This window comes from Rhodoferax sp. ZS1R8 (genome assembly GCF_056521325.1).
Map to the genome: position 1 here is coordinate 339,233 of NZ_JBWMBA010000002.1, position 57,671 is coordinate 396,903.

Below are 57,671 nucleotides of genomic sequence, written 5' to 3' on the forward strand. Positions count from 1 at the left end.
AGCAATGTCTCGGTGACGGCCATCGACAATTTGTCCGTATCAACTCCCATCAGCTATGCCGGTGGCAATACTTTGTCGCTAACCGCACAGAGCGGCAGCTTGTCGGTCAACTCCCCTATTTCGGTGAACACGGCTCTGGCGCTGGAGTCCACCGGTGGCTCCATCTTTCTGGGCGCCAATGTCAGCTCCAGTACGGCTGGTATGAAGTTGAAGGCCGGTGGCACCATTTCCCAATCCAGCGGGAGCATCACCGCTGGCACGTTGGAAATCAATTCGGGTGGCGCGGTTTCGCTGAACAATGCAAACAATGTCGGCACCTTGGCCGCCTCTGTGAGCAGCGGTGGCATCAGCTTCAAGGGGAGCTCGGCGGTAACGATCGGAACGGTCGGTTCTACCACCGGTGTTACCACCGGCAGTGGAAACATCGTTCTGGATAGCGCCAGTGGCGTGCAGATCAATAATGTCGTTAATGCTGGCTCGGGCTCAGTGACATTGCTCAGCAGCGGCGGTTCCGTCTCGCAAAACTCGGCATCCACGGCTGCTATCACAGCTGGCACGTTGACAGTTAATGCATCTTCCGCTTCCCTAGCCAACAATTCCAACAGTGTTTCAACGGTCAACATTACCACCAGTGGGACCAATCCGGTGTCCTATTGGAACAGTGGATCTTTTGCTCTAGGCCCTATCACCTTGTCGGGCGCAACGTTAACGCTCAATTCCAATAACGGCTCTATATCCCAATCCGGAGCCTTGTCGACAGGGGGAGGGGGTGTCGACATCATCGCTGGCACTGGCAATGTGACACTGAACAACGGTGGCAACAACTTGAACTACCTGACGGTGTCCAGTGGCGCTGCGGTAGCGGTGAATAACTCCACCGCTATTAGCTTGGGTCCGGTAGCGTCCAACTCGTTCCAGCTGAAGGCAGGTGGCGGCATTACGCAGAGCGGCGCCATCACTACCAGTGCTGGCGGAACCATCCTGGAGTCGACTGCAGGATCCATTTCTTCGACCTCCGGCATCACAGCTACGGGCGGTGCGGTCAGGTTGGCGGCCACATCGGGTATCACGCTGAGTGGACCTGGCATCAGCTCGGACGCCGCCGGTGATGCCGTGTTGCTGATCACGACCGGCGGGTTATTGTCTGCGTCGGTACCCATCACCACCAGCGGTGCGGGCGGTCGCTGGTTGGCCTATGTTCCCAGTTTTACCAGCAATGTCTTCCCTACGGGCTGGGCATTCAAGCAGGTCAATGCTACCTACGGTTCGACGGTGTTAGGTACGGGCAATGGCGTGCTGGTCGCCACTGCCCCTGTTCTAACACTGAGCTCGGCATCGATAACGGGCTCCGTATCCAAAGTGTATGACGGGGGGACGGGCGTCAGCTTGTCTGGCGCTACGTTGCCAACTGTCACAGGAGGTGCGATTGACTTGGATGTAATTGCCAGCGCTGTGATATCTGCTGGCTCGGGCATATTGGATAACAAAAATGTTGGTAGCGGAAAGCTCGTGACCGCTAGCGGCATGGGTGTGACGGGTGTCACCACCAGCGTGGCATTGGGCAGTAAACCGGTATACGGTTATCAGGTGCCCAGCGCAAGTGGCAACATTGGAACCGTTACACAACGACCAAGTTCAGTATGGACCGGTGGTGGCTCTGGCAACTCTTGGAGCTCTGCCTCGAATTGGGACGCGTTGCCGGACGGTGACAATGTGGCGGCCGTAATTATTCCGGCGGGGGTTGGCCCCATTGTTTTTGACGGAAGTGTCGGAACAACGAGTTTGCAGTCCTTGACCAGCGCCAGCCCCATCCTGGTAAGTGGTGGGGCCTTGCAGATCAGCAACACACTCAGCACCGCCGGCTTTGAACAAAGTGGCGGAAGCGTCAGCGGCTTGGGCACATTGAGAGTCAATGGTGCGTTCAATCAGACCGGTGGCACTATCGATATGGCATCTATTGACGTTAAAACACCAGCCGGCGGAATTGTTTTTAGCAACCTCAAAGCTGGCACGGTGGTTCTGGCGGCATTGAATGGTTCCATTACACAACTGGGCGGTGTGGAAACCGCTTCGCTGACTACAAATTCAACGGCCGGGACAGTGCTTAACGGCCCTGGTAACCGTATTAACTCTTTCACAGCTAGCAATATTGGCTCTGGAAATGTTGAGTTGACAAACGTCGGGCCTGTAAACATTCAGGGGATCAGCAACACGGGTGGAAGTGTCGTGGTGTCCAACACAGGGGGGATCAATACGATCGGACCGGTATCGGCTCCCAACGGAAAGGTCACACTAACCGCCCATAGTCCGTTGACCATTGGTTCTGGTGGCGTATCGGCAGGCAGTGACATCAATCTGACCGCCACCAACATGACTAGTTCAGGCGACATGCTATTGAACGGAAATGTCACCTCGACGGGAGGCGCGGTGAAGCTGACAGCAGCAGGTAACCTCACCCAAAACGGCGCAGTGTTTGGCGCGCTTGGGGTGACTGCTGCCGTTGGAGGCACCTTCGCGATGGGTACGTCGGCAACTTCGGGGGCTACCCCCGTCAGCTACTCCGTTGGAGGTAAGCCAGTTGCTGCACCGCCTACGAGTGTTGGCGCGCCTCCGGCAAACCCTATTAATCCGGCCATACCAGTAATACCGACCACACCGGCAACGCCTACGACGCCGATACCACCGGTCACACCGGTTGACCCTCCCACCCGCCCGGGAACTTTCGACCCCGTCAAAGACGCCGTTGTCCAAACCAACTTGGTAACCACCTTCCTCGACAAGTTTGAAATTGCGCTGCAAACGACCCACGACGACAAGGGTGTGCTCGGCAGGCCAAAGAACGAATTGGTAGTGGAGGGCGAAATATGCCGGCCGTGAATCATCACAAACGCATGCCGCGCTTGCAGCTGGCTATTTCGGCATGCGCAGTTGTCACTGGTCTTCTCGGTGGCTTAGGCCAAGCGCATGCGCAGAGCATTGGCGAGGTTGAATTTGCGCGGGGCGTCGGCTTCGCCCAAACCGAGGGGCAGGGCCCGCGTACGCTCGGCAAAGGTCTGTCTTTGAGGGAGGGGGACCGTGTAACCACGGCTGAAGGTGCGTCTGCGATCGTCCGGTTGCAAGACGGTACGCGGATGACGGTGCGCCCCAATTCGGAGATGGTGGTGCAGCAGTACAAGTTCCGCGAGAACGCGCCCGACAACAGCATGGTGATGCAATTGCTCAGGGGCGGTTTTCGCGCTATCACGGGCCTGATTTCCAAGAATTCACCCGACGCGGCCCGTGTCGTAACCCGCACCGCGACACTGGGAATTCGTGGCACCGATTTCGACGCCAGAATTTGCACCAGCGAATGCAAGGCTGAGTCGGCCAGGGTTCCCGAAAGACCCCATGACAATGCCGTTCAGGCCAGTGCCAAGCTTGTCTCCGCCCTTGGCGAAATCAACGCGGTGGACGCTGCCGGCGTTCGTCGCCGTGTAGTGCCTGGTGGCAGTGTGTACGCCGGTGACACCGTGGAAACGGGCTCTAGCGCCAATGCGGTGCTGGCGTTCCGCGACGAGAGCCGGTTGACCCTGGGGCCTGTGACTCGGTTCAGGGTGGACAGCTTTGTATTCGACGAGAAGAATCCCAAAGACGGTAGATTCCTCGTCTCACTACTGCGCGGGTCTTTGCGTGCGCTCACCGGTTTGGTGGGCAAGGCCAACACCCGCAACGTCGGCTTTACGACGCCAACTGCCACCGTAGGTATACGGGGAACCGGCCTGGATCTGGACTGTGCAACCGACGCGGGCTGCAGCCTGTTTACCTGGCTGGGAACGATAGAGGTCACACCCAACGGACAAACGGCGCTCCGGGTCCTGCAAGCAGGCGAGGGCCTGTTTGTAGGTCCCAAAGAAGTGCGGCCGTTGAACGGACCCACGCTGCAGAATCTTCCCCGCCCCGATGACGTACAGGTGGATACCAAGCAACTCTTTGTCGGTGGAGCGGTGGAGGACGACCAGGAAGGACTCTTCGTTTTTGTCCGCGACGGTCACATCGAGGTGGCAACCGGTCGGCAGACGCTGCACCTGGGTCGCGGAGAAACCGGTTTTGCGGGCGTCGACGGCAACACGGTACGTCCGCTGTTGACGCCGCTGTTCCTGGAGTTCGACCGCACTCCCATGCCCAATAGCAGACACCCCATGCTGAGCACGGTGCTAGGCGAGAATCGCATCCGACCGACCAACCAGTGCCGATAACTATGCGCCATACACCGTTGCTTCCCTTGGACCCCACGCCATGCCGCTCCCGTGTCTTACTCTTTGGTGTGCTGTCCTGCGCTGCAATGTGGTCCAGCGGCACTATGGCGCAGCAGCAGACGCCTCCCCCTGCTGCGAAATCGGCTGCTTCCCCCACCTTTGTCATCCGCGGCTTTGACATCACCGGTGACAACCCGCTGGGTGATGGCGAGGTGTCCAGCATATTGGCACCCTACCTGCGCACAGATGCGACGATTGAAACCCTGCAAAAAGCGACTTCCGCGCTGGAGGCCGCGTTGAAGGACAAGGGCTACTCGCTGTACCGGGTAGCATTGCCTCCGCAGGAAGTAGGCAAAACCGTCACACTCAATATCGTGAAATTTGTCATCGGCAAGGTCAGCATCGAAGGCCGCGAGCGCTACAGCGAGGCCAATATCCGCGCCAGCCTGCCGGAACTCAAAGAGGGCACCGCACCTAATTTTCGGACGCTAGCGGTTCAGACGGCTATCGCGAACGAATCGCAGGGTAAGCAACTGCAGGTCGCGGTCAAGGAGTCGGAGGATGCTGACAAGATTGACGTGCGCATCATCGTCAAGGAGTCCAAGCCCTGGAGCTTTTCGATCAGCGAAAGCAATACTGGGTCAAGCGCGACGGGCAATGATCGCCTGACGCTGTCCGGCACGCATTCAAACGTGTTTGACCGCGATCACCAGGTGACGGCGGCGTACACGACCTCGCTAGAGCGCCCAAGAGACGTGCGCCAGTTCGGCTTGAATTACCGCGTGCCGCTGTATCGCTTGGGAGGCGTCGTTGGCCTGAGTTATACGCGCTCCGACGTTGTCGGCAATTTTGGAACCTTCAACAGCACCGGTGCCGGCCAAACCTTCGGCCTGAACTACAACCACTACCTGCCGCCAGATGGCGGCTACCGCAGCTATGTCACCCTGGGCATGGACCAGAAGCAGTTTGATGTGACGCAAATCAATGGGGCAGCGTTTCCAGGTCAGCTCGTTCGGCGCAGCCAGCCTCTCAGCCTGGGCTACAACGCGAGAGTGGAGGCTGATACCCAGGTGTGGGGCTACAACCTCGAGGTGGCCAGCAATCTGCCGGGTGGATCCGGCAACGATGTTGCCTCCTACCAGTCGGAAGACGCGCGCATTGTCACGGCGAGTTGGAAGGTCCTGCGGGGCGGTGGCAACTACCTGACGGGCCTGTTCAACGGCTGGTTGCTCGGCGTGCGCGGGCAGTTTCAGTTCAGCACAGATGCGCTGATCTCTGGGGAGCAATTTGGTCTGGGTGGCGCGTCATCCGTGCGTGGCGTCGGTGAGCGGCCGCTTTCGGGCGACAGCGGCGTGCTGCTCTCAACCGAAATCACTACACGTGAGTTGGCTCCCGGCTTGCGCATGCTGGGGTTTGTGGACGCAGGTTGGCTCAGCAACAAGAATCCCAATGGGAACCCCAAGCCCACATCGGACTCCTTGTCCAGCGCCGGAGTAGGCTTGCGTTACACGCTGCCGTCCATGACCGTATCTGCAGACTTTGGTCGGGTGCTGGGAGGTAGCTCGCTGCCGTATGTGCCCGGTTCCGGCCTGCCGCAAGCCGGCGACCAGAAGTTGCACGTCAACGTGTCTGCCCGGTTTTAATGGCCTTCCATCTCATTTCTTATTTCAGGTAATCCAACAACATGGCTGGTTTGAAAGCAGGCGCTCCGACGCCACAGGCGTTGACGGTACATGGCCAGTCACGGGTGCTGGAAGTGCATTTCTCCGACGGCGCACAGTTTCGCATTCCGTTTGAATTGATGCGGGTGTATTCGCCGTCGGCCGAGGTGCAGGGTCATGGCCCGGGCCAGGAGACTCTGCAGACTGGCAAGCGCGACGTGGAGCTGGAGGCACTGGAGCCGGTAGGAAACTATGCGGTACAGCCCCGTTTTTCGGATGGGCACGACACTGGCATTTTTTCTTGGGACTACCTGTATTTCTTGGGCTCCGAACAGGATCGACTGTGGAACGACTACGCAGAACGCCTCAAAGCCGCTGGCGTCGACCGTGATGCGCCCATGGTGGCAAAATCAGGGCATGCCTGCGCCAGCCATTGAATCCAGATTGCTATAAAAATAGTAGCTGGTTACGCTCTCCCCACGGGGGCTGCAGGCTGTTTTTACCCTGAGTAATAGTATGACAACAACACATTTTGGCTTCAAATCGGTAGACGAGGCGGAGAAAGCCAGCCACGTGCGCGGCGTTTTCGACTCGGTTGCGCCCAAATACGATGTGATGAACGACCTCATGTCCATGGGCTTGCACCGCGCCTGGAAGGCCTACACGGTGATGGTGGCCAATTTGCAGGAAGGCGACAGGGCTCTGGACATAGCAGGCGGCACCGGTGACCTCGCACTGGCCTTCTCCAAGAAGGTGGGAAGCTCCGGCCAGGTTGTGCACACTGACATCAACGAAGCCATGCTCAGCACCGGCCGCAACCGCCTGCTCGACGCCGGCGTGGCGCTGCCCACGCTGGTGTGCGATGCCGAAAAGCTGCCGTTTGCCGACAATTATTTCAACCTCGTCAGCGTGGCCTTTGGCCTGCGCAACATGACGCACAAGGACGTGGCACTGGCCGAGATGCAGCGGGTGCTCAAACCTGGTGGCAAGTTGCTGGTGCTCGAATTCTCCAAGGTCGCCGCACCGCTGGAGAAGGTCTACGACTGGTATTCCTTCAAGGTGCTGCCTAAGCTGGGCAAACTGGTAGCGGGTGACGACGCCAGTTACCAGTACCTGGCCGAGTCCATCCGCATGCACCCCGGGCAAGCCGAACTCAAAGCCATGATGCACAAAGGGGGCTTCGGCCATGTGGATTACCACAACCTCACCGGCGGTGTAGTAGCCTTGCATGTTGGAATCAAGTGTTGATGTTTGCGGGTTTCGCAACTATCCACACGTAACGAGGTCTTTTGGAGTCACTATGAAAATCTGGACTGTCTTACTGGTTGCCGTGCTGACCATGGCCAGCATCAATGCAGAAGCCGCACGGCGCCTGGGTGGCGGCGGGTCGGTTGGCAAACAATCGTCTAATGTCACGCAACGCGATGCAGCGCCAGCCGCGCCCAGCCAGGGCTTTAACAATGCTGCACCCAAACCGAACACGCCTCCAGCCGCCGCTGCGGCCCCGGCCAAGCGCCCCTGGGGCGCCATGCTGGGCGGTTTGGCCGCGGGACTGGGCCTGGCCTGGCTTGCGCATTCGCTGGGCCTGGGCGCCGGCATGGGCGGATTCCTGATGTTTGCACTGCTCGCCGTTGCGCTGTTCGTGGGCATAGGCTGGTTCATGCGCCGCCGCGCCGCATCAGCAGCCCCTCAGGCCGGGCCGTTTGCGTTCCAGGGGGCTGGAACTACCGGCTCGCTGCCGGTGGGCGACGCCAAGCCCTATCGCCCCGAGAACGTTGGCAACGACGCTTCGGCACGGCCCTGGGAACGCAGCAGTATGGCCTTTGAAGCCACTAACCCCACCGGGGGTTCCATGATCGGCTCCGCGCTGAAAGGCTCGCAGAGTTGGGGCATTCCGGCTGGCTTCGACACAGATGGTTTTTTGGCTGCCGCCAAAACCAATTTCGTGACACTGCAGGTGGCCTGGGACAAGTCGGATATACCGGCCCTGCGCGCCATGATGACGGACACGATGCTGCGCGAGATCCAGGCCCAATTGGCGGAGCGTGAAGTGCAGCATGGCTCCAATACCAATCGAACCGATGTGGTGATGCTTGAAGCCCGGCTACTGGGCATAGAGGAGACGAGCGAGGAGTATCTGGCCAGTGTGGAGTTTTCCGGCATGATCCGCGAAGAACCCTCGGCCGGCCCAAGTCCATTCCGCGAGGTCTGGAACATGAGCAAGCCGCTGGACGGCAGCCGTGGCTGGTTGGTGGCGGGCGTACAGGCGCTGCAGTAGTACGTTAGTGGCCGTGGTGTTCGCGGCCACACACCTGATTCAGGGAATAATGGGGACTATGGCAACACAGTCCCCTTTTTCTATGCTGGAGGGTCTCCTCCAGAACTTCAGTCTCCCGTTCGCGCCGCCCGCCTGGGCCATCGACGAGGTGCACCGCCGCATCGTCCTGCTGCTCAACCATGTGCTGATGCAGGAACCTGCGGCCATGGAACGGTTGACGCGGCAAAAAGGCAGTGTTGTGCGCATGCAGTGGCGCGACATGACCTTTGTCGTCACCGTGACGCCGGCCGGTCTGCTGGATGTGGCAGTGCCTGACGCGCAAACGGATCTATCACTGGTCATCACCGAAGCATCCCCGTTCGCCATTGCCCAAAGCCTGATGGCTGGCGACAAGCCTGGCGTTCGCATTGAAGGTGACGTGCAACTGGCTGCTGACGTCAGTTGGCTGATAGACCATGTACGCTGGGATCTGGAAGAAGACCTGGCCCGCATGGTGGGCGACGCGCCGGCACACGGCATGATGCAGGCCGCCAGAGCCATGGCCCAAGCCGTGCAGCAGTTTGCGGGCCAGGGCCGCAAGCGCGATACCGCGGACGGATCCTCTGCATGAGCCGTTTGTACCGCGGCTTCTTCATCGTCTGGGTCGTCTTTCACTACGGGCTTGACGAACTGGTACTGAGTGGTTTTGACAAGCCCTGGGTGCGTCGGCTGTCCCGACTGCTGACGATTGGCCGCAACCTGAACGCACCGCGGGGCCAGCGTCTGCGTCTGGCGCTGGAGCGCCTGGGCCCGATCTTTGTCAAATTCGGCCAGTTGCTGTCGACCCGCCGTGACATCCTGCCGCTGGACATCGCTGATGAATTGGCCCTGCTGCAGGACCGCGTTCCACCTTTCCCGTCCGAGGTGGCGGTGGCCACCGTTGAGCGGGCATTACGCAAACCGCTGAGCGAGCTATTCGTGTCGTTCGAGCACGAACCAGTTGCCAGCGCGTCCATTGCGCAGGTTCACTTCGCTGTGCTGCGGGACCGCCAGGGGATGACGCGGGACGTGGCCGTCAAGGTGCTGCGCCCCGGCATGCTGGTCGCGATCGAGAAAGACCTGCAGTTGATGCGCATGATGGCGGGGTGGGTAGACAGCCTGTCATCGGAAGGCAAGCGCTTGCGACCGCGTGAGGTCGTGGCCGAGTTTGACAAGCACCTGCACGACGAGCTGGACCTGGTGCGCGAAGCGGCCAGTGCAGCCCAATTGCGGCGCAACATGGACAGCTTGCAATTGGTCCTGATCCCCGAAATTTATTGGGATCTGTGCACCACCGAAGTCATGGTCATGGAGCGCATGGTGGGCGTACCCATCAGCCAGGTCGACAAGTTGCGCGAAGCCGGCGTGGACATGTCCAAGCTGGCGCGCGATGGGGTGACGATTTTCTTCACCCAGGTTTTTCGGGACGGGTTTTTCCATGCAGACATGCATCCGGGCAATATCCAGGTCAGTCTGGAACCCAAGACCTTCGGCCGCTACATCTCCTTGGATTTCGGCATCGTTGGCACGCTCACTGAATCCGACAAAAACTACCTCGCGCAAAACTTTACGGCCTTCTTCCGACGCGATTACAAGCGCGTGGCCGAACTGCACATCGAATCAGGCTGGGTGCCCCGCAATACACGCGTCGACGAATTGGAGTCCGGCATCCGCTCTGTATGTGAACCCTACTTTGACCGGCCGCTGAAGGAGATTTCACTGGGCCTCTTGCTGATGCGCCTGTTCCAGATTTCCCGGCGCTTCCAGGTTGAAATCCAGCCGCAACTGGTGCTGCTGCAAAAAACCCTGCTTAATATCGAAGGTTTGGGCCGTGAACTCGACCCCGAGCTGGACCTGTGGGCAACCGCCAAGCCGTTCCTGGAGCAGTGGATGCTGGGCCAAGTCGGCCCGCAAAAGCTGATAGACCAGTTAAAGGCCCAGGCGCCACACTACGCCAAGCTGCTGCCCGAGCTGCCGATGCTGTTGCACAACTACCTGCGTGGCAACCAGTCCGATTCCAACCATGCGCTGGCGGAATTGCTGGTGGAACAACGGCGCACTAACCGGCTTTTGCAGGGGCTGGTGTATGCCGTCATCGGCTTCGCGCTGGGTATGGTGCTGATGCAGTTGGTGATAAGGGTTCGACTGTTTTAGCCAGCAGCCTATAATTGAGGGCTTTGCAACTCGAAGTCCGAGACACCCATCCATGCCAATATACGCCTATAAATGCGAGTCCTGCGGGTTTGCCAAGGACGTATTGCAGAAAATGTCCGATCCGCCGCTGGAGGTCTGCCCCGCGTGCGCCCAAGCTGCATTCAAGAAACAGGTTACCGCAGCCGGCTTCCAATTGAAGGGCTCCGGCTGGTACGCCACCGATTTCAAAGGTGGCGGCACAGCACCTGCTAGCGTGCCCGCGCCAGCGGATGGCGCTGCCGCGGCACCCGCCGCTGAGGCCGCCGCGCCCAAGCCGGACGCAACCCCCACCGCCGGGGCTGCACCGGCCGCTTCCGGTTCCTGATCGTGTCTTCCACCGAGCCGGGGTCTTCTGTGCCATTCAAGAAATACATGCTGACCGGGTTGATGGTCTGGTTGCCGCTGGCCATCACCATCTGGGTGCTGTCTTGGCTGGTCAAATCCCTGGACGGTGTGCTGGGCGGCGTGTTGTTCGGCTTTGCTGCCGTGGCGCCGTCAAGCATGGCTCCTGCGATTGGACGTCTGGGCAATATACCGGGCCTGGGTGTACTGATCGTCGCGGCCTTCATGCTGATAACCGGCGCGCTGGTGTCCAATGTGGCCGGCCGCTGGCTGCTCAAACAGTGGGATGGCCTGTTCACCCGCATACCCATCGTCAAGTCCATTTACAACAGTGTCAAGAAGGTGTCTGACACGCTGTTTTCCAGCAACGGCAACGCATTCCGTACAGCCTTGCTGATCCAGTATCCTCGCGCGGGCAGCTGGACCATTGCGTTCCAGACGGGCACGCCGACCGGTGAAGTCGCCAAGCACCTCGGCGCCGATTTTGTCAGTGTGTATGTACCGACCACGCCCAATCCCACCAGCGGCTTTTTTCTGATACTGCCGCGTGCCGACGTGATCGAGCTGGACATGAGTGTGGATCAGGCACTCACCTATGTGATCTCCATGGGCTCCGTTCCCCCGACTGCGCACGAGCCTGCCAAGGCCATCGTGCCCAAATCCTCTTAGTTTGCGAAACCCGCCGCCTGTTTGGGCGGCGCATTGAAAGATAGTTTTTATGGCCATGCGTTCTCACTATTGCGGTCTGGTGACCGAAGCCCAACTGGGCGAAACCGTTTCCCTGTGCGGCTGGGTCAACCGCCGGCGCGACCACGGTGGCGTGATCTTTGTCGATTTGCGTGACCGTGAAGGCTATGTGCAGGTGGTGTGCGATCCGGACCGCGCTGACATGTTCGCCGTGGCAGAAGGCCTGCGCAACGAGTTTTGCGTGCAGATCAAGGGCCTGGTACGCGCGCGACCCGAAGGCACTATCAATGAAGGTCTCAAGAGCGGCAAGATCGAGGTGCTGTGCCATGAACTCGTGGTGCTCAACCCCTCGGTCACGCCGCCGTTCCAGCTGGACGACGACAATCTGAGTGAAACCACACGTTTGACCCACCGCGTGCTGGACCTGCGCCGCCCTTACATGCAAAACAACCTGATGCTGCGCTACCGCGTGTCGATGGAAGTGCGCAAGTTCCTCGATGCCAATGGTTTTGTGGATATCGAAACACCGATGCTGACCAAGTCCACGCCCGAAGGCGCGCGCGACTACCTGGTGCCCAGCCGCGTGCATGACGGCTACTTCTTCGCGTTGCCCCAATCGCCCCAGCTCTTCAAGCAATTGCTGATGGTGGCTGGCTACGACCGCTACTACCAGATTACCAAATGCTTCCGCGACGAAGATTTGCGCGCCGACCGCCAGCCGGAATTCACGCAGATCGATATCGAAACCTCTTTCCTGAGTGAAGAGGAAATCCGCGACATGTTCCAGGGCATGATCACGACGGTATTCAAGAACACCATCAACGTCGACCTGGGCGAATTCCCAGTCATGACTTACCAGGAAGCCATGCACGTCTACGGCTCCGACAAGCCCGACTTGCGCGTTAAGCTGAAGTTCACCGAAGTCACCGACGTGATGGCCGATGTGGACTTCAAGGTCTTCTCTGGCGCCGCGACGATGAAAAATGGCCGTGTGGTGGCCCTGCGCGTGCCCGGTGGCTCGGTCGAAGGCGGTGGCATCAGCCGTGGCGAGATCGACGCCTACACCGAGTTCGTCAAGATCTACGGCGCCAAGGGCTTGGCATACATCCGTGTCAACGACCTGTCCAAAGGCCGTGAAGGTTTGCAGTCGCCCATCGTCAAAAACATCCACGACACAGCCTTGAACGCCGTGCTGGAGCGCACCGGTGCACAAAACGGCGACCTGATTTTCTTCGGCGCCGACAAGGCCAAGATCGTCAACGACGCGATTGGCGCCTTGCGCATCAAGATCGGCCACAGTGATTTCGGCAAGAAGAACGGTCTGTTCGAAAAGGGCTGGCGCCCGATGTGGGTGGTCGACTTCCCGATGTTCGAATACGACGAGGACGCTGAGCGTTACACCGCCACGCACCACCCGTTCACCGCACCCAAGGATGGCCACGAGGACTGGATGGTCACCGCGCCCGAGAAATGCATCTCCAAGGGTTATGACATGGTGCTCAACGGCTGGGAGATGGGTGGCGGCTCGGTCCGTATCCACCGTGCGGATGTGCAACAGAAGGTGTTTGATGCGCTGAAGATTACACCCGAAGAAGCCCAGCTCAAGTTCGGCTTCCTGCTGGACGCGTTGCAATACGGCGCGCCCCCGCACGGTGGCCTGGCCTTCGGCCTGGACCGTATCGTCACGCTGATGACGGGTGCAGAGTCCATCCGCGACGTGATCGCCTTCCCCAAGACCCAGCGCGCCCAGTGCCTGTTGACCCAGGCTCCAAGCCCTGTTGACGAAAAGCAGTTGCGCGAGTTGCACATCCGCTTGCGCAACCCCGATGCCGTCAAGGCCGATTGATTTTCAGCTTGGTGCACAATGAAAGGGCGCTCTGGTAGCGCCCTTTTTCATGTCCAAAAAATCCTTCAAAATTCCCCAGTCCGTTCTAGTGGTTATCTACACGGCGGCGCTTGACGTCTTGGTGCTGCGTCGCACCGACGGTGATGGGCTGGGTGCGGAATATTGGCAGTCGGTGACCGGCAGCAAGGACCACTTGGACGAAGAATGGCGCCACACCGCCGAGCGCGAAGTCTTTGAGGAAACCGGCATTGTCTGCACACCCCAAGCGCAAACGCAAGCGACCCTTGTCGATTGGCAACTGGAGAATATCTACGATATCTACCCTCGATGGCTGCACCGCTATGCGCCGGGCGTGTCGCGCAACACCGAGCACCTGTTTGGCTTACGGGTGCCTGAGCGCTGCGCCGTGCAGCTGAGCCCGCGCGAGCACACGGCCTACCAGTGGTTGCCCTACCGGCAGGCCGCGGAGTTGTGTTTCTCGCCGTCGAATGCGGAGGCCATACTGCAGCTTCCACGGTTTGCCGCGCAAGCGGTCATGAATGAAGAGGGTGCCCAATGACAATGGTGCGTGTCGCAACTTACAACATCCACAAGGGTGTGCAGGGCATAGGCCCGGCGCGCCGCCTGGAGATCCACAACCTGGGCCATGCCGTCGAACAGCTGGATGCAGACATTGTGTGCCTGCAAGAGGTGCGCAAGCTGCACCGGCGCGAGGCCGAATACTTCACGCATTGGCCCGAGCTGCCGCAGGCCGACTATCTGGCGCCGGAGGGCTATACCGCGGTGTACCGCACCAACGCCCACACCCGCCACGGTGAGCACGGCAATGCGATGCTGGCCCGCTGGCCCGTGGTGTCGCATCAGCATGAAGACATGTCGGACCACCGCTTCGAGCAGCGGGGCTTGTTGCATTCAGAAGTGATGGTCCACGGTGTGGCGGTGCATGTCATCGTCGTGCACCTGGGGTTGATCAAGGCCAGCCGCGTGCGCCAGCTGGCGCAGCTGCAGCAGTACATAGCCCGAGAGATTCCGGCAAACGCCGCCGTTGTGGTGGCGGGTGATTTCAACGACTGGGGCAGCACTGTGCAGCGCCCTATGGGTGCCGCGGGTCTGGTGGCCTTCCACCAGCAAAAAGTCGCAACCTTCCCGTCGCGGCTGCCGGTGGTGCAGTTGGATCATGTATATGCCCGCGGCCTCACACCGATCGGCCTGCATGTGCCGCGCGGCCGGATCTGGGGGCGCATGTCGGACCATTTGCCGCTGATTGCCGAATTCGACCTGCCGGTACCCGACTCCCCGTGAAGCCGTTGCAATTCAAAGAGGGCCACCGCGTTGAGCTGTTGCAAGGCGGCATTGAATTCTTCCCCCGGCTGATCGGCACCATCGACTCGGCCGCGCAAGAGGTGCGGCTGGAAACGTATATCTTCAATTTCGACACGGCTGGCGAGCAGGTGGCCGCAGCCCTGGAGCGCGCCGCCCTACGCGGCGTGCGCGTGTACCTGATGGTGGACGGTGTCGGTACAGCTGTTATCCCGGACGTTTGGGCCAAGCGCTGGACAGAGGCGGGAGTACTGTGGCACCAGTTTTCGCCATTGGGCCGATTGGGTCTGCTGGTGCCCAGCGTGTGGCGCCGCCTGCACCGCAAGCTGTGCGTGGTGGATGCGCTTACCGCTTTTTGCGGTGGCATCAATGTTCTGGACGACTACTTTGACCCGGGCCATGGCGCACAGGAATCGCCGCGTTTCGACTTTGCGGTCATGGTGCGGGGGCCGCTGGTCGCCGACGTCTACCGGGCCATGGGTCAGCTATGGAACCGGCTGCAGATGACCCGCCAACTCCAGCATATGGAATTCAAACATGCACGCAACACGTGGAAACATTCCCGGCGGTCTGAACACTCCGTGGATGTTTCCTCGCATAGCGCGGCACACAGCGCACACGCGGGCGTCAAGGCCGTGCTGGTGCTGCGCGACAACTTGCGCAACCGCAATCGCATCGAGCGTGCCTACCTCAAGGCCATTGCGAGCGCTCGCACCGAGATCGTGATCTCCAATGCCTATTTTCTGCCAGGCGGCAAGCTGCGACGGGCGCTGATACACGCCGCCCAGCGGGGCGTGCGCGTGCGCCTGCTGCTGCAAGGCCGGTATGAATACTTCATGCAGTACCACGGTGCCCGAACGGTGCTGGGTGTGCTGCTGGCAGCAGGCGTCGAGATCCACGAGTATTCGGTTGCTTTTCTGCATGCCAAGGTGGCGGTAGTGGATGGCCATTGGGCGACCGTGGGTTCGTCCAACCTGGACCCATTGAGCATGCTGCTGGCACGCGAGGCCAACATCGTTGTGGACGATGTGGCATTTGCCGAGTCGCTGCGTGCCGCCCTGGTCGCGGCCATGGACGCCGGGGGCGAGCAACTGGATGCCCCGACCTTTGCCCGCCGCCCCTGGCGCCAGCGCCTGTTGGACCGCTTGGCTTTTGGCGTTATGCGGAGTTTGCTCTTCCTGTCGGGTCGACGCTACTAAATTGATAGCTGCTTACGCTTGTTCCACGAGGGCTGCAGGCTAAAAACCCTTTCGGTGAAAGGCTGGTAGTATTCTGGGGATGCTAATGAAATCCCCGACAACCATGAATCCATCCGACACCGACGAGGGAACGCCAGTTTCCGCCAAGATCCGAGAGCGCCTCGTGGCCGCTCGCAAACGCTTCCACGCAAACGACAATATTGCGGAGTTTGTCACCCCCGGAGAACTTGAAAAATTGTTGGATGAGGTGGAAGTCAAGATGCAAGGCGTGCTGGACAGCCTGGTCATTGACACCGTCAACGACCACAACACCGACAACACCGCACGCCGCGTCGCCAAGATGTACCTGAACGAGGTATTTCGCGGCCGCTATGTTGCCTGTCCCAGCATCACTGAATTTCCCAACGTCGGCCATCTCAATGAGCTGATGATCGTCGGCCCTATCACAGTGCGCAGTGCTTGCAGCCACCATTTTTGCCCCGTCATCGGCAAGATCTGGATCGGCATCATGCCCAACGAGCACACCAATGTCATCGGCTTGTCCAAATACGCACGGTTGGCTGAGTGGATCATGGGCCGCCCGCAGATCCAGGAAGAAGCCGTGGTCCAACTGGCCGATCTAATCCAGGAAAAGACCCAACCAGATGGCTTGGCCATCGTCATGGAGGCCAGCCACTACTGCATGGCCTGGCGTGGGGTCAAGGACATGGACAGCAAGATGATCAACTCGGTCATGCGCGGCGTGTTCCTCAAGGATCCCAACTTGCGGCGCGAGTTTTTGTCCTTGATTCCACGGAAAGGATAAGATGAAGCCCCCACGTTCTTCACTTTGTGTAATCACTGCCCCCCATGGGGGACCGGCCACCCTTGGGGCGGCCCTGCGGGAGGTCTGATATGTTGGTACGTTTGTTGTATGCCAGCCGCGCGGTGGACCCAAGTACGGACGCGATTGACAAGATCCTGACCCAGTCCCGCCACTACAACCCCACCTGCGGCATTACCGGCATCTTGTGCTACGGCGGTGGCATTTTTCTGCAGGCCATTGAGGGTGGCCGCATGGCGGTCAGTGAGCTGTATGGCCACATCCAGCGCGACGCGCGCCACAAGGATGTCGTGCTGCTGCACTACGAAGAGATATCGGAACGGCGCTTTGGTGGTTGGACCATGGGCCAGGTCAATATGTCCAAGATCAACACTAACATCCTTCTCAAATATGCCGAGAAGCCTGAGCTGGATCCGTATTCGGTGTCGGGCAAGGTGTCACTCGCCTTGTTGGAAGAGCTGATGGCCACAGCCTCCATCATCGGTCGCGCGTAGTTAAAGCCCCGCCGCTGCGCGGCGCGCTGCCCCCCAGGGGGCTAATTTTTCCTGGGGCGGCCCGGCGAAAAATTGCCCCTACCTTTAACCGCTCGTTGACCGTTTAATGCCCCTCTCTGCTCTGGCGCTGGTCATACTGGCCGGCCTGATCCATGCTTGCTGGAATATTGCTGCCAAGAAGGCCGGCGGCGATGTCCGTTTCTCCTGCTTCGCGTCCCTGGTCATGATGGTGTTCTGGGCCCCCGTGGGCCTGTGGCTGGGCTGGCAACAGGTGCCATCCTGGGGCGTGTTGGAGTGGAGTCTGGTTTGGGGTAGCGGCATTTTGCATACCGTCTATTTCATCATCTTGCTGCGCGGCTACCGCAAGGCCGATTTGACCGTGGTCTATCCGCTAGCGCGCGGCTCCGGGCCGCTGCTGTCGTCAATGGTGGCTATTCTATTTTTGGGCGAGCACATCTCGGTATTGGGACTGGGCGGCATTGTGGCCGTGGTTGTGGGCGTGTTTTTGATTGCCGGTGGGCCGGGTCTGTTTCGCAACACGCACAGCCCAGACCACCGCACGCGCGTGCGCAAGGGCATGCTGTATGGCTTGCTGACCGGTGTCTTCATTGCCAGCTACACCGTGGTCGATGGCTATGCCGTCAAGATGGTGTTCATGTCGCCCATCCTCGTTGACTATTTTGGCAATTTTGTGCGGCTGGCATTCTTGGTACCGGCACTGCTGCGCAAGCCGGATGAGGCACGCCTGCTGTGGCGCGCGCAGTGGAAATACGCCACGGTGGTCGGTGTCATCAGCCCGGTTTCGTATGTGCTGGTTCTATACGCGATGCAGGTGGCACCGCTGAGCCATGTGGCACCGGCCCGAGAGGTCTCCATGCTGTTCGCTGCGTTGATTGGTGGACAGTTGCTGGGTGAGGGCGACCGCATCGCACGCTTTTTCGGTGCTGCCTGCATCGGCGTTGGTGTTATGGCACTGGCGCTGGGCTAAGCCAGGAGACTGCATGCTGCTTGGTTGTGATTTTTCCAGTGCGCCCACGCGTAGCAAGCCCATTGTGCTGGCTTGGGGCAGCCTGCGCGGATCGGTGGTGGTGCTGAGCCGGTTGGAGTATTTGCCGTCGCTCACCGCTTTTGAACAGTGGTTGCAGCAGCCCGGTGGCGCCTGGACCGGAGGCTTTGATTTGCCGTTCGGCTTGCCGCGTGAATTGGTGGTGGCCTTGGGCTGGCCCTTGGAATGGCAGGCCTGCATGCAGCACTATGCAGGCCTGAGCCGCGCCGAGATTCGCGACGCGTTTGCCGCGTTTTGCGATGCGCGGCCGGTGGGTGGCAAATTCGCGCACCGGGCCTGCGACCGACCTGCCGGCTCCAGCCCGTCGATGAAGTGGGTGAACCCGCCCGTAGCCTTCATGTTGCATGCGGGGGTGCCGCGTTTATTGGCGGCGGGTGTTGCGATGCCGGGCTTGCACGTGCCAGCTGCCACCGGTGAGGAACCGGGCGCACGCGTCGCGTTGGAAGCCTATCCCGGCCTGCTGGCGCGCGAGATTTTGGGTAACCGCAGCTACAAGAGTGATGACCGGTCCAAGCAGACCCCGGACCGCTTGATCGCCCGCAAGGACCTGCTGAGCGGGCTGGAGGCGGGCCAGACCCGTCTGGGTATGCGCCTGAAGCTGACGCATGCGCAGCGTGACGCGCTGGTAGACGATGCCAAAGGTGATGCGCTGGATGCTGTGCTCTGCATGGTGCAAGCAGCCTGGGGCGAGCAACGGTTTGCAGAGGGTGACCCGCTATACGGTCTGCCCGCAAATATGGATCCGTTGGAAGGTTGGATTGCCACAGCCTGAACCGACCAGCCCCCCACTTGTCGCTTCGCGTACTGCGCTGACCTACTAGGTGCGCTGCCTCGCTCTGGATGGCCCGATACGGCAGCTCCAGCCCCTATTGCGTTAGCTCTATTTGTTGCGCGAGATCACGCTCTCTTCAAGCTTGAGCGCAAGTTGTGAAATGGCCATTGCGGCCGGGCAGCTGGGCGTGGACTGCATCAGCAACTGCCGGCGCATGATGGCTTGGCGCACGGCAGGGTCCGCCGGGATATCGCCCATGTGCACCAGCTTGATTGGCCGGCCGGGTTCAGTCGGCACAAAACGGTCCAGCACCTGTTGCAACTGCACGGTAATGGCACGGCCATCGCCCAGGCGGGCGGTCTGGTTGATGACCATACGGATGGTCTGGCGTTTTTGCTGGCCTACCAGCACCTTGACGGTGGCGTAGGCATCGGTCAGCGAAGTGGGCTCTGGCGTGGCGACGACGATGACTTCGGACGCCAGCGACACCGCAAACAGCACCACATCGGAAATACCGGCACCAGTGTCCAGCAAAACCACGTCGTAGTGGGGTATCAGCCCACCCATGACGCGCAGAAAGTCGTCACGCACTTCTGGGGTCAGGCGGGAGTATTCGACCATACCCGACCCGGCCAGCAGCACCGAGAAACCGCCTGGCGCCCGAACGATGGCTTCTTCGAGTTTGGCCTTGCCAGTGAACACATCGTGCAATGTGATCTTGGGGTAGAGGTTGAGCACCACGTCCAGGTTGGCCAAGCCCAGGTCGGCGTCCAGCACCAGCACGCGCAGGCCGAGTTTGGCAAGTGCAGAGGCAAGGTTGGCAGAGACAAAGGTTTTGCCGACGCCTCCCTTGCCACTGGTCACGGCAATCACTTTGCCAAGCGGTTTGAAGGGCAGTGGCGACGGGGCTTCGCCCGGAACCGGGGGTGTTAATACGTCAGCCATCAATTCGCCCTTTGCATGGCACCGGCTGCAGTGCTGCCCGGTGCTTCGCTGGAAACACTTTCAATCCATGCCGGGTCACCCAGCGCGAGATGGCCAAACAGCAAATTTTTTTCTTCTGCGCTGACATAAATTTCTTGTTGCTGGTCCAGGCAGACGCGGTTGCGGCCTTCCTTCTTGGCGCGGTAGAGCTGCACATCGGCCCGCTCTGTCCAAAGTGCTGCCGTGGAGCGTACCCACTCCGGCGCGTAGGCACCACCCACGCTGACTGTTACCTGAAGCGTCAGTGTCCGAGAGATGGTGATAACTAGCGCTTCGATCGTGGCCCGTATACGTTCCGCCACGGTCGCCCCAAACGAGGTATGGCAATTGGGCAGCACGACGGCAAATTCTTCACCCCCATAGCGTGCCACGGTGTCCATGGGACGCACGCAACTGGCTACGCATTTGGCGATGGCTTGCAAGACCTGGTCGCCGGCCTGGTGGCCATGGGTGTCGTTGACTTGTTTAAAGTGGTCTATATCCAGCATCAACAACAGCGCCGGGTCACCCGAGCGGGCTACGCCGTCAATCGTGCGTTCTTGCACTGCGCGGAAGTGCCGGCGGTTGCCGAGCCCTGTCAGCGGATCCTTCAGGGACAACTCGCACAGTCCGTCAATAACGCCCTGCAGATAGGCCTGTGGCGAGTCTTCGACGGAAGGGAGTGAGACCAGCATGCCGTGGTCCAGCAAGGCACGTGCGTCGTCCAATCGCAACTGGTGCAATTCAATGGTGGATGGAGACGTTTGGGTAGCCACTGTTGGGGTTAGAGCTATGCCGGAAAGCATAACAGGAACTATCCGTATGGTGGCACTCAATGCGCTCATCCATAAGCGCATAAGCAGTGGCTTTACTGGGCAATTGCGCTGCTATTGCGTCAACCGCAGGAGCGGTATCAGTGGGCCTTCGCGCACACTGGGCAATCCGGATTGCGGGGCAGCCGGATATCGTTCCAGGCCATGTCGCGGCCATCGAGCATCAGCAGTCGACCAACAACAGGCTCGCCCGCGCCGCTGAGCAATTTAAGCGCCTCCGCTGCCTGCATGCTGCCTATGATGCCCACCAGCGGCGCAAAGACGCCCATCGTGGCGCAGCGGGTTTCTTCGAAATCTGCGTCCGGCGGGAAGACACAGGCGTAGCACGGTGACGCATTCTGCCGCGAGTCGTAGACAGCCAATTGACCGTCGAATCGGATGGCTGCGCCTGACACCAGTGGCACGCGGTGGCGGACGCAAGCGGCATTAAGTGCCTGACGGGTGGCGAAATTGTCACTGCAGTCCAGCACCACATCGACGCCGGCAACTAGCGCGTCCATGCGCACGGCATCTGCACGTTCGGCCAATGCCGTGACCTGAAGTTCCGGGTTAATGGCCAGCAAAGCCTGCCGTGCCGACTCCACTTTGGATTGGCCCAGCCGGGCTTCGGTGTGCGCAATCTGGCGCTGCAAATTGGTAAGGTCTACGATGTCGTTGTCGACCAGCGTCAGGTGCCCGATGCCGGCGGTTGCCAAATACAGGGCGACCGGTGAACCCAGTCCACCCACCCCGATGACAAGCGCCCGCGCCTGCATGATGCGGTCTTGCCCTTCGACACCGATTTCGTCGAGCAAGATGTGGCGCGAGTAACGTAGTAGCTGCGAGTCATCCATGCGAAACGGTTGGCTTAGACCCCACGGCCCCTAGTTTTCCTTGGACTCTTCTTCCTTGCGTTCCACCTGGGTCTTGCTGACCAAGACCGGGCGTCCCTTGAGCTGGTTCAGTGCTTGAGCCAGTTGGAAATCCTTCTCCGAGCCAAACTCGGGTGGACGTCGCTCGGACGCTGGCTTGCGGGATTCTTCCTCCAGACGCTTAAACGCTTCGTCACGGGCCTTCTCGCGAGTGGCGTCTTTGACCTCTTCGCCCTGGCCGCTACCCAGGTGCTTACCAAGGTCGGCTTCTCGGGTGCGCAGTGCCGCATACGGGCTGCCTTCCTCGGTGTCGTCCACCATCACATCGGGAACTATGCCCTTGGCCTGGATAGATTTACCACTCGGTGTGTAGTAACGCGACGTGGTGATTTTCAGACCGGTATCGGGACCCAGTGGCCGAAACGTCTGGACCGAGCCCTTTCCGAAAGTCTGACTGCCCATCAGCGTGGCGCGTTTATGGTCTTGCAAGGCACCGGCCACGATTTCGCTGGCCGATGCAGAACCTTCGTTGACCAGCACGACCAACGGTACTTTCTTCAGGGCCGGGGGAAGTTTTTTGAGCGGGTCAGAACCATCGCGACCGATGTAGTCGCGCACCGTGGCTTTCAGGGTCTGCTTGCTATCCGCCGTCTGTCCATTGGTTGAGACCACGGTGACGTTCTCAGGCAGGAATGCAGCCGAAACCGCCACCGCGGCGTTGAGCAGGCCACCCGGATCGTTGCGCAGATCCAAAACCAAGCCCTTCAGACGAGGCTCCTGCTTGTACATCTCGTCCAGTTTCTTGGCGAAATCGTCTACCGTTTGCTCTTGGAACTGGTTGACGCGGATCCAGCCATAACCCGGCTCCACAATCTTGCCGCGCACGGACTGCTGCTTGATTTCTTCACGGATGATGTCGACCGGAAAGGTACGGTTTTCGTCCTTGCGGAAGATCGTCAAGACGACCTTGGTATTTGGCTCACCACGCATACGCTTGACGGCTTCGTTCAGTGACAGACCCTTGACGGCCATGTCATCCACACGGGTGATCAAGTCATTGGGTTTGAGGCCCGCACGAAAGGCAGGGGAACCTTCTATGGGAGATACCACCTTGACCAAGCCATCTTCTTGCGTGATCTCGATGCCCACGCCCACGAAACGGCCTGAAGTGCCCTCCCGAAATTCCTTGAAGGACTTTTTGTCAAAGTACTGAGAGTGGGGGTCCAGGCTGGCGACCATGCCGGCGATGGCCTCAGTAATCAGTTTCTTCTCGTCCACAGGCTCGACATAGTCGCTTTTGAGCATGCCGAAAACAGCTGCGAGCTGTTGCAATTCTTCAAGCGGAAGTGGCGCCAGCGTGCTGCGGGCCACCGTCTGCAGCGAGACCGTGGTCAAAGCGCCCGCCATGACACCCAAACCAATCCAGCCCGCGATTTTCAGTTTTTGACCCATAAATATTCCAGTGCCACTTCAATATACACCTTGGAGGTGGTCGCTAGCGGCGAGCCGCTACAGTTGCCGTGCAAATAGCACGGGAAATACGGAAAAACTCCCGCGTTTCCCAAGTTTTTCTCAGGCCTTGCCTTGTGAAGCCACGGCGGCCGCGGCTTTGGCGGCCGCTTCAGCATCGCCCAGGTAATAGTGGCGTATTGGCTTGAGATTGGCGTCTAGTTCGTACACCAATGGGATGCCGTTGGGAATGTTGACGCCCACAATGTCATCGTCACCGATGTTATCCAGGTACTTGACCAGTGCGCGAATGGAGTTGCCGTGCGCGGCTACCAGGATGCGTTTACCGCTTTGAATCGCGGGTGCCATGGCTTCGTTCCAAAAAGGCATGACGCGCGCGACCGTGTCCTTCAGGCATTCGGTCAGCGGTACTTGTTCGGGCTGCAGTTTGGCGTAGCGCAGATCGCCACGCTCGCTACGCGAATCCGTTGGCTCCAGTGCGGGCGGCGGTGTGTCGTAACTGCGGCGCCATTGCAGCACTTGGGCATCGCCATACTGCTTCGCCATATCTGTCTTGTTCAGGCCTTGCAGCGCGCCGTAGTGGCGCTCGTTCAGACGCCAGGAATGCACGACCGGGAGCCAAGTGCGGTCCATCTCGTCCAAACAGTGCCACAGCGTGCGGGTGGCGCGTTTCAGCACGCTGGTGTAGGCCACATCAAATTCGTAACCCTCGGCCTTCAGCAGGCGCCCCGCGTTCTTGGCCTGTTCCGTGCCGGTGGGGGTGAGGTCCACGTCGGTCCATCCAGTGAAACGGTTTTCGAGATTCCAGGTGGATTCGCCGTGGCGAACGAGAACGAGTTTGTACATGGTGAAGGGGTAAAAGCGGGGATAGAAGGGGCTGCCGGACGGCAACACAGCCAGCATTCTAAAATGGCGGGCTGAACGCTCGCTAACTTACAAGGAATAAAGTGAAATTCATTCTCGATAACTGGATGTTGATTGCCGTCGCCATGGCATCAGGCTCGATGCTGCTGTGGCCCGTGATCCAGGGCGCTACGGCGACTGGGCTGGACCCGGCCGGTGCGGTGCAACTGATCAACCGCGAAAAGGCCGTGGTGATCGACGTCTGCGAGCCCGGCGAATTCGCCGCCGGCCATGTCGGTGGCGCCAAGAACATTCCGTTGGCAGATCTGGAAAGCAAGCTGGCCAGCGCCGTGAAGAACAAGAATCTGCCGCTGATTCTGGTGTGCCAGTCGGGCACCCGCTCAAGCCGCGCGGTGGCCGTTGCCAAGAAGCTGGGCTACGAGCAAGCCCAATCCTTGGGCGGCGGCATGGCTGGCTGGAAGGCTGCCAATCTGCCTATTGAAAAGGCCTGATGCCGTGCAATCCGTGAAGATGTACACCACCGCGTTTTGTCCGTACTGCGTGCAGGCCAAGCGCATCCTGGTTTCCAAAGGGGTCGAGAGCATCGACGAAATCCGGGTAGACAACCTGCCGCAGGAGCGGGTCAAAATGATGGAGATTACTGGGCGGCGCACCGTACCGCAAATCTTCATCGGTGACACCCATGTAGGGGGCTGCGATGATCTGATGGCGTTGGACAGCCGGGGCGGCTTGGTTCCCCTGCTTAACGCGGCCTGATATAAAGCCGCGCTTGCCGCTTCGCGTATTGCGCTGCCCCCCGGGGGGGGCTAAATCCGCTTGGGGTGGCCCGGCGCGGATTTTGGCTCCCACGCAGGTGAAGGCTGTGCCCTTGAAGAACGGGCTTTGTGGCCTGAGATAATCCGCGCTTAACGATATTTCTGTTAATTCCCGTTAATTGCCGTTACTGGCCTGCCCAGAGTGTTTTTGGGCGGGCATTGTTTTACTTTGAAAGACTGTTTTTATGTCCGACCAGACTCCTGCGACTCCCGTTTTCCAGATCCAACGCGTCTACCTGAAAGAGGCGTCGCTGGAGCAGCCCAATTCGCCCGCTATCTTGCTGGAGCAAGAGCAACCTACCGTGGACATCCAGCTGGGTGTAGAGGCTGCTCCCGTGGCCGAAGGCGTGTTTGAAGTGGCTGTGACCGCCACCGTGCACACCAAGATCAAGGACAAGACCGTGTTCCTGGTTGAAGCCAAGCAAGCCGGTATTTTCGAAATCCGCAACGTGCCAGAAGATCAAATGGGCCCGCTGATGGGTATTGCTTGCCCACAGATCGTCTACCCCTACCTGCGCGGTAACGTGGCCGACCTGATCCAGCGCGGTGGCTTCCCACCCGTGCACCTGACGGAAATCAACTTCCAGGCCATGTACGAGCAGCAACAACTGCAACAGGCCCAGGCTGCCAGCGCACCAACGGACGCACTGCCACAGTAAGCCTTTGGGCGAAATCGCCCTCTAGCCCCCGTATCTATTGCAGATAGTGCTATGAAAATTATAGTTATCGGGGGCGGCGCCTGGGGTACTGCGCTGGCCGTCAACGCCAGCCGCCATGCCCCGGCACGGCATGCCGTGACACTTTGGGTGCGTGATGATGGCCAGGCTATGTCCATGCGGCATGGTCTCGAAAACCAACGCTATTTGCCGGGTGTAGCCCTGCCACCGGCCTTGGAGATCAGCACTCAGGCTTTGCCTGCACTGATGGCTGCGTTGCAGCCCCAAGACCTCGTGATCCTGGCGCAGCCCATGGCTGGGCTGCGCGGACTGCTCACGCAACTACAGGGATGCTCCGCTCCGGTAGCATGGCTGTGCAAGGGATTTGAGACCGGCATCGGCTCGGCACCCGGTTTGATGGGACACGAGATCCAGGCCCAAATTGCCGCCGGCCTGCGCGCTGGTGTTCTCAGCGGCCCCAGCTTTGCGCAAGAAGTCGCCTTGGGTAAGCCAACGGCATTGGTCGCGGCCAGCACCGACCCTGCTGTGCGTGATGCGCTGGTCGCCGCATTTCACAGTTCCACACTGCGTGTATACGCCAATGACGATGTTGTGGGTGTGGAAGTGGGCGGCGCCGTGAAGAACGTATTGGCCATTGCCACCGGTCTGTGTGACGGGTTGCAACTGGGTTTGAATGCCCGGGCAGCCCTTGTCACGCGGGGGCTAGCGGAGATGACCCGACTGGGCCTGGCACTTGGCGCCAAGGCTGAAACCTTCATGGGTTTGAGTGGTCTGGGCGATCTGGTGTTGACCGCAACGGGTGATTTATCTCGCAACCGGCGTGTCGGCCAGGCCTTGGCCCACGGCCAGACGTTACAGCAGGCAATTGCGTCACTGGGCCATGTGGCCGAAGGGGTCTATACCGCCCGCACCGTCGTGCAGCGTGCGACGACTTTGGGCGTTGATATGCCGATCGCGCAGTGCGTCGTAGACCTGCTGGATGGCCGCCTGCAACCTGCGCAGGCGGTCGCCACCTTGATGGGGCGTGGCCCCACCGCTGAGGGCGTTTAGGGTTTCACCGCTGGGCTGGGTCAGCCTGTGTGCACCTTGGCTGCAATGTGGGCTAATGCTTCCTCTACCTGGTCCACCAGGATCAAGCACAGGTCTCCCGCGGTCAACTTGTCCATGGCAGTGTCGATCGCTAAAAACTCACCCTTGATTTCCAGCGTATGGGTGGTGCGGCGTGCATGCGCCAGCCCCTGGCGCAGCAGCGCAATCACTTCGCCATCGCGCCGGCCACGTTGGCACTGGTCTTCGTACAGTACAACTTCGTCAAAGGCGTCACCCAGAATCTCGGTCTGCTGGCGAATGTCCTGGTCGCGCCGGTCGCCTGCACCGCTGATGACGACCGAGCGGCGCTTGGCCGGCATTGCCTGTACCGCTTGGACCAGTGCAATCATCGCGTCGGGGTTGTGGCCGTAGTCGGCAATCACCGTGGCGCCGCGGTATTTGAAGAAATTGAAGCGGCCCTGCGCGTTGTGCGTGTCGTTGGAGAAGCTGGACAGGCCACGGCGTATCGTGTCCCAGTCCAGGCCCAGCGCCCAGGCGGCTGCTACCGACGCCATGACATTCTCGACCTGGAAAGGGATCATTCCTCCCATCGTGACCGGGATAGAGGCAAGGGCGATGGTTTGCTGAAAATCGCCTTTGCATGCGACCAGATGCCCGTTCTCGACGTAGACCACGGCCTGTCCTTGGGCCTTGTGCGTGGCCATCACGGGGTGGAATTTGTCGACGGCAAAGAAGGTGACCGAGCCGCGGCATTTGCTAGCCATGGCAGCCACGATAGGGTCGCTGGCGTTGAGCACGGCCACACCGGTGGGCGACACGTTTTGCACGATGACGCGTTTGAGCACCGCAAGGTCCTGCACCGTGGTGATGTAGTTCAGGCCAAGGTGGTCACCACTACCTACATTGGTGACCACAGCAACGTCGCAGCGGTCAAAGGCCAGGCCCTCACGCAGCACACCACCGCGTGCGGTTTCCAGCACGGCCGCATCCACGTCAGGGTGCAGCAGCACACTGCGCGCGCTCTTGGGGCCGCTGCAATCTCCGGTATCAATGACGTTACCACCCACGTAGACGCCATCGGTATTGGTCATGCCTACGCACAAGCCATTTTCTGCAAGCAGGTGCGAGATCAGGCGTACGGTCGTTGTTTTGCCGTTGGTGCCGGTCACCGCAACAATCGGTATACGGCCGTTCTGGCCGTTCTTGAACATGCTGGAGATGATGGCCTCGCCGACGGCGCGCCCCTTGCCAAACGACGGGCTCAGGTGCATGCGCAGGCCGGGGGCGGCATTGACTTCCACAATGCCACCGCCCAGTTCTTCAATCGGGCGCAGGATGCTGTCGCACACCAGATCCACTCCGCAAATATCCAGCCCCACCATGTGGGCCGCAGCCACTGCACGGGCCGCCACTTCGGGGTGCACATCGTCGGTCACATCGGTGGCTGACCCGCCGGTCGACAGGTTGGCGTTGTTGCGTAAATTGACCCGTTGGCCCTTGGCTGGAATCGCATCGGCAGTGAAGCCCTGGCTGGCCAGGCAGGCGTGGGCAATATCGTCAATGCGGATCTTGGTCAGGGACGTGGAGTGGCCGGAGCCGCGTCGCGGGTCCTGGTTGACCTGGTGCACCAGTTCAGTGATGGTGTGCACGCCGTCGCCGACCACCTTGGGCGGGTCACGCCGAGCGGCAGCCACCAGTTTGTCGCCCACCACCAGCAGACGGAAGTCATTGCCCGGCATGTAGCGTTCGACGAGGATGTCGTCACGGAACTCGGCTGCGGTCGCGTAAGCCTTTGTCAAATGCTCTTTGGTCGTGATGTTGACGGTGACACCCTTTCCTTGGTTGCCGTCCTTCGGCTTCACAACGACCGGCAGACCAATTTCACAGGCGGCGACCCACGCGTCCTCGGCATCGCTGACCTCGCGGCCCGCTGGCACCGGGACGCCAGCCGCGGCCAGCAGTTTCTTGGTCAGATCCTTGTCTTGTGCAATGGCCTCCGAGATGGCGCTGGTGATGTCCATTTCGGCAGCCTGTATGCGGCGCTGCTTGCTGCCCCAGCCAAAGCGCACCATGCTGCCCTCGGTCATGCGGCTGAAGGGAATGCCCCGTGCCACCGCAGCGTCCACAATGCAACCCGTACTGGGCCCCAGGCGGACGTCTTCGTCCAAATCACGCAGTTGTGCCAGCGCGTCTGCAAGGTCAAACGGCGTATCGTCCAGTGCCGATTTGCACAGCGCCTGCGCCAGATCCATGGCCAATAATCCAACTGCTTCCTCGCTGTATTCCACAACCAGTTGGTACACGTCGGTGTCCACCGTTGGCGTCGTGCAGCTGAAGGTCACCGGACAGCCGGCTTGGGCCTGCAGGCCCAGAGCCGCCAATTCCAGCACATGCACCATGGGGATGGAGTCGTCATGCCCCGTGGGTTGAAACGGGCTGATCTCCGGAAATCGGGCCCGCAGCCGTTCTTCAAAGCCGGCTATTTTTGCAATGTCGCGCTCCACCGCTTCGCAAGACACGATGGACTGTATGGCGGTGTGGTGGCTCCACAAATTGGGGCCACGCAGGGCTCGGATACGGGTAACTTCCATGGTGTTCGATCAGTAAGGTGTTTTTTTGGGGTTGGACTCAAAGGTCCGCAGGCCTGCGCCGATCAATTCGGGCGGAATGTTCAAGGCCCATGCCGCAGCGACGGCCGCCATCACCATTTCGGGTTGGGATGCTTTGGCCGGTTTGAGGGAAGCCAACGGCAGCAGAGCCACGTCCTGTGCACCTTGGCCCAAAACGATCTGGTCGTCACGCACAAATACGACACGCTCACCGGCGGCGCGGTGCTGCGCCAACACAGCGCTGTTGCCGTCCATGCCGTAGAAAATGACCTTGCCATCACACAGCTCGGCCATCTCTACCACCTGCGGGTCAGCCGCATTCAGCACGGCGGTGCCGGTGGGCAGGATCACATCTACCTGGGTGCGGGCCACTTTGTAGGCCTGCTCGGCATCCAGAATGTCAAACGGCACCAACGCGTCGTGCCAGCTGACGTCGGTGACAACGCCTACGGAGCATTTGTCATACGCCAGACCTTCGGCCAAGATGGTCTGGCTACCGTTCTCGAACACGGCCGCTTGCACCGATCGGTTGATCAGCAGGCGCTGGCCGGCTTCCCAGTGGGCGCAGTCTCTGGCGTCCACCTGGCGCCCATCCAGGTACAGGCCTTCGCTGCAGGCCAGACCGACATGTTTGCCGCTGATATGCGCCAGCCAAGCCACCATACGGGCAATGCGGCCGGTTTTCTGTGTGCCGGTGATGCCTACGATGGGGATACGCCCATCGCGGTCCATGCCAAAAAGATGTTCGATGATGGCCTTGCCGACCGGGCGGCCCTGTCCGTCGGCCGGTTTGATGTGTGCCAACAGGCCGGGGCTTGCATTGACCTCGATGACTGCAGCGCGCTGCGAGTGCATGGGCTTGGAAACATCTTCGAGCACCATGTCGACGCCGGCAATATCCAGCCCGACCACCCGCGCGGCTAGCGCTGCCGCGGCTACTACGCTAGGGTGCAGCGAGTCCGTGACATCAAAGGCCACATTGCCATTGCGCTGGATCAGCACCTTCTGGTCTTTGGGGGGCACGGACTGCGGTGTCAGACCTGCGCGCTCCAGTTCCAGAATGATCTCTCCGGATTTGCTCGGCATCATCGCGTTTAGCGGCGAATCTTCGCCGCTGCCGCGCCGTGGATCGGAGTTGATCTGTTCGTCGGTCAACTGGTCGATGTTAGAGACGCCATCGCCCACTACCCACAGGGCCTCGCCCCGCGCGGCGGCGACCACCTGCCTGCCAACCACCAGCATGCGGTGTTCGTTGCCCGGGATGAATTTTTCGACGATGACGCTGCTGCCACCACCCTTGCGGTGTGCGAGCGCATACGCGGCTTCCACATCGCCTTGCGTCATCAGATTCAATGAGACGCCGCGTCCATGGTTGCCGTCGTAGGGTTTGACGACCACGGGCACACCGATGTCTTGCGCCGCCTCCCAAGCGGCCTCCGCGCTGCGCACCAATTGGCCTTCGGGCACGGGCACGCCGCAGGATTTGAGCAGGGTCTTGGTCAGGTCCTTGTCGCTGGCAATCTCTTCGGCAATGGCCGAGGTCTGGTCGGTCTCTGCGGTCCAGATGCGGCGTTGGTTGATGCCATAACCCAGTTGCACCAGGTTGCCCTCGGTCAGGCGGATGGACGGTATGCGGCGTTCGGTAGCGGCATCCACAATATGCGCGGTGCTGGGGCCCAGGCACAGGTCGTCCACCTTTTCGTGCAATTGGGCCACGACGGCGGCCACGTCGTAGGGCGTGTTGTTGATGGCAGCTTCGACCAGGTCTCGCGCCGCCACCACCACCTCACGGCCGATTTGTTCCTGCCGGGTGCGGAACGCGATTTTGTAGACACCGCGTTGCGAGGTTTGCCGGGCCTTGCCAAAGCCTGTCCGCATGCCCGCCAGATTCTGAAGCTCCAGCGCAACGTGTTCGACGATATGGGCCGCGTAGGTACCTTCCTTGACCCGCTGCAAAAAGCCGCCGCGCACGCCGGGGCTGCAGTGGTGTTCCACAAGGCTGGGCAGAAAGCCGGTCAGCCGCTCGTAAAAGCCATCGAGGGTGTTGGACGGGAAATCTTCCAATGGGCCGATGTCCAGCCAGGCTTCTATGACCGGACGGTAGGTCCAAATATTAGGGCCACGCAGGTGTGTTACCCGGAGAATTACTATCTTTTTCTGGTCCGTCATGGCTGCTTTTCAGGGGGCCAGTCCACCGATGTGGCGCTGACCGCGTTGTGTATCTTGCTCAACCAAGCCCCCAAGTGGCTGGGTCAGAATGCTCAAAACTGAGTATCGTAAAGTATGGAGCTTGCTGCAATCTGTTTGCGCCCGGCTCCCGGTCCAAAATGAAAAGAATTTCTGCTGTATCCCATGACCTCTGACGTTATCGCCGCGAGCGCCCTGTTGGGTGACATTTCCGCCCGGTGGCGTGAGGCCATGCAATCGCAACTCCGACCCCAGGAGAACGTTCTGGCAGCGCTGGAGGTTGACCTTGACGCCAAGCTGAATTTTGTGGCCAGTCTGGTGGTGATCACCAATCAGCGCGTGCTCAGTCGCTCCGGCGGCGATACCCGCTGGCAGGAGTGGCCTTTTCGCGCCGGGCTGGAGCTGCGCCACCACGACCATGCCGGCGTGGGCCACCTCAACCTCGTGGATACCAATGGGCTGCTGGCCAGTTGGCGCTTTACATTGGCGCAAAACCTGCTCGCCATACGGTTGGTCAACCAGTTCCAGGCCCAGCTGGAGAGCCACATCAGCGGCAAACCCCTGGTGCAAGCCTTGCGCAATGTCTGCCCCAGCTGCAAGGCCCCGCTGGACCCTGACCAGGAAGAATGCCCCATTTGCACCAGGGTGGTCCACACGCCACCGTCTACGTGGACGCTTTTCCGACTGTGGCGCTTCGCCAAGCCCTACAAGGGTCAGTTGGCGCTGGGCTTTGCATTGATGCTGTTGGGCACCGCCGCCCACCAGGTGCCGCCCTATCTGACGGCCCCGTTAGTAGACAAGGTGTTGATTCCGCTGCAGAACGGGCAAGCGGTTCCACCGAGCACCATTGCCATGTACCTGTTTGCCTTGCTGGGTGCGGGTATGCTGGCCTGGGTGTTGAGCTGGGGCAAGACCTATGTGTTGGCCCTGGTGTCCGAGCGCATTGCGGCGGATTTGCGCACCACCACCTACGAACATTTGCTGCGCCTGTCGCTGGAATACTTTGGTGGCAAACGCACCGGCGACTTGTTGTCGCGCGTGGGCAGCGAGAGCGATCGCATTGCCGTTTACCTGTCGCTGCACCTGACCGACTTTGCCAGTGACGTCGTCATGATTGTGATGACAGCCGTCATCCTTTTCACGATGGACCCGTACCTGGCCTTGATCACGCTGGTGCCCTTGCCATTCATCGGCTGGATGATCCATTTCGTGCGCTACCGTTTGCGCACCGGCTTCGAGAAGATCGATCGTGTGTGGGGCGAGGTGACCAATGTGCTGGCCGACACCATTCCCGGCATCCGTGTGGTCAAGGCTTTTGCACAAGAGCAACGCGAGGCCAAGCGTTTCCGCCAGGCCAACCACCACAACCTGCTGGTCAACGACCGCATCAACAAGATCTGGTCACTGTTCTCGCCCAGCGTGTCGCTGCTGACCGAAGTGGGGCTGCTGGTGGTTTGGGCTTTTGGCATCTGGCAGGTGTCGCATGGCAAGATTACCGTCGGTATGCTGCTGATGGCCATCGCCTACATCAGCCGGTTCTACGGGCGGCTCGACTCCATGAGCCGCATCGTGTCCGTTACGCAAAAATCGGCATCTGCCGCCAAGCGCATATTCGATATTCTGGACCACGTATCCAGTGTGCCCGAGCCGGCGCAACCCGTGCGTATGGGCAAGGTGCAGGGCCGTATTGAAGTGCGCGATGTCGGCTTCCGCTACGGCAACCGCGAAGTGAACCGGGGCATCAACCTGAACATAGCACCTGGTGAAATGATTGGCCTGGTAGGCCACAGCGGATCGGGCAAGAGCACATTGGTCAACCTGATTTGCCGTTTCTACGATGTGTCCGAAGGCGCCATCCTGGTCGATGGTGTGGACATACGCTCGTATGCGATATCCGACTATCGCCAGAACATCGGCCTGGTGTTGCAAGAGCCATTCCTGTTCTTCGGCACGATTGCCGAGAACATCGCCTATGGAAAGCCGGATGCCACCCGCAGCGAGATCATCGCCGCTGCACGCGCGGCCCACGCGCACGAGTTCATCTTGCGCTTGCCACAGGGTTACGACTCCATGGTCGGTGAGCGCGGGCAGGGCCTGTCGGGTGGCGAGCGCCAGCGTATCTCCATCGCCCGCGCGCTGCTGATCGACCCACGCATCCTGATCCTGGACGAAGCCACGTCGTCGGTGGATTCCGAGACCGAAAAAGAAATCCAAAAGGCGCTGGAGAACTTGGTGAAGGGCCGCACCACGATCGCCATTGCCCACCGCTTGTCCACGCTGCACCGGGCCGACCGCCTGGTTGTGCTGGACCGTGGCCGTGTCGTGGAAGAGGGTTCGCATGACGTGCTGATGGCGGCCCAGGGCGCCTACTTCAACCTGTACCAGGCGCAGGCCCGCAATATGGATGTTGATATGGACGCAGCAGAATGAACGCACTCAGCTCCCTTAAACCTGGTGACTGGACTTTGCAGCTTGATGCCTTTGGCAAGCTGGTGCTGACCAACGCACAAGGTGAACGTTTTGCCGGCGTGGTGCCGGTGCGCGCATTCCCCATTCAGTCCCCCGAGGTCGGCATTTCGATGGTCGATACGGATGGCCATGAGGTGGCCTGGATAGAAGAGTTAAGTGCCTTGGTAGAACCTGCGCAAGGCTTGGTGCGCCATGAATTGGCCACGCGCGAGTTCATGCCGGTGATCAGCACCATTGTGTCGGTCACCAGCTTTTCCACTCCGTGTACATGGAAGGTGGAGACCGATCGCGGCGATACCGAGTTCGTGCTGCGCGGTGATGAAGACATTCGCCGCATCGGCACGGCAGGCAGCTTACTGGTAGCGGACTCGCACGGTATTCAGTTTTTGATCAAGGACCATCTAGCACTGGACGTGCGTAGCCGAAAAATATTGGATCGCTTCCTGTAAGTGGAGGAGTTACAACATCTCCTCCGGTGCAAATGGCCCCAGGAGTCTGATCGCCAGCCGCAGAATGGCGCTGGTGTCCGGCTCGCTGGTGCTGTCGGGTAGGTTGGATCCTTGCGGCGCACGCCACACTAACTTGCCCCCCTCCAGCTGAACCTTGTACGCACCGGTGTTTATGGTCGGTTCGATAAGTTGAATGGCTTCGGCGGAAATGGTGCGGTTGCGAATGGCGACGGCTACCTCGCTGTTTTGGAGTTGCGAGCGCAGATCAAGGTTCATGGAACCTACCACCAACAACCAATCGTCGATGACCACCACCTTGGAGTGCAGGCTGGCGCGAGAACTGCCACCACCGCGGTGCTCGCCGCCGACTGAGCCGGTAGAGATCGCCGACCCTCCAAAACTGCGGAAAGTGCCTTCCTGTTCGGCGCGCATTTCAAAAATTTCTACGCCCATCTCCAGCAGCGCCTGTCGGTAGCGTGCATAGCCAACATGCGCGGCTGGGGCGTCGTTGGACGCCAATGAGTTGGTGAGCACGCGCACGCGCACGCCGCGGTTGCGCAGGTCGGCGAACTGGGCCATCGTGCGGTTACCTGGCACAAAGTAGGGCGACACGATCAGCAGGTTGGTTTTGGCCTGCGCCATCAGTTGCAGCAGGCCATCCACAGTCGTTTCTTCTGCGGCTTCAACAGCGTCGGCATCGGCGGCGATCTTGCCGGGTTTGTCCACCAGCAGGGTTGATGGTGCCCAGGTCCATTTCAGGAGGCGCAGATCGGTCGTCTCGGGCAGCGGTTTGATCTGGCTGTCGGCGCTGTCCGGTAGAGTGGCTAACGGCAGGGGCAGCAAGGACTCGGCGGCGACAGTTCCAGCGGTTGCAGCGTCGGCACCGTCCGCGGGTTCAGTCGGCTTTTCAATTTGGGGTGCTGGTTTTAGCGCCTCAATCTCTTGCTGTGTCATCAGCGACTGCACAGGGTAGGCCAGCGGGTTATTCCAGTACTGGTCAAAGCTGCGCGACAGATCACGCGCGATGCGACCTGCCGCCAGCACGTCAATGTCCACAAAGTTGGTGCCCGTGCTCTGCCCAAAGTACGTTTCACCCAGGTTGCGCCCGCCAGTAATTGCCATGGCATTGTCGGCAACAAACATTTTGTTGTGCATGCGCCGCTGGATCCGGTCCACGTCGTTCAGGTTGGTGAGGATGCGAATGGCTAGTGAGCTGCGGCCGCCGGGCAGGGGGTTGAACAGGCGCAGCTCCATATTCTTTTCAAACGCAAGCTTGAGCACCTGGGCGTTTTTACCGGATGTGTTGAAGTCGTCCAACAAAATGCGAATGCGCACGCCCCGAGCCGCCGCCTCGCGCAATGCGTCAAACAGGCGATCGGTGGTCTTGTCGGAAAAGATGGCGTAGTACTGGATGTCCAGGGTCTTTTCTGCAGCCTTGATGAGTGCCATGCGGCTGGTAAAAGCCAGCTCTGCACTGCCGACCAGTGCAAAACCTGAATCGTTGCGCGTGCCCGCCTTTTTCGCACGGTCTGCGACTACGCTGCCCAGGCGCGTTTGTGCGGGGTTGGCCAGGGCAGTGGAAACAGGCCTGTCGACGTGGTCGGGCAGGGATGCGCACGCCGTTATCCATGGAACCAAAACGACGAAAAGCCAGAGCATCCAATGGTTGGCCGATCGCTGGCGTATCGCGGCGCAGGGCCGGTTCAATTGCCTATGTAATAGCAGTGGGCATGCGGTGGCGGTGGTAGGCGGTATGGATGGCATATTGGTGAGACTATAGCTCCGAGCCTGTTTTTTGGTGCTGGCCGCCACACCCCGCCTGTCACACCTCCAAGTTGTCAATCAAGCGCGTAGCGCCCAGGCGTGCTGCGGCCAGCACTACCAACGCATCACCCGTGCGCGGTGTTTGCAGATCGGCCTGGCGGCGAACAGCCACGTAGTCTGGTCGCCAGCCCGTACTGCTGAGGCTCTGCATGGCCTGCGACTCCAGTGTGCTGATGCCTGCTGCGTCCAACGCCGGGTGGGCGCGCAGCGCCTCGGCCACTGTCTTCAGTGTCGCAGACAGCTGCACGGCTTGCTGGCGCTCGGCCGGGCTCAGGTATCCGTTGCGCGATGACAGCGCCAGACCATCTTCGCTGCGCTGGGTCTCACCACCGACAATGTTTACCGGCATTGCAAACTGCTTGACCATGTTGCGGATGACCATCAGCTGCTGGTAGTCCTTCTTGCCAAACAGCGCCGTGCGCGCCTGCGTACAGGACAGCAGTTTCAGCACCACGGTGCAGACACCAATAAAGAAGCCCGGGCGGAAGTGGCCCTCCAGAATATCAGCCAGCTCAGTAGGTGGGTGCACCTTGAAGGTCTGGGGTTGCGGGTACATCTCCGCCTCTTTGGGCGCGAAAACCAAGTCACACCCGGCGGCTTCGAGCTGTTGGCAATCGGCATCCAGCGTGCGCGGATAGGTGTCGAAATCTTCATGCGGCGCAAACTGCAGCCGGTTCACAAAGATGGTGGATACCGTGATGTCACCCAGCGGCTTGGCCTGGCGCACCAGCGCTAAGTGGCCAGCGTGCAGATTGCCCATCGTGGGCACCACGGCCGGGTGGCGGAATGCGCCCAGGTGGTCGCGCAGGTCGGTGAGGGTGTGGACGAGTTTCATAGGCATGTCACCAGGCGTGCAGGCTGTCGTCGGGGAAGCTGCCGTTTTTGACAGCCGCTACATAGGCCTCGAACGCGCCGCGGATGCTGCTGGCCTCGTCCATGAAATTACGTACAAATTTCGGGTTCTTGCCCAGGTTCAGGCCCAGCATGTCGTGCATCACCAGCACCTGCCCGGCCGTGCCCTTGCCCGCGCCAATGCCGATGGTGGCGCAGTGCACCAACTCATCGGTCAGTTCCTTGGACAGGGGTGCAGGCACCATCTCCAGCACCAGCATGCTGGCACCGGCGTCTTGCAGCTCGTGGGCCTGGCGCTTGAGCAGATCAGCGCTGACCTGGGTCTTGCCCTGCACACGGTAGCCGCCCAGCGAGTGCACGGTCTGGGGTGTCAGGCCCAGGTGGGCGCAGACGGGGATACCGCGTTCGACCAGAAAGTGCACGGTCTCGGTCGTCCAGCCGCCGCCCTCAAGCTTTACCATGTGTGCGCCGGCCTGCATCAGCACCCCTGCGCTGCGGATGGCTTGCTCTTTGGACTCCTGGTACGAGCCAAACGGCATATCGCCAATCAGCCAAGCCGTGGCCTGGGCACGGCGCAGACCACGTGACACCATCTCGGTGTGGTAGCGCATGTGCTCCAACGACACGCCCACCGTGGTGTGCAGGCCCTGGCAAACCATGCCCAGCGAGTCGCCGACCAGGATGCTGTCGATGCCTGCAGCGTCGGCGACGGCCGCAAAGGTGGCGTCGTAGGCGGTGATCATCGTGATCTTTTCGCCCCGGGTGCGCATCTCCAGCAGGCGCGGCAGGCTGATGGGTTTGCGGTTGGGCATGGGGGAGGCTGGTGGCAAGGTGCCGTACGGGGTGGCGTGCAGTGCGGATGCGTTGTTGTCAGTGGGTTGTGTCATGGAGTGGTGCGGAAGGATTCCGGTGACGGTTTTTGGTGCGTGAACGGGCGAATACTAACCGCATTGCAATGGCACGCCGTAGCCGTTGATCAGTTGAGGGAGGGACTTGCCGCTGTGCGGCTGCGGACCGTGCCGCAAAGTCTCATGTTGGGGAATAAGCCAGGCGCACGTAGATAGGCGCAAAGGCCTCGGCCTGGGTGATTTCGATCAGGGTTTCTTTTGCCAATTCCAACAGGGCAATAAAGGTGACGACCAGCACCGGTGCGCCGCTTTCGGGATCAAACAGGTCTTCAAAGCCGACAAAGCGACGACCCTGCAGACGCTTGAGCACCATGCCCATATGCTCCCGCACCGACAGCTCTTCGCGGGTGATCTTGTGGTGCTGAACCAGCTTGGCGCGCTTCAAAATGTCGCGCCACGCTTCCTGCAGGTCGACCAGGTGCACGTCCGGGAAGCGTGGCTGCAAAGACTGCTCGATCGTGATCTCGGCCTTCAGGAAGTCGCGGCCGAATTGCGGAATGGCGTTCAGCCGGGCGGCCGCCAGCTTCATTTGTTCGTATTCGATCAGGCGGCGCACCAGTTCGGCACGCGGGTCTTCGGCTTCCTGGCCCTCGGCTACCTTCTTGGGTGGGAGCAACATGCGCGATTTGATCTCGATCAGCATGGCCGCCATCAGCAGATACTCGGCCGCCAGCTCCAGGTTGCGCTTGCGGATCTGGTCCACATACACCATGTACTGGCGGGTCACGGCCGCCATGGGGATGTCGAGGATGTTGAAGTTCTGCTTGCGAATCAGATACAGCAGCAAGTCCAGCGGTCCTTCGAAGGCTTCCAGGAAGACCTCCAGCGCGTCCGGCGGAATGTACAAATCCTGCGGCATCGCAAACAGCGGTTCGCCATACAGGCGCGCCACGGCGATGTGGTCGACCACTTGCGGCATGGCCGGCAAAATGGCCAGACTGGCGTCAGTCCGGTCTGCAGTTCTGGGGGAGTGTGTCATGAAATTGCTATTGAAACAATAGCTGCTTACGCGCGCTGCACGAGGGCTGGAGCCGGATTCGGCTCTTATTTATCGTTTGTCTGGTAGACGTAGGGTTTTTGCGCAACTTTGGCCTTGCGGTAGCCAACCCAGGCTTCGCGGTCCACCATCTTGTTCCACAGCAGGGACAGGCCGGTGCGCTGGTCGGCCACCAACGTGGGTTCTTCTTTCTTGAGCTTTTCAAGGAACTGCGTGGTTTCGGACTTGTAGTCGGGGCGGCGGAAAAAACTCATGGTGGAATGACCTCGTGAAGCTGCAGGGTGCCTGTTACCAGCATTTTACCTGTGGCCGACGGTGCGGCTAGCCTCCAGCATGGCGTGCACGTCGTAGGCCATGACGGCCAAAAAGAACACCAGGCCCAAATAGTAGAACGCATACTCCAGGCGCACCGCCGAACTCACGGCGTAATAGGTCTGGGCCTCTTCGCTGTCAGAGCGGTATTGGATGGCCTTCCAGACCTGCGGAGCGGCCAAGATGGCGATCAAAATCAGCATAGGGCTGGGCCGCCACAGGAAGATAGCGATCAGCACCGGTACACCCAGCAGCCAGATGCGTGGCGACAGAACGGCGGTGATACGCCCGCCGTCCAGTGGCGATATCGGGATCAGGTTGAACAGGTTCAAAAAGAAGCCAGAGTAAGCAATCGCCAGCAGCAGATTACTGTCTGCCTCTCGCGCGGCAAAGTAGCAGGCCAGCGCACCCAGGCTGCCTAGCAGTGGACCGCCCAGGCCGACCCAGGCTTCCGTTTCGGCATTGTGGGGCAGGTCCTTCAGCTCAACCCAAGCGCCAACAAAGGGGATGAAGGTGGGCAAACCCACGTCCAGCCCGCGCTGGCGGGCGGCCAGGTAGTGCCCCATTTCGTGCACAAATATCAGCAGCACAAAGCCCACCGCGTAACGCCAGCCATAAATCCATGCATAGGCCAGAACCGACAACAGCATGGTGCCACCGGTGGTGAACAATTTGCCCAGCTTGACGCCGGAAAACAGCAACAGCAGCAGCTTGGCCACGGTCAGATCCGCCGGCAGCGGTGTCGGCGCCTCAGGCCGACGGCGGTTGCGGGCCGCCCGTCGAATCTGCGACCGTGGCGGTTTTCTTCTTGCGGAAGAAACCCATGATGGTGCCACCAAAGGCGAGCGCACCGATGGCGATGATCTTGGCAAACTTGGCCAGGAAAACCGCAGCCAGTGCAAAGAAGCCCAGCTTCTTGGCAGCCACGCCAACCACCAGCGCGGCCAAGCCATACTCTGCGACCTTGTCGGTGCTGGAGTTGAAGTCGGCGTAGCGCTTGCCTTCGTTGAATTGCAGCGCATCCAGCAAGCCATGCGCCTGCGGTTTATAGGTGGGCAGCGCGGTCAGGTCTGTGACCAGGTTCATGCTGAAGTAGCCTTCGCGGCCCAACGCATAGGTGTTGTAGTTGACACCCTGGGCCTCAGTCTCGGGTGCTCCAATTTCGCGCGAGGACATGGCCCAGGCAAGCCGGTGTGTGGCGCTGTCATAGGCCGGCTTTTGTGCCCAGCCCAGAATCTCCAGGCCGGCCACGCCCATCTTTTTACGCTCTTCATTGGAGGCGGCCGTGCCTTCGCGGTAGCTTTTCAGCAGATCGTCGGCATTCCAGTCCTTGGCGTCGTCATCCTTGACGTAGCCTGCACTTTCAAAGCGTATGGTCATGAACCACGGCGCATCGTCTTTGGGGAAAACGATGCCCTGCAGGCGCGTATCCTGGCCGGGGTTGCCCATGGCGTTGAGCACTTTACCGGCATGGGGCTGTGGCACGAAGACCTGGTCTTGCGTCAGCGTCAGCTTGGCCTGGTTGGACAGCGTGACGCTCGCCGGCCCGTTGGTGGAGGCCGCATTGGCCTCAGCCCAAATCTTCTTTTGCTCTTCCTTGCTGAGGCCCTGCGCCAATGCGCCGGATGCCCCAGCACCGAAGACGCCCAGGCACGCCAAACCCAGCAGCGCGGCTGCGATACGTGATTTCATTACAACTCCCTGTTTAGTTTTAAAAATGCAGGGCGTTATTTTGACACGCAGCTTTACGTCAGTGGATGCGCATGCCCGGCTGTGCGCCCGGCCAGGGGTTCAGAATGTAGATGCCGGGGTTGGCTTTTTCGTCGCCATGGCTCGCGGCCATGACCATGCCTTCGGAGATACCAAACTTCATCTTGCGCGGCGCCAGGTTGGCGACCAAGACGGTAAGCTGGCCGACCAGTTCCTCGGGCTTGTACATGCTGGCAATGCCGCTGAACACATTGCGCATGCGGCCCTCGCCGGCGTCCAGCGTCAGGCGCAGCAGCTTGGTGGAGCCCTCTACCGCGGAACACTCGACGATCTTGGCGATGCGCAGGTCGATCTTGGCGAAATCATCGATGGTGATCGCCGGTGCAATTGCTTCACCGCCCGGAATGGTTGCTATAGTTTCAGGAGCTGCTTGCGCGCTCTGGACGAGGGCTGGAGGCTCAAACAGAGCATCGAGTTGCTCCGGGGTTACGCGTTGCATCAGATGCTGGTAGGGCTGGATGGCTTGCACGTCGCCGGCGACATCCCACTGCTGCATGCTTTGGCCTACAAAACCTTCGACCGCTTTGGCAAGCTGGGGCAACACCGGCGCCAGGTAGCGGGTCAGCGCGGCGAAGGCGTTGATGAGCACCGAGCAGACTTGGTGCAGCGCCTCGTTGTTGGCGGGGTCCTTGGCCAGGTCCCAGGGCTTGTGCTGGTCCACATAGGCATTGACCTTGTCGGCCAGCAGCATGATTTCACGCGTGGCCTTGCCGAATTCACGCGTGTCGTACATCTGCGCCAGCACCGCACCAGCGCCGCGGATGTCGGCCAGCAGCGCGCCGCCCTGGTCGCCCAAGGCCGGGGTCAGCTTGCCTTCAAAACGTTTGGTCAAAAACCCCGCTGCACGGCTGGCAATGTTCACGTATTTGCCAATCAAGTCACTGTTCACCCGCGCCATGAAATCATCCGCATTGAAGTCAATGTCCTCATTGCGAGCCGACAGCTTGGCCGCCAGGTAATAACGCAGCCATTCGGCGTTCATGCCCAGGTCCAGGTACTTGAGCGGGGAGAGGCCCGTGCCGCGGCTCTTGCTCATCTTCTCGCCGTTGTTGATGGTCAAGAACCCGTGGACGAACACGTTGTTGGGCGTCTTGCGGCCGCTGAACTTCAGCATCGCTGGCCAGAACAGTGTGTGGAAGGTCACGATGTCCTTGCCGATGAAGTGGTACTGCTCGGTATCCGCAGCCGCCATGTATTCGTCAAAACTGCGCGTGTCGCCGTGCTTGGCCTTGGGGCCGCCCTTGTCGAACCAATTCTTCAGCGACGCCAGATAGCCCACTGGTGCATCCAGCCACACATAGAAATACTTGCCCGGCGCGTCGGGAATCTCAATGCCGAAGTAGGGCGCGTCGCGGCTGATGTCCCAGTCACCCAGGCCTTCGCTTTTGCTGCCATCCGGGTTGGTGCGTACGCTGAACCATTCCTTGATCTTGTTGGCCACCTCGGGCTGGAGCTTGCCGTCTTGCGTCCATTTCTGCAAGAAATCCACGCAGCGCGGGTCGGACAGTTTGAAGAAAAAATGCTCGGAGCTCTTCAGCTCGGGTTTGACGCCAGACAACACCGAAAACGGGTTGATCAGTTCGGTTGGCGCATAGACCGAGCCGCAGACCTCGCAGTTGTCGCCGTATTGGTCCTTGGCGTGGCACTTGGGGCACTCGCCCTTGATGTAGCGGTCGGGCAGAAACATGTTCTTCGCGGGGTCGAAGAACTGTTCAATGGTGCGCACCTCAATCAGGCTGCCATCGGCGCGGTCCCGCAGGTCGCGGTAGATTTTGCGTGCCAGCTCGGTGTTTTCTGGCGAATGTGTGCTGTGCCAGTTGTCAAAGCTGATGTGAAAGCCGTCCAGGTATTGCTTTCGTCCGGCGGCGATGTCGGCCACAAACTGTTCGGGCGTTTTGCCAGCCTTTTCAGCGGCAATCATGATCGGTGCGCCATGGGTGTCATCGGCCCCGATGAAGTTAACCGCGTGGCCCTGCATCCTCTGAAACCGCACCCAGATGTCAGCCTGGGTGTACTCCATGATGTGGCCGATGTGGAAGGGCGCGTTGGCGTAGGGGAGGGCGGTTGTGACAAAGAGTTGGCGTGGCATGGGAAGTAAACAACTTTCACAGAGGAACCGGCGATTTTAGTCGCCCAGAGTGTTGAGCGGGATCGGGGGGCCTGGCTGTTCTGCGCAGGTAAAGGAGGAGCCCGAAGGGCGGGGGACACGGAGCAGAGCAGCCAGGCCCCGTGATCCCGCGGAGGTGGAGGACGGATTCAGCGCAACCGCAACGGGTCCAAGCGTCTGTCGATACCTGTCGGCAAACGGCTGGAGTTGTTATCCAGTATGCAAACCGCCTCCGGGTCGGTCCAGTTAAAGAAGCCACAGATCTCCAACCGCTGCCGCTGCGCATCGGCATACCCCAAAGCCATCAGCTCGCTGGTGTAGCCGCTTTCAAACAACAGGTAGCTGGCCAAGGCAGATCCTTTCACATCCGCCTGGCGCGACGACACCCCCACACCACCCAGCGTGGTCCGCACCGCGCGCGGCAGGGTGTCGATGTGTTTGGACGCGATCGTGTCGATACGTTCACTGGGGGAGATGACCAGCAGCTCCAGCGGCCGCAGCGCACTGGCTTGGCGGGCCGCCTCGGGCACCAGTTTGATAGTCTGGTTGATGCGCTGGGCACGCTCCACATCCACCGCCAGTGCGTCCAGAAAAATGTTGGACAACGCGTGCCCCGCAATCTGCGCGATGGACGGATAGGTCGCTGCGGCGGGCAGCACCTGCTGGTTTTTGGGCTCGTGCATGCGGCCTGCACCCACCACCAGAATGCGGTCCGCACCCAAGTGGATGGCGGGTGAGCAGGGCGCAGACTGGCGCATGGAGCCGTCGCCAAAATACTCCATGTGGCCGTTGATGTGCAGCTCGGTCGCCGGAAAAACAAAGGGGATCGCACTGGACGCTAGCAGGTGGGCATGGGTGATCCTGTCTTGCACGGCCAGGCGTTGGCTGCGTATCCACGGCAACAAGCGTTTGTCACCCTCGTAAAAGGTCACGTGTTCGCCCGAGCTATAGCTCGACGCCGTGACCGCCAGCGCCTGCATATGGCCCTGGCGTATCAGCTCGGGCAGGCGCTCCAGCGGCACCAGCTGGGTTAGCAGCTCGGCCAGCGGGGCGTTGTCCAGCAGCGAGCGGGGTTTAACGCGTCGCCACTTGGCCAAAATCCAGCCCATCGACAGCAGCGTCAGCCAAGTCGCACCCGAACGTAGCATGGACAAATGGCCGGTGCGGTAGACCTGGTCGGCGTGGAAGCCGCGCCAGGTTTGGGCAATGAGGCGTACCGTGGCGTCGAAGTTGTCCGAGCCACAGGCAAGGGCCGATGCATTGATGGCCCCGGCCGAGGTGCCGGTGATGATGGGAAAGGGGTTGGGCTCGTCTCCTGCGCCACAAGCCAGGCGGATGTCGGCAACGGCTTCCAGCACGCCCACTTGGTAGGCAGCACGTGCACCGCCACCGGTCAACAAAAGTCCTGCTGGGCGTGGGTGGGAGATTGACTCAGGCATATGACAACCATTATGGGAGGCAGTACGCGCTTTCGTAAATGCCTGGTAGGCATGAAGGAGACGGGGGTTAACCCCCATTTGCCCCGCTTATGCGTCTGAACCGGGTGCTTGGATAGACTAGGCCATCTTTTGGAGAATTTGAGAATGACCGCTGTGACAGTACAAGCCATCCAGGACGCGATCCAGAGCGTCATCGACCCCAATACGGCCAAGGACTTTGTGTCGACAAAGGCCGTGAAAAACCTCACCGTATCGGCTGGCGGTGATGTCGCCTTTGACGTAGAACTGGGCTACCCCGCCAAAAGTCAGATTGCAAGCCTGCGCGCTGCGCTGATCGCGGCGGCCAAGGGTGTGCCGGGTGTCTCCAATGTATCTGTCAACGTTCACTCCCACATCGTGGCCCATGCCGTGCAGCGCGGCGTGCAGTTGCTGCCAGGTGTCAAAAACATTGTGGCGGTAGCGTCGGGCAAAGGCGGCGTGGGCAAGAGCACCACCGCCGTCAACCTGGCGCTGGCGCTGGCCGCCGAAGGTGCCGCCGTGGGTCTGCTCGATGCCGACATCTACGGCCCCAGCCTGCCGATGATGATGGGTCTGCAAGGCCGCCCCGAATCCGCCGACGGCAAGACCATGGAGCCGCTCGAAAACCATGGTGTGCAGGTCATGTCCATCGGATTTCTGGTGGATGGCGACCAGGCCATGATCTGGCGCGGCCCCATGGCCACCCAGGCGCTGGAGCAACTGCTGCGCCAGACCAACTGGAAAGACCTGGACTACCTGATCGTTGACCTGCCGCCTGGCACCGGCGACATCCAGCTCACACTGAGCCAGCGTGTGCCCATGACGGGCGCTGTCATCGTCACCACGCCGCAAGACATTGCGCTGCTGGATGCCAAGAAAGGCATCAAGATGTTCGAGAAAGTGGGCGTGCCGATCTTGGGCATTGTGGAAAACATGGCTGTGCATGTGTGCAGCAACTGCGGCCACGTGGAGCACATTTTTGGCGCCGATGGTGGCAAGAAGATGGCCGCCGAGTACAACATGGACTACCTGGGTGCCCTGCCATTGGCCCTGCAGATCCGCGTGCAGGCCGACAGCGGCCAGCCCACCGTGGTGGCTGACCCCGACGGCGAGATCGCGGGTATCTACAAGGCGGTTGCGCGCCAGGTGGCGGTGTCGATTGCCGCGCGGAACAAGGATTTTTCCAGCAAGTTCCCGTCTATCACCATCAGCAAGGCGACTTGATCGGCGGGCAACCCGACCTACCGAAACGGCGACAGCTCGGTGCGCTCGTAGTCACCTGGGTCACCATCACCGCGCCGTGGCTGGGGTTGCACGGCGGGCTTGGGGGCTGCAGAAGCAGCTGCAGCTGCAGCCTTTGGCGGTCGCTTTGCATGGCGCCGGTCTAATACCGACGGCGGATCTTCGTCCACTGGGTCTGGCGCCGCATCATGTGCCCACACCACCGGTGGCGGCAGCACGGTGAAGGGGCATCCGCACTCGGGGGAGAAGCGCCACGAGATCGTGCACTTCTTGGAATGGTCTACCGTGGGCTCAAAACGGTCCAGGCCGCGCAGCAGTTGCAGCTCCAGCGCGCGGGCGTAGCGCATCAGCAACTCGTGCCACTGCATCAGCACCAGCTGGATGTGCAGCTCTTCCGTGCCGGATTCGGTAGCCACGGTGTCGACCTCGCACGACACCCACTCGGACGGGATGCCGTGGCGGCGCATCGTGTCGCGCAGTACGGTGCGGACCAGTTCACGCTGGATGTCGGAGTGGGGCCTGACGCTGGGAGGTGCGCAAGGGAGCCCCGAGTGGGCCGAGGGGCGGGAGTCGACAGCTTCTGCAGGGACGCTGTGTCGCAAGAATTTGAACATCGCGTTCCTCCGGTGTCTTTTGCCCCTGACTGTACCGGATTGACCCGGTTTGTAAAAGCCTCAGAGACCCAATTGATGGCCTACGAGTATCCTCACAGCGCTATTTTTTTCCCGAAAGTGGCACCACCATCCGTTCTTCTGGAGGTGGCTTGTTGGGCATCATCTTTTTGAACACCAACCCGCCAACGAACAGCCCCAGCACGACCAGCACCACGAGGGCCAGTACCAGCACCGTTGCCTTGCGTTGTTGGCGGTCCTCTGCATCCAGGTCGTCCAGCGCGGCACGCACGTTGCGCAGAGCGATCTTTTCGGCAGCCCGGTGGGCGCGGGCCCGTTGCACGTCGGGGTCGTTGACTTCAACCAGGCAGACGGTGTGGCCAAAGGGATCGGCAAACGCCGCGGTGGGGGTGTCGCCCGAGTCCATCACCGTTGGGGGTGTCTGTGGGGTGATACCCACGGCGTGCAGCCGCAGCAGTTCGTTGGCCAGGCTGTCCACGCCCCAGTAAACCAGCAGGCCGGGTGGGCCGTCGCCCTGCATCTCCACCAGTTCCAGCCACGTGCTATTGACGCAGTAGCGCAGCACGGAATCGGTACGCTGGTAGGGCTGTACGTCCAACAACTGGCTGTACCAGCGCTCTGCCAGTGCCAGGTCTGGTACGCCGTAGCGCACTGAGCGCAAGGCTTCAATCATGCAAGAGGCTCCTTCCGCGGGCGCAAACCCCGTAAGACCGTAGAGATAAAGTCAGTCTACTTGGGCATCTTGGTGATTTGCACGCTGGCAATTTTCCACTCCCCGTTGGATCGCACGTAGATGTCGATGTAGCGGTAATGCGACGCGAATGGCTTGCCGTCGTAGCTTCCGGTCATCTGCGTGCGCCCACTCAACAGCGCCACGTCACCGTACAAGCGCACCTCAAAATCTTCGACCGTATACGGGTTGATAGTCAGCTTGGGCGAGACTACGCCGGTCACGAACGAGGCTTTGGTTTCGATATCGGCGTCGCCATCGATCTGGCGGAAGTCGTCCGCCATGTTCGCTTCGATGGCAGCACGGTCTTTTCGCACGATAGCCTTGTCCCAAGCATCTGCCTGGCGCGTCAGCTGGGCAATGTCTCTGGTCTGTGCGTCCTGGGTCGACGTGACGGTCACGCTGCAGGCTATAAGCCCTGACAAAATCACAGCGCAGGTAGCGATGGCGACGCCGCGTTGGACGATCGTGAGCGACATGGTGGGTAGTTTGTAGTTGGACATGCTAGTGCTCCAATTATCGCTAGCAAGCGCTGTGATGGGTAGACCGCATAATCGGCGAGCCGACCCCTGTTGGAAGAAATGACATGAATTTGCTGTCCTCGATGAAGTATCTGGTCGCGCTCAACGAGCACCGGCACTTCGCGCGTGCGGCCGAGGCTTGCCATATCACGCAACCTGCGCTCTCTAACGCCCTTCGGGCCTTGGAAGAAGAATACGACGTCGTCATCGTGCGCAGGGGTCGCACGTTTGCCGGCCTTACGCCCGAGGGTGAGCTAGTGTTGGCTGCCGGTCAGCGCATGCTGCGCGAGCAACAGGTGCTTCAGCATTCCCTGAAAAGCACGGCGCACAGCCCGGCCGGCGGCTTGGTAGTCGGGGCTGTGCCGACAGCGGTGCCGATTGCGGCGCGGTTTGCAGCCATGCTGCAGGCGCGACACCCTGCCATCATGCCGGTGGTGCTTTCGCTCAGCTCATCGGAGTTGGAGACGAGACTCGACAATCTGTCCATCGATCTCGGATTGGGCTATACCGAACGCATGGGCCATGGGGGTGTCAAGCTGCAGGCTATGCCGCAGTACATCGAGCACTATTTTCTGCTCCGCCGCGCTGCCGTGCCGCACTTGCAAGAGCTGCAGTTGGGGGAGCCTATCAGCTGGCAGGTTGCAGCGCAGCAGCCTCTGTGCTTACTGACTCCGGAGATGCATAACCGCACCATTGTCAATGCGGCCTTTGCCAGCGTGGGGTGTACGGTCACCGCCATCATTGAAACCAACTCCATACTTACCATGGCGCTGAGCGTAGTCGCAGGTCAAGTCTGTAGCGTGATGCCCGGGGCCTTGGTGGCGGCCGTACGCGGCTACCGTGAACTGGAAGCTCTTCCGCTGATCAGCCCCCAGGTTCGCACGCCAATAGGGTTTATGCGCCATGCGCAGGCCCGTGCCTCCCGCGCCATGGAGGCGGCCCTGGCACTGGCAGAAGACGGGCACTGGCTCCGCCATGCTGCTACGCACAGCGGATTGCTGGTAGCACAAAGCTAACGTGAAACGCATTCAACTAGCCAGTTCACCCTCACCGAAAGGACCGTGATGTCCATATTTACCAACCCTGTAAGACAGGTACGCTCCGCGAGTCGACGGTTTGTCGCGATGACGCCCGGTCCGTACACGCTGGACCGCCGACAGACTGTGCCAATCAATGGTCGTCAAGTAGCCGTACTGCGCAGCGGCAACCGAGCGCTCAATCTAGATTTTTCGGTGACTGATGAAGTTTCTCGCCGTAGTGGTTTCGTAGCAACCGTTTTTGCTCGCGACGGGGATGACTTCATCCGTGTCACCACTTCGGTACGCAAACAAGATGGAGAACGCGCAATAGGTACTCCGCTAGACCGCTCGCAACCTGCCTATGACGATGCGCTTCATGCAAAACCGCATGAAGGCTACGTCGCGATTTTCGGAAGGCAGTACGTGTCCCACTATGTGCCGCTGCTGGACAAGGGGGGCGAAGTAGTTGGCATTTTGTTTGTGGGATTAGACGTTACCGATTCACCCGGCATGGGCTTGGCTGCCTCTATGGCATGCAAGGTCGCGCTGATTTGCGGGTTTTTGCAAGTGCTCTTGCTGGCTGTTGTGGGAAGGCTGGGCAATATTTGGGAAGCGGCGCTGGCCGTCGGAATGCTCATTGGGTTGTGGAGCAGCACGTATTTTCTTATGCGCAAAAACGTGACGACACCTTTGGCTGCAGGGCGAAAGGCCGCACAACGCACCGCAGCGGGTGACCTGATGGCACAAGTGCACGTAGGATCGGGCGACGACATCGGGCAAATGCTCTTAGCTTTAAATAGCATCAACGTGGGTCTGGCAGGGCTGATCGGCAATGTTCGCCGTTCCGCAAAAATCGTGACCGATGGGACCCATGCCATTGCAGACGGCAATGGCAATCTGGCCGGCCGTACCGAAAAACAAGCCAACGAAGTCAATTCGGCTGCCTCGGCCATACACCAGTTGACGGCTACTGTTGCGCAAACGGCTGATCAGGCTGCGCAGCTCAATACCTTGGTTTCTTCGGTAGCCAAAGTAGCCCAATCTGGGGAGGAAGTGGTGGGTAACGTCGTGAATACCATGGGAGAGATAACGGCCAGCGCGCGCAAGATTAATGACATCATCGGGCTGATCGAAGGTATCGCGTTTCAGACGAATATTCTCGCCTTGAATGCAGCGGTCGAAGCGGCCCGCGCCGGAGAGCAGGGCCGCGGGTTCGCGGTGGTTGCATCGGAGGTTCGGAGCCTGGCGCAGAGGTCTTCCAAGTCCGCAAATGAAATCAAGGCATTGATTACGGCGTCGGTAACCAGCGTCGAGACGGGCAGCGCATTGGTTGCGAAGGCGCGCCTCGCCATGGAACACATTACGGGCTCGATCGCAGAAGTAGAGACTTTCATTGACGGCATTGCCAACGCTAGCCAAGAGCAGCGCGAAGGCATTGAGAGCGTCAACAACAGCGTCTCCAAAATTGAGCAGATGACACAACAGAACGCAGCGTTGGTAGAGCAAGCCGCTGCTTCCGCGGCGCGCATGCGCGACGAGGCAGCCACCTTGGCCGTCGCAGTCGATACATTTAAAACACATTAATAACAGCATCATTTCGAGTGCTGCAATGCGGCATTTAGTTTTTGAATGTTGGCATGTTTCGATTCAATTGGATTGTTCCTGATAGACCTGTAACACTAGGTAACGGTAAAGCGTTGGAGTAGCTGTATTTGCCGCAAATCCGAAAACAAGGAGACAAAAACATGTCAGGAATCCTCGACAAGGAACGGATCATTGCCGGACCTGGTTTCAATCGGTGGTTGGTTCCACCGGCTGCGCTGGCCATCCACCTGTGCATCGGCATGGCCTACGGCTTCTCGGTGTTCTGGTTGCCACTGTCCAAGGCGCTAGGCCTCAAGGAAGCGATCAAATGCGGTCCCGATGTGGGCTTCTTTGCGCAGCTCTTCACCACCAGTTGTGATTGGCAAATCTCCACGCTCGGCTGGATGTACACCATGTTCTTTGTGATTTTGGGTTCCAGCGCTGCCGTGTGGGGCGGTTGGCTGGAGCGTGTGGGTCCGCGCAAGGCAGGTGTGGTCTCTGCCGTCTGTTGGTGCGGCGGCATGCTGATCTCGGCGCTAGGCATCTATTTGCACCAGTTTTGGATGATGATCCTTGGCTCTGGCGTCATCGGGGGTATTGGTTTGGGACTGGGCTATATATCGCCGGTGTCCACGCTGATCAAATGGTTCCCGGACCGCCGGGGTATGGCCACCGGCATGGCGATCATGGGTTTTGGTGGCGGTGCGATGATCGGCTCGCCGTTGGCAGCTGACCTGATGAAGTACTTTGCCAGTCCCACCAGTGTGGGCGTGATGCAGACGTTTGTTGTCATGGCTTTGATCTACTTTGTTTTCATGATGGCAGGTGCCTTTGGCTACCGCGTGCCCGAGACCGGCTGGAAGCCCGCTGGCTGGACACCGCCACCCGCCCAGGTGAACAATGCCATGATCACGCAAAAGCATGTGCATGTGAAAAAGGTCTGGGGCATCCCCCAGTTCTGGCTGATCTGGATGGTGCTGTGCATGAACGTGAGTGCAGGTATCGGCGTGATCGGCATGTCCTCGCCCATGTTGCAAGAGGTTTTCGGTGGCAGTTTGATCGGCGTTCAGGCCAAGTTTGGTGCGCTCGACAAAACCCAGTTGGCTGCGATTGCCACCGTGGCCGCCGGCTTCACCGCACTGCTGAGCCTGTTCAACATCGGTGGTAGATTCTTTTGGGCCAGCCTGTCCGACAAGCTGGGCCGCAAGATCACCTACATCGTGTTCTTTGTGCTGGGTGGCCTGATGTACTTCAGCGTACCCGGCAGCGCTGCAGGTGGCAGCATCGTGCTGTTTGTTGGCGCATTCTGTGTGATCTTGAGCATGTACGGTGGCGGCTTTGCCACGGTGCCGGCCTACCTGGCCGACATTTTTGGCACGCAGATGGTGGGCGCCATCCACGGCCGCCTGTTGACCGCCTGGGCTACGGCTGGTGTGTTGGGTCCTGTGGTTGTGAACTACATGCGTGAATACCAGCTGGGCCTGGGCATCCCGCGTGAGCAGGTTTACAACCAGACCATGTACATCCTCGTTGGTATGTTGGTGATTGGCCTGGTCTGCAACCTGCTGGTGCGTCCATTGGACAGCAAGTGGTTTATGACGGATGCCGAACTGGCAGCAGAGAAAAAGCTGGCGCATGAACGCGCTGCGGCAACGGAAGTCGGCGTCAGCACTGGCGGCGCAGATGCGATACCTGCCTGGATGGTAGCCTTTGCCTGGCTGGCCGTTGGCCTGCCACTGGCATGGGGCGTGTACCGCACGCTGCAAAGCGTCGCCAAATTCTTTGCTTAAATCATTAGATTCCACAGGAACGCCATGACTGCACCCGTTCTCGCACCGCATATTCCCGTCGTGGCTCTGGCCACGGTGGACGATATGCGCGACCGCATCCGCCGCAAAAGCAAGCTCAAAGGACGGCAGGCCGATGATGACGCGCTGGCCGAGGTAAAGGCTTTGCTGGGCACGGGCCCGCACCGGCGTGACTTGTTGATCGAACACTTGCACAAACTCAACGACGCCCACCGCTGCCTGCACGACAGGCACCTGGTGGCCCTTGCCAAGGAGATGAACATCCCCATGGCCGAGGTCTACGAGGTCGCAACCTTTTACCACCACTTTGAAGTGTTGAAGGGTGATGCGATACCCGCGCAGTTGACGGTGCGGGTATGCGATGGTTTGAGTTGCGAGATGGCTGGAGCGCAGGACTTGCTAGCGCGCCTGCCGGCTTTGTTGGGCACGGAGGATGTGCGTGTCATACCCGCGCCCTGTTTGGGCCGCTGCGAGCAGGCACCCGTCGCGGTAGTGCACCAGAACCCGGTGCCAATGGCCACCGCAGAAACCGTAGTGTCATTGGTAAAATCAGCTGTAGCCCTCCACCCTGCTGCACATGCAGCTACACATTTTGTAGCGCATGAATGGTCGGAGAAACCGGTGTCACCACCGGCGCATGCCGTGCAGGTTGCACCTGATTACGCCGGTTACGACACCTACCGTGCCCATGGTGGCTATTCTTTGGCTGCGGCCCTGGTCAATGGCGAACACGATGCGGAGAGCGTTGTCAAAGCGATGGAGAACTCGGGCCTGCGTGGTTTGGGCGGTGCGGGTTTCCCGGCGGGGCGCAAGTGGCGCATCGTGCGCGACCAGCCGGCCCCCAAGCTGATGGCGGTGAATATTGATGAAGGCGAACCCGGCACCTTCAAGGACCGCACCTACCTGGAGCGCGACCCGCACCGCTTTTTGGAGGGCCTGCTGATTGCCGCCCAGGTGGTGGGCATCGAGGCCTGCTACATCTACCTGCGCGACGAATACCACGGCTGCCGCGCCATTCTGGAGGCCGAGCTGGCCCTGTTGCGGGCCAACCCGCCATGCCCGTTGCCAACCATCGAATTGCGCCGTGGCGCAGGGGCCTACATCTGCGGTGAAGAGTCCGCAATGATCGAGAGTATCGAAGGCAAGCGCGGCGAGCCGCGCATGCGCCCGCCCTACATCGCCCAGGTCGGCCTGTTTGGCCGCCCCACGCTGGAACACAACTTTGAAACCCTGTACTGGGTGCGTGACATTGTGGAAAAAGGCCCGGACTGGTTCAGCGGCTTTGGACGCAACGGGCGCAAGGGCCTGCGCAGCTTCAGTGTCAGCGGTCGCGTCAAGTTCCCTGGCGTCAAGCTGGCACCTGCGGGTATCACCGCACAAGAGCTTATCGACGAATACTGCGGCGGCATGCAAGACGGCCACACGCTGTACGCCTACCTGCCCGGTGGTGCATCGGGCGGTATTTTCCCGGCCAGCCATGCCAATGTGCCGCTGGACTTTGACACACTGCAACCGCACGGCGGCTTCATCGGCTCGGCTGCCGTCATTGTGCTGGGCCAGCATGACAAGGCCCGCGATGCGGCGCTGAACATGATGCGTTTCTTTGCCCATGAGAGTTGCGGCCAGTGCACACCTTGCCGCGTGGGTACGGCCAAGGCCGCCAAACTGATGAAAGCCCCGGTGTGGGACAACACCACACTGGAAGACCTGAATGTGGTGATGACCGATGCATCCATTTGCGGCCTGGGCCAGGCCGCGCCCAACCCGGTGCGTTGCGTGCAGAAATACTTTCCGCAGGAGATTGGTATGAGCGGCGACGGGCCGCCCCTAGGCGCGAAGGCCCCCATGGGGGGCAGCGCAGTACACGGAGTGACAAGCGTGGGGGCTACATCCATATGAACGCACCTGCAAAACACGTTGAAGTGACGCCTCAAATAATCACTTTCCTTCTCGACGGGAAGCCGGTCGAAGCCTTCGACGGCGAGTCCATTTTGAAAGCCGCAGAGCGCAGCGGCGTCTGCATCCCCCACCTTTGCTACAAGGACGGCCTGCGCGCCGACGGCAACTGCCGTGCCTGCGTGGTCGAGATCAAGGGTGAGCGCACGCTGGCCCCTAGCTGCTGCCGCAACGTCACCGCAGGCATGGAAGTCCAAGCCACCAGCGAGCGCGCCGTCAAGAGCCAGAAGATGGTGCTGGAGATGCTGCTCTCCGACATGCCCGACACCGGCTACAAATGGAATGAGAAAGACGAATCGCAGCAGCACGGCGAGCTGAGCGACTGGGCCGCGCGCTTGGATGTGCAGGTGCGCCCCGAACTCAAGGCCCTGCGCCGCGAACAGCCCAAGGCCGATGTGTCCCACCCCGCGATGGCCGTGAATCTGGATGCCTGCATCCAATGCAACCGCTGCGTACGCGCCTGCCGCGAAGAGCAGGTCAACGACGTGATTGGCTACGCACTGCGCGGCAGCCACAGCGAGATCGTGTTTGACCTGAACGACCCCATGGGTGACAGTACCTGCGTGGCCTGCGGTGAATGTGTGCAAGCCTGTCCTACCGGCGCGCTGATGCCCAAAACGCAGGTCGGCTCGCAAATCGTCGACAAAAAAGTGGACTCGGTCTGCCCGTTCTGCGGTGTGGGTTGCCTGTTGACCTACAACGTCAAAGACAACGTCATCGTCAGTGTCGACGGCCGCGATGGCCCGGCCAACCACAACCGCCTGTGTGTGAAAGGGCGCTTTGGATTTGACTATGCGGCCAGCCCGCAGCGCCTGACCGTGCCGCTGATCCGCAAGGCCGGTGTGCCCAAAGACCCCGAGGCACTGAACCACCTGAACCGCAATACGTCGGATTGGTCCGATGTGTTCCGCGAAGCAACCTGGGAAGAGGCTCTGGCCTTCTCGGCCGGAGGCTTGCAAAACCTGCGCGACACCTACGGCAAGAAGGCGCTGGCCGGCTTTGGCTCGGCCAAGGGCAGCAACGAAGAGGCTTACCTGTTCCAGAAACTGGTGCGTACCGGCTTTGGCAGCAACAACGTGGACCATTGCACCCGCCTGTGCCATGCGTCCAGCGTCGCGGCCTTGCTGGAAGGCGTGGGCTCTGGCGCGGTCAGCAACCAGGTTAACGACGTGGAGCATTCGGACCTGATCTTTGTGATCGGCTCCAATCCCACGTCCAACCACCCGGTGGCCGCTACGTGGATGAAGAACGCTGCCAAAAAGGGCGCCAAAATTGTGCTGGCCGACCCGCGCATCACCGATATTGGCAAACACGCCTGGCGCACGCTGCAGTTCAAGGCCGACACCGATGTGGCCATGCTTAACGCCATGATCCACACCGTGATTGAAGAGGGCCTGACCGACCAGGACTTCATCGCAAAACGCGCCAGCAATTTCGAGGCGCTGCGCGAGAACGTCAAGGGCTACAGCCCCGAGGCCATGGAGCCCATTTGCGGCATTCCCGCACAGACCATCCGCGAGGTCGCACGGGAGTTTGCCAAGGCGAAGGGCGCGATGATTTTGTGGGGTATGGGCATCAGCCAGCATGTGCATGGCACGGACAACGCACGCTGCCTGATTGCCCTGGTGACGGTGACCGGCCAGATCGGCAAGCCCGGCTCTGGCCTGCACCCGCTGCGCGGCCAGAACAACGTGCAGGGTGCGAGTGATGCGGGCCTCATCCCGATGATGTACCCCAACTACCAGCGCGTGACCGACAAGGCTGCACACGATTGGTTTGAGGATTTTTGGGGCATGAAGCTGGACAACCAGCCGGGCTACACGGTTGTGGAAATCATGCACAAGGCGCTGGTGGATGACAGCGATCCGCACAAGGTGCATGGCATGTACATCATGGGTGAGAACCCTGCGATGAGCGACCCCGACCTGAACCATGCGCGACACGCGCTGGCATCGCTGAAGCACCTGGTGGTGCAAGACATTTTCATGACGGAGACCGCCTGGCTGGCAGATGTGGTGCTGCCCGCCACCGCCTGGCCCGAGAAGGACGGCACCGTTAGCAACACCGACCGCATGGTGCAGTTGGGTAAAAAAGCGATTGAGCCGCCGGGCCAAGCCAAACCGGATCTGTGGATCATTCAGCAGATCGCAGAACGTTTGAGCCCCCATACGCCGTCGCTGAACACGCCGTTGCCTGATGGCGTGCGTCCCTGGGCCTATGGCTACCAGGGCGAAAGCGATGGCGTGGCTGAAGTCTATGAAGAGATGCGCCAGGCCATGCACACCGCCATCTCCGGCATCACCTGGGAGCGCCTGCAGCGCGAGTCCAGCGTAACTTACCCGTGCCTGAGCGCGGATGATCCCGGCGCGCCCACGGTGTTCATCGACAGCTTTGCCACCGAAGACGGCCGCGTGCATTTGGTGCCCGCCGACATCATCCCGGCGAACGAGCGGCCCGACGCTGCGTTTCCGTTCGTGCTGATCACCGGCCGCCAGCTGGAGCATTGGCACACCGGCAGCATGACGCGCCGCGCCACGGTGTTGGACGCGCTGGAGCCTCTAGCTACCGCCTCCCTGTGCGGTGACGATCTGCAAGCCCTGGGCCTGCAACCGGGCGATGTGATTACGGTGGAATCGCGCCGCGGGCGCGTGGCTATTCACGTGCGTCGGGACGACGGCACGCCCAAGGGGGCGGTGTTCATTCCCTTTGCCTATTACGAGGCGGCCGCCAACCTGATGACCAATGCCGCGCTGGACCCGTTTGGCAAGATCCCCGAGTTCAAGTACTGCGCTGTGGCCATACGCCGAGGCGGTGTACCTTCCGCCGTGAGTGGCTATGGTGCGAACCCGGCACCCGCACCGGCACCAACGCAGTAAGCTGTAGCCACCATGTCTCACACCTTGCCCTTGCTCACCCAAGCCCGTGCGCCACTGACGCACCGCATTGAGGTGACCAACGAGCACGGCGAGCGCCAGGACTTGGACATCCCGGCCGAGCGGCCCTTGACCGTCTATGTGGACAAGCGCGAGCTGGTCACGCTGATGACGCTGGGCGAGCGGCCGGAGTGGCTGGTGCTGGGCTACCTGCTGAACCAGCGCCTGGTGCCGGATGCCAGCGCTATTGCGTCGATCACCGTGGATTGGGAGGTGGGCGCAGCCGCGGTGAAGACCCGGACCGGCATTGTCGATATCGCAAAAAAAACGGCCAAGCGCGTGGTTACCACTGGCTGCGGCCAGGGGAGTCTGTTTGGTGAGGTGATGGAGCACATTGAAGGTGTGCAACTGCCTGCCACCACGGTGACCCGCTCGCAGATTTACGCCATCGTCAACACCATCCGCCTGCAGGACAGTACCTACAAGTCGGCGGGTTCGGTACACGGTTGTGCGTTGTTTCGCGGCGAGGAGCGGCTGCTGTTTGTCGAAGATGTGGGACGTCACAACGCCATTGACGCCATCGCCGGGTGGATGGCGCTGCAGGCCCTGGGGCCAACGCCCTTGGTTACAGAAGGCCTGGTGTTCTATACAACTGGCCGCCTGACGAGTGAAATGGTCATGAAGGCCGCGCAGATGGGCATCGCGGTCGTCATCTCGCGCAGCGGCATGACGCAGATGGGCCATGCCGTGGCGCAGAGTTTGGGCCTGTGTGCCATTGGCCGTGCGCTTAATAAACGCTTTTTGTGTTTCAGCGCGCCGCAGCGCCTGCAACTGGATACCGTCGCCATCGCCGAAACCGTTGAGGCACCCGTTTGAGTTCTCTGGGGGACAGCGCACAGGCCGCCTGG

At 60.4% G+C, this 57,671-nt stretch carries 51 protein-coding genes (2 of these 51 running past the window's edge); 32 read left to right on the plus strand and 19 right to left on the minus strand.

What is annotated here, in order from left to right:
* The 18 genes from AC097P_RS07655 to AC097P_RS07740 all read left to right on the plus strand — a co-directional run.
* On the plus strand, positions 1-2,877 hold the 3' portion of the coding sequence (locus AC097P_RS07655; RefSeq protein ID WP_479609795.1) for a beta strand repeat-containing protein. The gene continues 1,494 nt to the left of window position 1, outside the view; the window shows 2,877 of its 4,371 coding nt (coding positions 1,495-4,371); its start codon lies off the left edge, out of view; it ends in the stop codon at positions 2,875-2,877.
* Positions 2,874-4,235, plus strand: coding sequence for a FecR family protein (locus tag AC097P_RS07660; protein ID WP_479609796.1), 1,362 nt, complete (start codon positions 2,874-2,876; stop codon positions 4,233-4,235). Before AC097P_RS07655 ends, AC097P_RS07660 begins: the two co-directional genes overlap by 4 nt.
* A gap of 2 nt (positions 4,236-4,237) precedes the next feature.
* Positions 4,238-5,878 carry a ShlB/FhaC/HecB family hemolysin secretion/activation protein gene (locus AC097P_RS07665; RefSeq protein ID WP_479609797.1) on the plus strand — a complete coding sequence of 547 codons (1,641 nt, stop codon included), beginning with the start codon at positions 4,238-4,240 and terminating at the stop codon, positions 5,876-5,878.
* A gap of 41 nt (positions 5,879-5,919) precedes the next feature.
* A complete protein-coding gene (locus AC097P_RS07670) occupies positions 5,920-6,333 on the plus strand; it encodes a gamma-butyrobetaine hydroxylase family protein (protein ID WP_479609798.1) in 414 nt (137 codons plus the stop codon).
* A gap of 79 nt (positions 6,334-6,412) precedes the next feature.
* Positions 6,413-7,144: a bifunctional demethylmenaquinone methyltransferase/2-methoxy-6-polyprenyl-1,4-benzoquinol methylase UbiE gene (ubiE, locus tag AC097P_RS07675; RefSeq protein ID WP_479609799.1), complete on the plus strand. Its 732-nt coding sequence runs from the start codon at positions 6,413-6,415 to the stop codon at positions 7,142-7,144.
* A gap of 52 nt (positions 7,145-7,196) precedes the next feature.
* A complete protein-coding gene (locus AC097P_RS07680) occupies positions 7,197-8,174 on the plus strand; it encodes a Tim44 domain-containing protein (protein ID WP_479609800.1) in 978 nt (325 codons plus the stop codon).
* Positions 8,175-8,232: 58 nt separating this feature from the next.
* Positions 8,233-8,784, plus strand: coding sequence for a hypothetical protein (locus AC097P_RS07685; RefSeq protein ID WP_479609801.1), 552 nt, complete (start codon positions 8,233-8,235; stop codon positions 8,782-8,784).
* Positions 8,781-10,346, plus strand: a complete 1,566-nt coding sequence (ubiB, locus tag AC097P_RS07690; protein WP_479609802.1) for a ubiquinone biosynthesis regulatory protein kinase UbiB — start codon at positions 8,781-8,783, stop codon at positions 10,344-10,346. Before AC097P_RS07685 ends, ubiB begins: the two co-directional genes overlap by 4 nt.
* Before the next feature lie 52 nt (positions 10,347-10,398).
* Positions 10,399-10,710, plus strand: coding sequence for an FmdB family zinc ribbon protein (locus AC097P_RS07695; protein ID WP_479609803.1), 312 nt, complete (start codon positions 10,399-10,401; stop codon positions 10,708-10,710).
* 29 nt (positions 10,711-10,739) lie between these two features.
* A complete protein-coding gene (locus AC097P_RS07700; protein ID WP_479609804.1) occupies positions 10,740-11,396 on the plus strand; it encodes a DUF502 domain-containing protein in 657 nt (218 codons plus the stop codon).
* 49 nt (positions 11,397-11,445) lie between these two features.
* Positions 11,446-13,260, plus strand: coding sequence for an aspartate--tRNA ligase (gene aspS, locus AC097P_RS07705; RefSeq protein WP_479609805.1), 1,815 nt, complete (start codon positions 11,446-11,448; stop codon positions 13,258-13,260).
* A gap of 49 nt (positions 13,261-13,309) precedes the next feature.
* Entirely contained in the window at positions 13,310-13,819 is a 510-nt protein-coding gene (gene nudB, locus AC097P_RS07710; protein WP_479609806.1) for a dihydroneopterin triphosphate diphosphatase, read from the plus strand.
* Positions 13,816-14,562, plus strand: coding sequence for an endonuclease/exonuclease/phosphatase family protein (locus tag AC097P_RS07715; RefSeq protein ID WP_479609807.1), 747 nt, complete (start codon positions 13,816-13,818; stop codon positions 14,560-14,562). Before nudB ends, AC097P_RS07715 begins: the two co-directional genes overlap by 4 nt.
* Positions 14,559-15,779 carry a cardiolipin synthase ClsB gene (clsB, locus tag AC097P_RS07720; RefSeq protein ID WP_479609808.1) on the plus strand — a complete coding sequence of 407 codons (1,221 nt, stop codon included), beginning with the start codon at positions 14,559-14,561 and terminating at the stop codon, positions 15,777-15,779. Before AC097P_RS07715 ends, clsB begins: the two co-directional genes overlap by 4 nt.
* Positions 15,780-15,858: 79 nt before the next feature.
* Complete coding sequence (gene folE / locus AC097P_RS07725) at positions 15,859-16,584, plus strand: GTP cyclohydrolase I (protein WP_479609809.1); 726 nt, start codon at positions 15,859-15,861, stop codon at positions 16,582-16,584.
* Positions 16,585-16,673: 89 nt separating this feature from the next.
* Positions 16,674-17,096 carry a BLUF domain-containing protein gene (locus AC097P_RS07730; RefSeq protein WP_479609810.1) on the plus strand — a complete coding sequence of 141 codons (423 nt, stop codon included), beginning with the start codon at positions 16,674-16,676 and terminating at the stop codon, positions 17,094-17,096.
* Between the two features lie 106 nt (positions 17,097-17,202).
* Positions 17,203-18,084, plus strand: coding sequence for an EamA family transporter (locus AC097P_RS07735; RefSeq protein ID WP_479609811.1), 882 nt, complete (start codon positions 17,203-17,205; stop codon positions 18,082-18,084).
* A gap of 13 nt (positions 18,085-18,097) precedes the next feature.
* On the plus strand, positions 18,098-18,934 hold the full coding sequence (locus AC097P_RS07740; RefSeq protein WP_479609812.1) for a DUF429 domain-containing protein: 837 nt from the start codon (positions 18,098-18,100) through the stop codon (positions 18,932-18,934).
* A gap of 108 nt (positions 18,935-19,042) precedes the next feature.
* Here AC097P_RS07740 and AC097P_RS07745 read toward each other — a convergent pair whose 3' ends face one another.
* The 5 genes from AC097P_RS07745 to gpmA all read right to left on the minus strand — a co-directional run bounded on the left by AC097P_RS07745 (position 19,043) and on the right by gpmA (position 23,897).
* Entirely contained in the window at positions 19,043-19,879 is an 837-nt protein-coding gene (locus AC097P_RS07745) for a MinD/ParA family protein (protein WP_479609813.1), read from the minus strand.
* Positions 19,879-20,673 carry a GGDEF domain-containing protein gene (locus tag AC097P_RS07750; RefSeq protein WP_479609814.1) on the minus strand — a complete coding sequence of 265 codons (795 nt, stop codon included), beginning with the start codon at positions 20,671-20,673 and terminating at the stop codon, positions 19,879-19,881. The genes AC097P_RS07745 and AC097P_RS07750 overlap by 1 nt, the downstream gene beginning before the upstream one ends.
* A 137-nt stretch (positions 20,674-20,810) precedes the next feature.
* Positions 20,811-21,563 (minus strand): HesA/MoeB/ThiF family protein, encoded by a 753-nt coding sequence (locus AC097P_RS07755; RefSeq protein WP_479609815.1) that lies wholly within the window; start codon positions 21,561-21,563, stop codon positions 20,811-20,813.
* Positions 21,564-21,593: 30 nt separating this feature from the next.
* Positions 21,594-23,033: a S41 family peptidase gene (locus AC097P_RS07760; RefSeq protein ID WP_479609816.1), complete on the minus strand. Its 1,440-nt coding sequence runs from the start codon at positions 23,031-23,033 to the stop codon at positions 21,594-21,596.
* A 120-nt stretch (positions 23,034-23,153) separates the two neighbouring features.
* The gene (gpmA, locus tag AC097P_RS07765; protein WP_479609817.1) at positions 23,154-23,897 is read right to left on the minus strand and encodes a 2,3-diphosphoglycerate-dependent phosphoglycerate mutase; all 744 of its coding nucleotides are present in this window, start codon (positions 23,895-23,897) and stop codon (positions 23,154-23,156) included.
* A gap of 101 nt (positions 23,898-23,998) precedes the next feature.
* Between gpmA and AC097P_RS07770 the strand changes: the two genes are divergently transcribed.
* The 4 genes from AC097P_RS07770 (at position 23,999) to AC097P_RS07785 (ending at position 26,457) form a co-directional block, all read left to right on the plus strand.
* Positions 23,999-24,406 carry a rhodanese-like domain-containing protein gene (locus tag AC097P_RS07770; RefSeq protein WP_479609818.1) on the plus strand — a complete coding sequence of 136 codons (408 nt, stop codon included), beginning with the start codon at positions 23,999-24,001 and terminating at the stop codon, positions 24,404-24,406.
* 4 nt (positions 24,407-24,410) lie between these two features.
* Positions 24,411-24,671, plus strand: coding sequence for a glutaredoxin 3 (gene grxC / locus AC097P_RS07775; protein ID WP_479609819.1), 261 nt, complete (start codon positions 24,411-24,413; stop codon positions 24,669-24,671).
* Between the two features lie 244 nt (positions 24,672-24,915).
* The gene (secB, locus tag AC097P_RS07780) at positions 24,916-25,389 is read left to right on the plus strand and encodes a protein-export chaperone SecB (RefSeq protein ID WP_479609820.1); all 474 of its coding nucleotides are present in this window, start codon (positions 24,916-24,918) and stop codon (positions 25,387-25,389) included.
* Between the two features lie 51 nt (positions 25,390-25,440).
* Positions 25,441-26,457 (plus strand): NAD(P)H-dependent glycerol-3-phosphate dehydrogenase, encoded by a 1,017-nt coding sequence (locus tag AC097P_RS07785; protein WP_479609821.1) that lies wholly within the window; start codon positions 25,441-25,443, stop codon positions 26,455-26,457.
* A 20-nt stretch (positions 26,458-26,477) separates the two neighbouring features.
* On the opposite strand, the gene cphA is transcribed toward AC097P_RS07785, so the two are convergent.
* Both cphA and AC097P_RS07795 read right to left on the minus strand, forming a co-directional pair.
* A complete protein-coding gene (cphA, locus tag AC097P_RS07790; RefSeq protein ID WP_479609822.1) occupies positions 26,478-29,048 on the minus strand; it encodes a cyanophycin synthetase in 2,571 nt (856 codons plus the stop codon).
* A gap of 9 nt (positions 29,049-29,057) precedes the next feature.
* Positions 29,058-31,235 (minus strand): cyanophycin synthetase, encoded by a 2,178-nt coding sequence (locus AC097P_RS07795; RefSeq protein ID WP_479609823.1) that lies wholly within the window; start codon positions 31,233-31,235, stop codon positions 29,058-29,060.
* Between the two features lie 183 nt (positions 31,236-31,418).
* Here AC097P_RS07795 and AC097P_RS07800 point away from each other — a divergent pair, with 183 nt between their 5' ends.
* Together AC097P_RS07800 and AC097P_RS07805 are read left to right on the plus strand one after the other, a co-directional pair.
* A complete protein-coding gene (locus AC097P_RS07800; protein WP_479609824.1) occupies positions 31,419-33,683 on the plus strand; it encodes a cyanophycin metabolism-associated ABC transporter in 2,265 nt (754 codons plus the stop codon).
* Complete coding sequence (locus AC097P_RS07805) at positions 33,680-34,171, plus strand: cyanophycin metabolism-associated DUF1854 family protein (protein WP_479609825.1); 492 nt, start codon at positions 33,680-33,682, stop codon at positions 34,169-34,171. Before AC097P_RS07800 ends, AC097P_RS07805 begins: the two co-directional genes overlap by 4 nt.
* A 9-nt stretch (positions 34,172-34,180) precedes the next feature.
* On the opposite strand, the gene AC097P_RS07810 is transcribed toward AC097P_RS07805, so the two are convergent.
* From AC097P_RS07810 to AC097P_RS07850, 9 genes are all read right to left on the minus strand, one after another.
* The gene (locus tag AC097P_RS07810) at positions 34,181-35,830 is read right to left on the minus strand and encodes a phospholipase D family protein (protein WP_479609826.1); all 1,650 of its coding nucleotides are present in this window, start codon (positions 35,828-35,830) and stop codon (positions 34,181-34,183) included.
* Between the two features lie 163 nt (positions 35,831-35,993).
* Positions 35,994-36,830: a pantoate--beta-alanine ligase gene (gene panC, locus AC097P_RS07815; RefSeq protein WP_479609827.1), complete on the minus strand. Its 837-nt coding sequence runs from the start codon at positions 36,828-36,830 to the stop codon at positions 35,994-35,996.
* A gap of 7 nt (positions 36,831-36,837) precedes the next feature.
* Positions 36,838-37,734 carry a 3-methyl-2-oxobutanoate hydroxymethyltransferase gene (gene panB / locus AC097P_RS07820; protein WP_479609828.1) on the minus strand — a complete coding sequence of 299 codons (897 nt, stop codon included), beginning with the start codon at positions 37,732-37,734 and terminating at the stop codon, positions 36,838-36,840.
* A gap of 142 nt (positions 37,735-37,876) precedes the next feature.
* On the minus strand, positions 37,877-38,734 hold the full coding sequence (locus AC097P_RS07825) for a segregation and condensation protein A (protein WP_479609829.1): 858 nt from the start codon (positions 38,732-38,734) through the stop codon (positions 37,877-37,879).
* A 65-nt stretch (positions 38,735-38,799) separates the two neighbouring features.
* Positions 38,800-39,006, minus strand: a complete 207-nt coding sequence (locus AC097P_RS07830; protein ID WP_479609830.1) for a DUF3460 family protein — start codon at positions 39,004-39,006, stop codon at positions 38,800-38,802.
* Between the two features lie 45 nt (positions 39,007-39,051).
* The gene (locus AC097P_RS07835; protein WP_479609831.1) at positions 39,052-39,783 is read right to left on the minus strand and encodes a site-2 protease family protein; all 732 of its coding nucleotides are present in this window, start codon (positions 39,781-39,783) and stop codon (positions 39,052-39,054) included.
* 31 nt (positions 39,784-39,814) lie between these two features.
* Entirely contained in the window at positions 39,815-40,756 is a 942-nt protein-coding gene (locus AC097P_RS07840; RefSeq protein ID WP_479609832.1) for a DUF2167 domain-containing protein, read from the minus strand.
* Between the two features lie 58 nt (positions 40,757-40,814).
* Complete coding sequence (metG, locus tag AC097P_RS07845; RefSeq protein WP_479609833.1) at positions 40,815-42,923, minus strand: methionine--tRNA ligase; 2,109 nt, start codon at positions 42,921-42,923, stop codon at positions 40,815-40,817.
* A 167-nt stretch (positions 42,924-43,090) separates the two neighbouring features.
* On the minus strand, positions 43,091-44,380 hold the full coding sequence (locus tag AC097P_RS07850) for a patatin-like phospholipase family protein (protein ID WP_479609834.1): 1,290 nt from the start codon (positions 44,378-44,380) through the stop codon (positions 43,091-43,093).
* 144 nt (positions 44,381-44,524) lie between these two features.
* Between AC097P_RS07850 and apbC the strand changes: the two genes are divergently transcribed.
* Positions 44,525-45,622 carry an iron-sulfur cluster carrier protein ApbC gene (apbC, locus tag AC097P_RS07855; protein WP_479609835.1) on the plus strand — a complete coding sequence of 366 codons (1,098 nt, stop codon included), beginning with the start codon at positions 44,525-44,527 and terminating at the stop codon, positions 45,620-45,622.
* Between the two features lie 17 nt (positions 45,623-45,639).
* On the opposite strand, the gene AC097P_RS07860 is transcribed toward apbC, so the two are convergent.
* The 3 genes from AC097P_RS07860 to AC097P_RS07870 all read right to left on the minus strand — a co-directional run bounded on the left by AC097P_RS07860 (position 45,640) and on the right by AC097P_RS07870 (position 47,505).
* Positions 45,640-46,254 (minus strand): hypothetical protein, encoded by a 615-nt coding sequence (locus AC097P_RS07860; protein WP_479609836.1) that lies wholly within the window; start codon positions 46,252-46,254, stop codon positions 45,640-45,642.
* 100 nt (positions 46,255-46,354) lie between these two features.
* Positions 46,355-46,945, minus strand: coding sequence for a VOC family protein (locus AC097P_RS07865; protein ID WP_479609837.1), 591 nt, complete (start codon positions 46,943-46,945; stop codon positions 46,355-46,357).
* 56 nt (positions 46,946-47,001) lie between these two features.
* Positions 47,002-47,505, minus strand: coding sequence for a nuclear transport factor 2 family protein (locus tag AC097P_RS07870; protein ID WP_479609838.1), 504 nt, complete (start codon positions 47,503-47,505; stop codon positions 47,002-47,004).
* 83 nt (positions 47,506-47,588) lie between these two features.
* On the opposite strand from AC097P_RS07870, the gene AC097P_RS07875 reads away from it, so the two are divergent.
* The 7 genes from AC097P_RS07875 to AC097P_RS07905 form a co-directional block, all read left to right on the plus strand.
* Complete coding sequence (locus AC097P_RS07875) at positions 47,589-48,539, plus strand: LysR family transcriptional regulator (RefSeq protein ID WP_479609839.1); 951 nt, start codon at positions 47,589-47,591, stop codon at positions 48,537-48,539.
* A 45-nt stretch (positions 48,540-48,584) separates the two neighbouring features.
* Positions 48,585-50,126 (plus strand): methyl-accepting chemotaxis protein, encoded by a 1,542-nt coding sequence (locus tag AC097P_RS07880; protein WP_479609840.1) that lies wholly within the window; start codon positions 48,585-48,587, stop codon positions 50,124-50,126.
* Positions 50,127-50,287: 161 nt separating this feature from the next.
* Positions 50,288-51,916: an OFA family MFS transporter gene (locus AC097P_RS07885; RefSeq protein ID WP_479609841.1), complete on the plus strand. Its 1,629-nt coding sequence runs from the start codon at positions 50,288-50,290 to the stop codon at positions 51,914-51,916.
* Positions 51,917-51,940: 24 nt separating this feature from the next.
* Entirely contained in the window at positions 51,941-53,833 is a 1,893-nt protein-coding gene (locus AC097P_RS07890; RefSeq protein WP_479609842.1) for an NADH-ubiquinone oxidoreductase-F iron-sulfur binding region domain-containing protein, read from the plus strand.
* The gene (gene fdhF, locus AC097P_RS07895; RefSeq protein WP_479609843.1) at positions 53,830-56,766 is read left to right on the plus strand and encodes a formate dehydrogenase subunit alpha; all 2,937 of its coding nucleotides are present in this window, start codon (positions 53,830-53,832) and stop codon (positions 56,764-56,766) included. The genes AC097P_RS07890 and fdhF overlap by 4 nt, the downstream gene beginning before the upstream one ends.
* Before the next feature lie 12 nt (positions 56,767-56,778).
* Positions 56,779-57,639 carry a formate dehydrogenase accessory sulfurtransferase FdhD gene (locus tag AC097P_RS07900; RefSeq protein WP_479609844.1) on the plus strand — a complete coding sequence of 287 codons (861 nt, stop codon included), beginning with the start codon at positions 56,779-56,781 and terminating at the stop codon, positions 57,637-57,639.
* Positions 57,636-57,671: the 5' end (the start) of an ABC transporter permease gene (locus AC097P_RS07905; protein WP_479609845.1), read on the plus strand. It continues 702 nt past the right edge of the window; 36 of the gene's 738 nt are visible here — the first part of the coding sequence; its start codon is at positions 57,636-57,638; the stop codon falls past the right edge of the window. The genes AC097P_RS07900 and AC097P_RS07905 overlap by 4 nt, the downstream gene beginning before the upstream one ends.

Coding starts and splice junctions, on each gene's coding strand:
- AC097P_RS07685 (WP_479609801.1), top strand. CDS start 8,233: ATGGCAACACAGTCCCCTTTTTCTATGCTGGAGGGTCTCCTCCAGAAC.
- panB (WP_479609828.1), bottom strand. CDS start 37,734: ATGACACAACCCACTGACAACAACGCATCCGCACTGCACGCCACCCCG.
- AC097P_RS07785 (WP_479609821.1), top strand. CDS start 25,441: ATGAAAATTATAGTTATCGGGGGCGGCGCCTGGGGTACTGCGCTGGCC.
- AC097P_RS07735 (WP_479609811.1), top strand. CDS start 17,203: ATGCCCCTCTCTGCTCTGGCGCTGGTCATACTGGCCGGCCTGATCCAT.
- AC097P_RS07885 (WP_479609841.1), top strand. CDS start 50,288: ATGTCAGGAATCCTCGACAAGGAACGGATCATTGCCGGACCTGGTTTC.
- AC097P_RS07890 (WP_479609842.1), top strand. CDS start 51,941: ATGACTGCACCCGTTCTCGCACCGCATATTCCCGTCGTGGCTCTGGCC.
- aspS (WP_479609805.1), top strand. CDS start 11,446: ATGGCCATGCGTTCTCACTATTGCGGTCTGGTGACCGAAGCCCAACTG.
- AC097P_RS07825 (WP_479609829.1), bottom strand. CDS start 38,734: ATGACACACTCCCCCAGAACTGCAGACCGGACTGACGCCAGTCTGGCC.
- AC097P_RS07695 (WP_479609803.1), top strand. CDS start 10,399: ATGCCAATATACGCCTATAAATGCGAGTCCTGCGGGTTTGCCAAGGAC.
- AC097P_RS07715 (WP_479609807.1), top strand. CDS start 13,816: ATGACAATGGTGCGTGTCGCAACTTACAACATCCACAAGGGTGTGCAG.
- AC097P_RS07745 (WP_479609813.1), bottom strand. CDS start 19,879: ATGGCTGACGTATTAACACCCCCGGTTCCGGGCGAAGCCCCGTCGCCA.
- AC097P_RS07830 (WP_479609830.1), bottom strand. CDS start 39,006: ATGAGTTTTTTCCGCCGCCCCGACTACAAGTCCGAAACCACGCAGTTC.
- AC097P_RS07870 (WP_479609838.1), bottom strand. CDS start 47,505: ATGTCCAACTACAAACTACCCACCATGTCGCTCACGATCGTCCAACGC.
- nudB (WP_479609806.1), top strand. CDS start 13,310: ATGTCCAAAAAATCCTTCAAAATTCCCCAGTCCGTTCTAGTGGTTATC.
- cphA (WP_479609822.1), bottom strand. CDS start 29,048: ATGGAAGTTACCCGTATCCGAGCCCTGCGTGGCCCCAATTTGTGGAGC.
- AC097P_RS07760 (WP_479609816.1), bottom strand. CDS start 23,033: ATGGGTCAAAAACTGAAAATCGCGGGCTGGATTGGTTTGGGTGTCATG.
- AC097P_RS07670 (WP_479609798.1), top strand. CDS start 5,920: ATGGCTGGTTTGAAAGCAGGCGCTCCGACGCCACAGGCGTTGACGGTA.
- AC097P_RS07800 (WP_479609824.1), top strand. CDS start 31,419: ATGACCTCTGACGTTATCGCCGCGAGCGCCCTGTTGGGTGACATTTCC.
- AC097P_RS07795 (WP_479609823.1), bottom strand. CDS start 31,235: ATGACGGACCAGAAAAAGATAGTAATTCTCCGGGTAACACACCTGCGT.
- AC097P_RS07900 (WP_479609844.1), top strand. CDS start 56,779: ATGTCTCACACCTTGCCCTTGCTCACCCAAGCCCGTGCGCCACTGACG.
- AC097P_RS07840 (WP_479609832.1), bottom strand. CDS start 40,756: ATGAAATCACGTATCGCAGCCGCGCTGCTGGGTTTGGCGTGCCTGGGC.
- AC097P_RS07755 (WP_479609815.1), bottom strand. CDS start 21,563: ATGGATGACTCGCAGCTACTACGTTACTCGCGCCACATCTTGCTCGAC.
- metG (WP_479609833.1), bottom strand. CDS start 42,923: ATGCCACGCCAACTCTTTGTCACAACCGCCCTCCCCTACGCCAACGCG.
- ubiE (WP_479609799.1), top strand. CDS start 6,413: ATGACAACAACACATTTTGGCTTCAAATCGGTAGACGAGGCGGAGAAA.
- apbC (WP_479609835.1), top strand. CDS start 44,525: ATGACCGCTGTGACAGTACAAGCCATCCAGGACGCGATCCAGAGCGTC.
- AC097P_RS07805 (WP_479609825.1), top strand. CDS start 33,680: ATGAACGCACTCAGCTCCCTTAAACCTGGTGACTGGACTTTGCAGCTT.
- secB (WP_479609820.1), top strand. CDS start 24,916: ATGTCCGACCAGACTCCTGCGACTCCCGTTTTCCAGATCCAACGCGTC.
- AC097P_RS07730 (WP_479609810.1), top strand. CDS start 16,674: ATGTTGGTACGTTTGTTGTATGCCAGCCGCGCGGTGGACCCAAGTACG.
- AC097P_RS07665 (WP_479609797.1), top strand. CDS start 4,238: ATGCGCCATACACCGTTGCTTCCCTTGGACCCCACGCCATGCCGCTCC.
- AC097P_RS07810 (WP_479609826.1), bottom strand. CDS start 35,830: ATGCTCTGGCTTTTCGTCGTTTTGGTTCCATGGATAACGGCGTGCGCA.
- ubiB (WP_479609802.1), top strand. CDS start 8,781: ATGAGCCGTTTGTACCGCGGCTTCTTCATCGTCTGGGTCGTCTTTCAC.
- folE (WP_479609809.1), top strand. CDS start 15,859: ATGCTAATGAAATCCCCGACAACCATGAATCCATCCGACACCGACGAG.
- gpmA (WP_479609817.1), bottom strand. CDS start 23,897: ATGTACAAACTCGTTCTCGTTCGCCACGGCGAATCCACCTGGAATCTC.
- AC097P_RS07740 (WP_479609812.1), top strand. CDS start 18,098: ATGCTGCTTGGTTGTGATTTTTCCAGTGCGCCCACGCGTAGCAAGCCC.
- fdhF (WP_479609843.1), top strand. CDS start 53,830: ATGAACGCACCTGCAAAACACGTTGAAGTGACGCCTCAAATAATCACT.
- panC (WP_479609827.1), bottom strand. CDS start 36,830: ATGAAACTCGTCCACACCCTCACCGACCTGCGCGACCACCTGGGCGCA.
- AC097P_RS07875 (WP_479609839.1), top strand. CDS start 47,589: ATGAATTTGCTGTCCTCGATGAAGTATCTGGTCGCGCTCAACGAGCAC.
- AC097P_RS07850 (WP_479609834.1), bottom strand. CDS start 44,380: ATGCCTGAGTCAATCTCCCACCCACGCCCAGCAGGACTTTTGTTGACC.
- AC097P_RS07860 (WP_479609836.1), bottom strand. CDS start 46,254: ATGTTCAAATTCTTGCGACACAGCGTCCCTGCAGAAGCTGTCGACTCC.
- AC097P_RS07865 (WP_479609837.1), bottom strand. CDS start 46,945: ATGATTGAAGCCTTGCGCTCAGTGCGCTACGGCGTACCAGACCTGGCA.
- AC097P_RS07680 (WP_479609800.1), top strand. CDS start 7,197: ATGAAAATCTGGACTGTCTTACTGGTTGCCGTGCTGACCATGGCCAGC.